47 protein-coding genes (2 of these 47 only partly in view) are annotated in these 57,671 nt (G+C 51.1%); 21 read left to right on the forward strand and 26 right to left on the reverse strand.

Going from position 1 to position 57,671, the window contains the following annotated elements; genetic code table 11:
* The 11 genes from nuoF to DFER_RS20370 form a co-directional block, all read right to left on the reverse strand.
* Positions 1-587: the 5' end (the start) of an NADH-quinone oxidoreductase subunit NuoF gene (nuoF, locus tag DFER_RS20320; protein ID WP_015813529.1), read on the reverse strand. It extends 754 nt beyond the left edge of the window; the window shows 587 of its 1,341 coding nt (coding positions 1-587); its start codon is at positions 585-587; its stop codon lies beyond the left edge, outside the window.
* 30 nt (positions 588-617) lie between these two features.
* Positions 618-1,115 carry an NADH-quinone oxidoreductase subunit NuoE gene (gene nuoE / locus DFER_RS20325; RefSeq protein WP_015813530.1) on the reverse strand — a complete coding sequence of 166 codons (498 nt, stop codon included), beginning with the start codon at positions 1,113-1,115 and terminating at the stop codon, positions 618-620.
* 24 nt (positions 1,116-1,139) lie between these two features.
* Complete coding sequence (nuoD, locus tag DFER_RS20330; protein WP_015813531.1) at positions 1,140-2,366, reverse strand: NADH dehydrogenase (quinone) subunit D; 1,227 nt, start codon at positions 2,364-2,366, stop codon at positions 1,140-1,142.
* Positions 2,367-2,384: 18 nt separating this feature from the next.
* Positions 2,385-2,885 carry an NADH-quinone oxidoreductase subunit C gene (locus DFER_RS20335; RefSeq protein WP_015813532.1) on the reverse strand — a complete coding sequence of 167 codons (501 nt, stop codon included), beginning with the start codon at positions 2,883-2,885 and terminating at the stop codon, positions 2,385-2,387.
* Between the two features lie 6 nt (positions 2,886-2,891).
* A complete protein-coding gene (locus DFER_RS20340) occupies positions 2,892-3,434 on the reverse strand; it encodes an NADH-quinone oxidoreductase subunit B (RefSeq protein ID WP_015813533.1) in 543 nt (180 codons plus the stop codon).
* 27 nt (positions 3,435-3,461) lie between these two features.
* Positions 3,462-3,836: an NADH-quinone oxidoreductase subunit A gene (locus DFER_RS20345; protein WP_015813534.1), complete on the reverse strand. Its 375-nt coding sequence runs from the start codon at positions 3,834-3,836 to the stop codon at positions 3,462-3,464.
* A gap of 186 nt (positions 3,837-4,022) precedes the next feature.
* Positions 4,023-6,185, reverse strand: coding sequence for a T9SS type A sorting domain-containing protein (locus DFER_RS20350; RefSeq protein ID WP_015813535.1), 2,163 nt, complete (start codon positions 6,183-6,185; stop codon positions 4,023-4,025).
* 209 nt (positions 6,186-6,394) lie between these two features.
* Entirely contained in the window at positions 6,395-9,601 is a 3,207-nt protein-coding gene (locus tag DFER_RS20355; RefSeq protein ID WP_015813536.1) for a T9SS type A sorting domain-containing protein, read from the reverse strand.
* A gap of 97 nt (positions 9,602-9,698) precedes the next feature.
* Entirely contained in the window at positions 9,699-10,706 is a 1,008-nt protein-coding gene (obgE, locus tag DFER_RS20360; protein ID WP_015813537.1) for a GTPase ObgE, read from the reverse strand.
* A gap of 25 nt (positions 10,707-10,731) precedes the next feature.
* The gene (locus tag DFER_RS20365; RefSeq protein ID WP_015813538.1) at positions 10,732-11,304 is read right to left on the reverse strand and encodes an adenylate kinase; all 573 of its coding nucleotides are present in this window, start codon (positions 11,302-11,304) and stop codon (positions 10,732-10,734) included.
* Between the two features lie 156 nt (positions 11,305-11,460).
* The gene (locus tag DFER_RS20370) at positions 11,461-12,294 is read right to left on the reverse strand and encodes a T9SS type A sorting domain-containing protein (RefSeq protein WP_229206066.1); all 834 of its coding nucleotides are present in this window, start codon (positions 12,292-12,294) and stop codon (positions 11,461-11,463) included.
* A 170-nt stretch (positions 12,295-12,464) separates the two neighbouring features.
* Here DFER_RS20370 and DFER_RS20375 point away from each other — a divergent pair, with 170 nt between their 5' ends.
* The 5 genes from DFER_RS20375 (at position 12,465) to DFER_RS20395 (ending at position 20,490) form a co-directional block, all read left to right on the forward strand.
* A complete protein-coding gene (locus tag DFER_RS20375) occupies positions 12,465-14,303 on the forward strand; it encodes a sensor histidine kinase (protein ID WP_015813540.1) in 1,839 nt (612 codons plus the stop codon).
* 77 nt (positions 14,304-14,380) lie between these two features.
* Positions 14,381-17,023 (forward strand): valine--tRNA ligase, encoded by a 2,643-nt coding sequence (locus DFER_RS20380; RefSeq protein ID WP_015813541.1) that lies wholly within the window; start codon positions 14,381-14,383, stop codon positions 17,021-17,023.
* A gap of 287 nt (positions 17,024-17,310) precedes the next feature.
* Positions 17,311-18,306 carry a class 1 fructose-bisphosphatase gene (gene fbp / locus DFER_RS20385; protein WP_015813542.1) on the forward strand — a complete coding sequence of 332 codons (996 nt, stop codon included), beginning with the start codon at positions 17,311-17,313 and terminating at the stop codon, positions 18,304-18,306.
* A gap of 37 nt (positions 18,307-18,343) precedes the next feature.
* Complete coding sequence (locus tag DFER_RS20390) at positions 18,344-19,681, forward strand: DEAD/DEAH box helicase (RefSeq protein WP_015813543.1); 1,338 nt, start codon at positions 18,344-18,346, stop codon at positions 19,679-19,681.
* A gap of 230 nt (positions 19,682-19,911) precedes the next feature.
* Positions 19,912-20,490, forward strand: coding sequence for a tetratricopeptide repeat protein (locus tag DFER_RS20395; protein ID WP_229206067.1), 579 nt, complete (start codon positions 19,912-19,914; stop codon positions 20,488-20,490).
* A gap of 54 nt (positions 20,491-20,544) precedes the next feature.
* On the opposite strand, the gene DFER_RS20400 is transcribed toward DFER_RS20395, so the two are convergent.
* Entirely contained in the window at positions 20,545-21,624 is a 1,080-nt protein-coding gene (locus tag DFER_RS20400; protein WP_041736552.1) for a YncE family protein, read from the reverse strand.
* Between the two features lie 10 nt (positions 21,625-21,634).
* Positions 21,635-23,527 (reverse strand): TonB-dependent receptor plug domain-containing protein, encoded by a 1,893-nt coding sequence (locus DFER_RS20405; protein WP_015813546.1) that lies wholly within the window; start codon positions 23,525-23,527, stop codon positions 21,635-21,637.
* 173 nt (positions 23,528-23,700) lie between these two features.
* Between DFER_RS20405 and DFER_RS20410 the strand changes: the two genes are divergently transcribed.
* Positions 23,701-24,621 carry a DMT family transporter gene (locus tag DFER_RS20410; protein ID WP_143828775.1) on the forward strand — a complete coding sequence of 307 codons (921 nt, stop codon included), beginning with the start codon at positions 23,701-23,703 and terminating at the stop codon, positions 24,619-24,621.
* A gap of 179 nt (positions 24,622-24,800) precedes the next feature.
* The gene (locus DFER_RS20415; protein WP_015813549.1) at positions 24,801-25,358 is read left to right on the forward strand and encodes a thioredoxin family protein; all 558 of its coding nucleotides are present in this window, start codon (positions 24,801-24,803) and stop codon (positions 25,356-25,358) included.
* 1 nt (position 25,359) lies between these two features.
* Here the strand turns inward: DFER_RS20415 and prfA are convergent, their stop codons facing one another.
* Positions 25,360-26,433, reverse strand: coding sequence for a peptide chain release factor 1 (gene prfA, locus DFER_RS20420; protein WP_015813550.1), 1,074 nt, complete (start codon positions 26,431-26,433; stop codon positions 25,360-25,362).
* Positions 26,434-26,563: 130 nt separating this feature from the next.
* Here prfA and DFER_RS20425 point away from each other — a divergent pair, with 130 nt between their 5' ends.
* A complete protein-coding gene (locus DFER_RS20425) occupies positions 26,564-27,148 on the forward strand; it encodes a hypothetical protein (protein ID WP_143828776.1) in 585 nt (194 codons plus the stop codon).
* Between the two features lie 42 nt (positions 27,149-27,190).
* Here DFER_RS20425 and DFER_RS20430 read toward each other — a convergent pair whose 3' ends face one another.
* The gene (locus DFER_RS20430) at positions 27,191-28,066 is read right to left on the reverse strand and encodes an aldo/keto reductase (protein ID WP_015813552.1); all 876 of its coding nucleotides are present in this window, start codon (positions 28,064-28,066) and stop codon (positions 27,191-27,193) included.
* Between the two features lie 30 nt (positions 28,067-28,096).
* The gene (locus tag DFER_RS20435; protein WP_015813553.1) at positions 28,097-28,453 is read right to left on the reverse strand and encodes a hypothetical protein; all 357 of its coding nucleotides are present in this window, start codon (positions 28,451-28,453) and stop codon (positions 28,097-28,099) included.
* 248 nt (positions 28,454-28,701) lie between these two features.
* On the opposite strand from DFER_RS20435, the gene DFER_RS20440 reads away from it, so the two are divergent.
* Positions 28,702-29,037 (forward strand): single-stranded DNA-binding protein, encoded by a 336-nt coding sequence (locus DFER_RS20440; RefSeq protein WP_015813554.1) that lies wholly within the window; start codon positions 28,702-28,704, stop codon positions 29,035-29,037.
* Positions 29,038-29,092: 55 nt separating this feature from the next.
* On the opposite strand, the gene DFER_RS20445 is transcribed toward DFER_RS20440, so the two are convergent.
* Positions 29,093-30,577, reverse strand: a complete 1,485-nt coding sequence (locus DFER_RS20445) for a xylulokinase (RefSeq protein ID WP_015813555.1) — start codon at positions 30,575-30,577, stop codon at positions 29,093-29,095.
* Between the two features lie 307 nt (positions 30,578-30,884).
* On the opposite strand from DFER_RS20445, the gene DFER_RS20450 reads away from it, so the two are divergent.
* The 5 genes from DFER_RS20450 (at position 30,885) to DFER_RS20470 (ending at position 36,420) form a co-directional block, all read left to right on the forward strand.
* On the forward strand, positions 30,885-32,348 hold the full coding sequence (locus tag DFER_RS20450) for a M28 family peptidase (protein WP_015813556.1): 1,464 nt from the start codon (positions 30,885-30,887) through the stop codon (positions 32,346-32,348).
* A 27-nt stretch (positions 32,349-32,375) separates the two neighbouring features.
* On the forward strand, positions 32,376-33,185 hold the full coding sequence (ispE, locus tag DFER_RS20455; RefSeq protein ID WP_015813557.1) for a 4-(cytidine 5'-diphospho)-2-C-methyl-D-erythritol kinase: 810 nt from the start codon (positions 32,376-32,378) through the stop codon (positions 33,183-33,185).
* An 88-nt stretch (positions 33,186-33,273) separates the two neighbouring features.
* Positions 33,274-33,885, forward strand: a complete 612-nt coding sequence (locus DFER_RS20460; protein ID WP_015813558.1) for a cytochrome c oxidase subunit 3 — start codon at positions 33,274-33,276, stop codon at positions 33,883-33,885.
* Between the two features lie 76 nt (positions 33,886-33,961).
* On the forward strand, positions 33,962-35,137 hold the full coding sequence (locus DFER_RS20465; protein WP_229206068.1) for a helix-turn-helix domain-containing protein: 1,176 nt from the start codon (positions 33,962-33,964) through the stop codon (positions 35,135-35,137).
* An 89-nt stretch (positions 35,138-35,226) separates the two neighbouring features.
* A complete protein-coding gene (locus DFER_RS20470; RefSeq protein ID WP_015813560.1) occupies positions 35,227-36,420 on the forward strand; it encodes an acyltransferase family protein in 1,194 nt (397 codons plus the stop codon).
* Here the strand turns inward: DFER_RS20470 and DFER_RS20475 are convergent.
* The 5 genes from DFER_RS20475 to ettA all read right to left on the reverse strand — a co-directional run bounded on the left by DFER_RS20475 (position 36,401) and on the right by ettA (position 44,377).
* Positions 36,401-37,978, reverse strand: coding sequence for an OmpA family protein (locus DFER_RS20475; RefSeq protein ID WP_015813561.1), 1,578 nt, complete (start codon positions 37,976-37,978; stop codon positions 36,401-36,403). The two genes, DFER_RS20470 and DFER_RS20475, sit on opposite strands and share 20 nt — an antisense overlap.
* A gap of 16 nt (positions 37,979-37,994) precedes the next feature.
* Positions 37,995-38,591, reverse strand: a complete 597-nt coding sequence (locus DFER_RS20480) for an LOG family protein (RefSeq protein ID WP_015813562.1) — start codon at positions 38,589-38,591, stop codon at positions 37,995-37,997.
* Positions 38,592-38,626: 35 nt separating this feature from the next.
* The gene (locus tag DFER_RS20485) at positions 38,627-39,952 is read right to left on the reverse strand and encodes a UDP-N-acetylmuramate--L-alanine ligase (RefSeq protein WP_050774768.1); all 1,326 of its coding nucleotides are present in this window, start codon (positions 39,950-39,952) and stop codon (positions 38,627-38,629) included.
* 128 nt (positions 39,953-40,080) lie between these two features.
* Positions 40,081-42,348 carry a T9SS type A sorting domain-containing protein gene (locus DFER_RS20490; protein WP_015813564.1) on the reverse strand — a complete coding sequence of 756 codons (2,268 nt, stop codon included), beginning with the start codon at positions 42,346-42,348 and terminating at the stop codon, positions 40,081-40,083.
* 361 nt (positions 42,349-42,709) lie between these two features.
* Positions 42,710-44,377, reverse strand: a complete 1,668-nt coding sequence (ettA, locus tag DFER_RS20495; RefSeq protein ID WP_015813565.1) for an energy-dependent translational throttle protein EttA — start codon at positions 44,375-44,377, stop codon at positions 42,710-42,712.
* A 72-nt stretch (positions 44,378-44,449) separates the two neighbouring features.
* Between ettA and DFER_RS20500 the strand changes: the two genes are divergently transcribed.
* Complete coding sequence (locus tag DFER_RS20500) at positions 44,450-45,730, forward strand: DUF349 domain-containing protein (RefSeq protein ID WP_015813566.1); 1,281 nt, start codon at positions 44,450-44,452, stop codon at positions 45,728-45,730.
* A 73-nt stretch (positions 45,731-45,803) separates the two neighbouring features.
* Here DFER_RS20500 and DFER_RS20505 read toward each other — a convergent pair whose 3' ends face one another.
* Positions 45,804-46,835 carry a LacI family DNA-binding transcriptional regulator gene (locus tag DFER_RS20505; RefSeq protein ID WP_015813567.1) on the reverse strand — a complete coding sequence of 344 codons (1,032 nt, stop codon included), beginning with the start codon at positions 46,833-46,835 and terminating at the stop codon, positions 45,804-45,806.
* A 282-nt stretch (positions 46,836-47,117) separates the two neighbouring features.
* On the opposite strand from DFER_RS20505, the gene DFER_RS20510 reads away from it, so the two are divergent.
* The 6 genes from DFER_RS20510 to DFER_RS20535 all read left to right on the forward strand — a co-directional run bounded on the left by DFER_RS20510 (position 47,118) and on the right by DFER_RS20535 (position 53,226).
* Complete coding sequence (locus DFER_RS20510; RefSeq protein ID WP_015813568.1) at positions 47,118-47,729, forward strand: RNA polymerase sigma-70 factor; 612 nt, start codon at positions 47,118-47,120, stop codon at positions 47,727-47,729.
* A gap of 138 nt (positions 47,730-47,867) precedes the next feature.
* Entirely contained in the window at positions 47,868-49,055 is a 1,188-nt protein-coding gene (gene uxuA, locus DFER_RS20515; RefSeq protein WP_015813569.1) for a mannonate dehydratase, read from the forward strand.
* Positions 49,056-49,072: 17 nt separating this feature from the next.
* Entirely contained in the window at positions 49,073-50,500 is a 1,428-nt protein-coding gene (gene uxaC / locus DFER_RS20520) for a glucuronate isomerase (RefSeq protein ID WP_015813570.1), read from the forward strand.
* A gap of 153 nt (positions 50,501-50,653) precedes the next feature.
* Positions 50,654-51,649 carry a sugar kinase gene (locus DFER_RS20525; RefSeq protein WP_015813571.1) on the forward strand — a complete coding sequence of 332 codons (996 nt, stop codon included), beginning with the start codon at positions 50,654-50,656 and terminating at the stop codon, positions 51,647-51,649.
* A 21-nt stretch (positions 51,650-51,670) separates the two neighbouring features.
* The gene (locus tag DFER_RS20530; RefSeq protein WP_015813572.1) at positions 51,671-52,336 is read left to right on the forward strand and encodes a bifunctional 4-hydroxy-2-oxoglutarate aldolase/2-dehydro-3-deoxy-phosphogluconate aldolase; all 666 of its coding nucleotides are present in this window, start codon (positions 51,671-51,673) and stop codon (positions 52,334-52,336) included.
* Positions 52,337-52,506: 170 nt separating this feature from the next.
* Complete coding sequence (locus DFER_RS20535; RefSeq protein WP_015813573.1) at positions 52,507-53,226, forward strand: DUF3784 domain-containing protein; 720 nt, start codon at positions 52,507-52,509, stop codon at positions 53,224-53,226.
* Here DFER_RS20535 and DFER_RS20540 read toward each other — a convergent pair.
* The 3 genes from DFER_RS20540 to DFER_RS20550 form a co-directional block, all read right to left on the reverse strand.
* Positions 53,204-54,694 carry a tagaturonate reductase gene (locus tag DFER_RS20540; RefSeq protein ID WP_015813574.1) on the reverse strand — a complete coding sequence of 497 codons (1,491 nt, stop codon included), beginning with the start codon at positions 54,692-54,694 and terminating at the stop codon, positions 53,204-53,206. The genes DFER_RS20535 and DFER_RS20540 overlap by 23 nt on opposite strands.
* Before the next feature lie 105 nt (positions 54,695-54,799).
* Complete coding sequence (lon, locus tag DFER_RS20545; protein ID WP_015813575.1) at positions 54,800-57,277, reverse strand: endopeptidase La; 2,478 nt, start codon at positions 57,275-57,277, stop codon at positions 54,800-54,802.
* A gap of 175 nt (positions 57,278-57,452) precedes the next feature.
* Positions 57,453-57,671 carry the 3' end of a DUF6702 family protein gene (locus DFER_RS20550; RefSeq protein ID WP_015813576.1) on the reverse strand. 396 nt of this gene lie beyond the right edge of the window, so only the last 219 of its 615 coding nucleotides appear in the window; the start codon falls outside the window, past its right edge; it ends in the stop codon at positions 57,453-57,455.

The raw sequence follows: 57,671 nt of genomic DNA on the forward strand, positions 1-57,671 counted from the left end.
GCAGGGAATGGCGGCTTGTTACGCGGGTTACCTCTTTTTCCTTCCAGCGATTCGAGCAATGCGGTTTCTTCGCCACAAATGTAAGCGCCGCCGCCCGGCTGCACGACCAGTTCAAGGTCGTAGCCCGAGCCGAGGATATTTTTGCCTAAAAAACCTTGCGCTTTTGCCTCTGCAATGGCTTTTTCCAGAATGCGGATCACGTACATGAGCTCGCCGCGCACGTAGATGAACGACTTGTTGGCACCTAATGCAAAGCTTGAAATGATCATACCCTCTATCAACAAGTGAGGAATGCATTTCATCAGATGGTGGTCCTTGAACGTACCCGGCTCCGATTCATCGGCATTACACACGAGGTAGCGGGGAACGCCCTCGGGCTTGGCCAGGAAGCCCCATTTCATTCCCATCGGGAAACCCGCTCCACCTCTGCCACGCACGCCGGATTTTTTCGCTTCTTCCACCACCTCTTCCGGGGTCATGGTTTTGATAGCCTTTTCAACGGCAGTATAGCCTCCCTGTTTGCGATAAACATCGAAGGTTTCGATACCGGGGACATTGATATGCTCCGTTAAAATTTTTCTAGCCATTTGAGGATAATATTTTCAGCTCCTAAGAGCTTATTTACTTAAATCTTCTATGATTTGGTCGACCTTCTCGTTGGTCAGGTTCATGTAGAACTGCTCGCGGATCTGGAAAACCGGCCCCCAGCCGCATGCGGCGAGGCATTCTACTTCTTTCAATGTAAACTTGCCGTCGGCGGTGGTTTCACCGGCTTCGATGCCCAGTTTTTTCTTCAAATGCCCGTAGACATCTTCACCGCCCATAAGGCAGCAAGGGCCTGTACGGCAATATTCGATCACGTGTTTGCCCACCGGGTCGAGGTGGTACATGGTGTAAAAGGTCGCTACCTCGTAAACCTCCACGGGTTCTATATTTAAAATTCCCGCTACATAATCCATCACTTCGCTGCTTAGCCAGCCCCATTGTTCCTGGGCCACGTGCAAAACAGGCAAAAGAGCCGATTTTTGGCGGCCCTCCGGATAACGTGCGATAATCTCTTTTACTGTTTCAAGTCGTTCGGGTGTGAACGCAACCAGATTAGGTGATTCGGTCATTTCTAAATAGGTCTTTAACAAACTTTAAGCGTCCAGTTCACCTGCAATTACGTTCAGGCTACTCATCGTCAGGATCGCATCCGACAGTGATGAGCCTTTGCACATTTCAGGATATGCCTGATAATAGATAAAGCTTGGCCTGCGGAAATGCAGACGGTACGGAGCCCTGCCGCCATCGCTGATCAGGTAAAAGCCCAGCTCGCCGTTTCCTCCTTCCACAGCATGGTATACTTCGCCAGCCGGTGCGTCGATCTCGCCCATTACGATTTTGAAATGGTAAATGAGCGCTTCCATGCTTTTATAAACCTCGTTTTTAGGAGGAAGGTAAAACTCGGGGGCATCGGCATAATAAGGGCCCTCGGGCAGGTTATTGATCGCCTGCTCCACAATTTTAAGGCTTTGCCACATTTCTTCATTACGGACCATATAGCGGTCGAACGTATCGCCCGACTGCCCGATAGGCACTTCGAAATCGAAATCCTCGTAAGAAGAATAGGGGTTCATCACACGTACGTCGTAGTCCACACCCGCAGCGCGCAGGTTAGGGCCGGTGAAGCCGTAGGATAATGCTCTTTCTGCTGAAATGGGACCCACATTAATGGTGCGGTCCATGAATATCCGGTTGCGGTTGAGGAGCTTTTCGAGCTCGCGCAGCACAGCCGGGAATGATTTGATAAAGTCGTTGATCTTGCGGATAGCCGCGCTTGACAGGTCGCGTTCCATTCCGCCTACGCGGCCCATGTTGGTGGTAAGGCGCGCTCCGCAAACTTCCTCGTAAATCTCGTAAACCTCCTCGCGCTTCTGCATTACATAGAGGAAGCCGGTAAATGCGCCGGTATCCACACCGAGGATACTGTTACAAATGATGTGATCGGTAATGCGGGCGAGCTCCATCATGATCACGCGGATGTACTGCGCTCTCTTTGGTACTTCGATGCCCAGCAGCTTCTCGACCGTCATATGCCATCCCATGTTGTTGATCGGGGACGAGCAATAATTCATGCGGTCGGTAAGCGTCGTGATCTGGTAAAATGGCCTTCTTTCGGCGATTTTCTCAAATGCACGGTGGATATAACCGATGGTCTGCTCACCCGAAACGATCTTTTCGCCGTCCATTTTGAGGACATTCTGGAAAATACCGTGGGTAGCAGGGTGTGTCGGGCCGAGGTTGAGGGTGGTCAGTTCTTCTACGAGTTCGGGTAACTCGCTGTTAGAAGGGACATTATGCGGTAATAATTCAATATCTGCCATATTCTTACTCAATATAGATCATCGGCCGAAAAGGGCGTCAATTTTATCTTCGCGGGTAGCGTCCTCCATCGGGTATTCTTTGCGCATCGGGAAATAATCCATTTCCTCGATGTTCAGAATGCGCCTCAGGTTGGGGTGCCCGTCAAACAAGATACCAAAAAAATCGTACGTTTCCCGCTCCATCCAGTTGGCGCTGGCAAACAGGCCTGTTGCCGTCGGAATGTGGATATCTGCGGCGGAAAGTGCCACTTTAATGCGGATGCGGAAGTTGTGCACAAAGCTGTGCATATGGTAGACCACCACGTATTCCTTGCCTGCATTGTCGGGATATTGAACGCCCGTAATGTCGGTCAGGAATATTACCTGGTAATGTTTGTGGTCTTTCAGGAACTCCATCAATGGAATAATCTCTTCGCGGGTTGTCGAGAGTGTCAACAAACCGTACGGCTCCTCGAAGTCGAAAACCTGATCGCCGAATTTTTCCAAAAGCCCTTCGGCTACCTCCTGGTTCGTAAGCATAGGGGGTTACTGAATATTATATGATGCCAATAGTTCCTGGTATTCGTCGGTATTACGGCGGCGAAGTTTCTCATTCTGAGCCAGATACTGGATCTGCATGAGGCCGTCGATGATCTGCTCCGGACGTGGCGGGCAGCCGGGTACGTATACATCCACAGGGATAATGCGGTCGATACCCTGCAAAACGCTGTAAGTGTCGAAAATACCACCGCTGGAAGCGCAGGCACCTACGGCCATTACCCAGCGAGGCTCAGCCATTTGGAGATAAACCTGCTTCACAACAGGCGCCATTTTCTTGGCGATCGTCCCCATCACCATCAGCAAATCTGCCTGACGCGGCGAAAAGCTCGGACGTTCGGAACCGAAACGCGAAATATCGTAATGCGCGCCCATGGTTGCCATGAACTCGATCCCGCAGCATGAAGTAGCAAATGGCAATGGCCAGAGTGAGTAACTACGTGCCAGACCGATCGCTTCGTCGAATGAAGTTGCAAAAAAACCAGATCCGCTATGTCCTTGCGGAGCCTCCACTATCTTTACTTCTTTCATAATTCTTTGTATTTCAATGTTCGAAGCCTATTCTTCCCAGTTCAGTACGCCCTTGCGAATCACGTAATAGAAACCAGACAAAAGAAGTGCCATGAACAACAACATTTCTATAAACCCGAACATTCCCAGGCCTTTGAAATTCACAGCCCAGGGATACATGAAGATCACTTCGACGTCGAACAATACGAACAGGATCGCTACCAGGAAGTACTTCACAGAAATGGGCGTCCGGGCATCACCAACCGATTCGATACCACATTCGAAGGGATCGTCTTTCTTTTTGCTTCTGCGGCTCGGGCCGATCAGGTGAGTGACGATCATCGTGCCGCCGATGAAGCCGGCAGCGAGCAGAAATTGCACAATAATGGGCAAATAATCCGAAGGGAGATATTCGTTTTTCATTATATATGATCCGGTTACAGAGGGTCAGGAAAGCGGAAAAACTGTTGCCAGTAGGTTACATTCCTCCCCGTCTCTCAAAATTAGGCTTTGCAAATTTATCAATCAAATTCTTTCGTCTAATTAGTATCATACTAAATAAGCCCCGTTGTAGCGGGGCTTATTTAGTACTAAAATCAGAAATAATGTTTACTTGATCACAATTTGCTTGGTAAGGCTCTGTCCCTGACCGGTTACGCGAAGAATGTACTTGCCAGTCGGCAAAAGGCCCACATCGATCTGCATCCGGCTGTTGAGCAGGGCAGGAGGTGTGGTTTTGATGAGGTTGCCGCGGATGTCGAAAAGCTCCACTGCCGCGTCCCTGATATTATCCCGCGATTCGATGTAAATGTAGGTGCCCTGGCTTGGGTTGGGGTAAATCACCACCTCATTTTGTTCGTTGGTTTTGAATTCGCGTGACGCGGTGTCGGAGTAGCAAACCAGGCTATTGTTGCCGATCGTGTAAGTGACTTTTGCCTTAACCGAATACTCTCCCGATTTCAGGATTTTGATGAGCGTTGCAGTGGTATCGCTTTCCGTGCCCGGCCGTCTCCACACAAAACTTTCATTCACCTGAGTGCCTTCGGGAATGCTGGCCGACACGCTGAAAGGTCCTGACGGCTCGATCGTCGGCTTGGTAATGGCTGCACGGACGGTGAGTGTGGACGCGGTAGAGTTTTCGGAAATACAACCGAAAATGTTCTGTGCTCTCACGTAATAGTTTCCGCTTTCAGCGATTTGAGCTGTTACGCCGCTAGCTATCGGTGTTGTGCTGCCTTGTTTGTACCAGTCATAAATGTTACCGCCATCGTTCACCGAGAATTGGAACGACGAATCGGCGCACGCCTGCTGCTCGCCTTGCTGGATAATGCTTGGTTGCGTCGGTTTCGCGTCGTGATCGAGGACTACCACCGAAGTAAGGATGGAGTTGCCAGCCGCATCACGCACGGTGGCGCGGTATGTATCGGCTTTGCTCACTGTAATGGTACTGCTTTTGGGCGTGCTGATCGGATTATCTTCTCTGGTGCTTTTCCACTCGTAGGAGGCATATCCGGCCGGCAACGAAAGTCGCACGGCATTGTTTTCAGTCACGCAGGAGGCAGTGATAGCCGGTACGGCAGCCGGAGCGACAGGCGTAACGCGCGAGAAGAAGTCGGCGTCGAGACTCTGGTTCCAGGCATTGGCGAGAATGCGCAGCTGGTCTTCGCCTTCGAAGTGCAGGCCGTCTTTGCGATCCGGCACGAGCGGATCGGTTTCCGGACCTGCGTATGTCGGGTTAAATGGCGTACTAAGGACCGCATTCTGCGCGGCGATAATTCCGGGATATGGCTTCGGATCAACCTTGTCGTCTCCAGAAGAAAGGCTGGTGCGGGCGATTACCCAATAGATCCTTTTTTGGGTATCGATGCTCAGCTGGTCGATGATTTTTTGCAAACTCGTGCGGTAAAGCGCGGAAGGAGTACCGAAGAAGCCGTCCGTTTCGCCCTGCATCCAAAGTACCGCACGTAAGCCATACTGGTTGCCATAGTTACGGGCCGAGATGCGAAGGTTGGCATACGGCATGCCGGTGTTGTATTTATATCCGTAATAGCTGACGGTCCTTTGTCCTGAAGCGCTCTCAGCCCAGTTGGTAACCGAAGTGCCTTCCCATGCAGCATTGATAAACAGCACGGGCACATTCAGTTTCGAAACCAGCAAGTCGCCCAACGCTCCCCAGCACCAGGCTGTCTGGCCGCGGGGGGACATGGTTTTAATATCACTAGTGATTTTGGAGAATGTCGGGGGAACGGGGTCTGTAAGCAAGTCATTGTAACGGCCGTCGGGGTCATTTTCGTAGTTGTCGATATACAGCACACGGTCGTCGTTGGCTCCCGGAGGGGTTGGCTTGCCTTTAAGGCCCTGCGCATTCGACTGACCTGCGATAAGGAAAACTTCACCGATACCCACGCGGGCCAGCACGTCGCGGCCGACCACCTTTCCGTCGGCAATGCCGCGTACTTCCAGCGTGTACCATCCACCGTATAATGTGATCGTTCCCATGAACACGCCACCTTTCGGCGCAACCTGCAAATCTTGCCACGGCGTTTCCACGCCCTGCCCCTGCACAACAGGAACCGCCCTGATCTCGATCTTATCCATCAGAGCCGTGAATGTACCGGAAACGGTAAGCTCTCGCTGTCCCGAAATATCACGCTGATATACGGCCTGGAAAGTTGGGGAGGTAATTTTAATCTGGGAAAATACTGTCGACGAAACGAGACATACCAACAGCAATGCCTTTGCCACTACCGGAAGAATAATTCTATAACGCATTGGAAACTCTGATACAGGTAAAGTTTTTTCGGCTAAAACGAAGTTTGATGTGGTAACGTGTTCACTTACAAAACGGTCACAAATGTAAGGGATTATTTTGGCTATAATATCACTATTCCGGGTTTTTTGCTTGAGCGCACGCTGGCGATAAACCAAAGGCATTTCTTTGGCCCCATATAATACCCGGAAAGGTTCTTTACGCCTGCTTTTTACCGTACGATCACCAGTTTCTGCGTCGCATTCAGCGTGGTTGAATTGATGCGGATGAAATAGATCCCGCTCGAAAGTCCCATGATGTTAAAGAAATGCTGACGGTCGAATTTCGCCACCCGATAGGTCCGGTGAATGATACCGCGACTATCGATGATCTGAACTTCCGCATTGAACACATCAGCCAGCGTTTCAACCGTTACCCTCTCGGCAGAGGCGGGATTGGGGTATGCTACAAAGCCCGGATTCTCAGTGTCGAGATAGAACTGGAACGGCTCGGAGAATTCGGACGCGCAAGTGAGCGTAGGACTATAAACGATGGTGTTGTTCACCACATATTTACCCGCACGGACGGCCTTCAACGTTGCACTGTTTTCAGTCAATTCCACATCATTATACTTCCACACATGGTCTCCTGTATTGAGGTTATTCTCTGCGAAAAGTGTGTAAACCCCGGTTTTCTTAATATTCGGAGCTGTCGGTGAAGGTTTTACCTCAATGGCGATCCGGGCCGAATATGGAGAATAGCAACCTTGGTCATCGACGATCCGCGCGGCATAGTCGCCGGTTTGGAATACTTCAATGCTATCGCCTTCGAGGCCGTTGCTCCAAAAGAATGAATTGCCATTGGACGCTTTCAGATAAATGGTGTCGCCATCGCAGAAAGTAGTTGCCTCACGCGCCGTTACGCTGGGCGACGGCGGCAATGCGAGGGTTTGGGTGGAAATCTCATTGCTGCGGTCGGAGTAGCATTGGAACTCGTTGATCGTCTGTACCGAGTAGTTACCGGCGGCAGTTACTTTCAATGTTTGGGTGGAAGCTCCGTTGCTCCACAGGAAGCCGGCGGCTGTGGTCGAAGTCAGGTTCACACTCAGGTCGGCGCAGAATGTCGTTGGCCCGTCGGCGGTAATTGCGGGTGTTGGCGGAAGCGGGTTTGCTACTACCTGCACCACGGGCGATACAGGCGAAACACAGCCATTGGCATCTTTGGCCGAAATAGTAAAATTGCCGGAAGTACGAATTTCGATTTCCCGCTCGGTTGAACCATTGCTCCATTGGTAGGAATAGGCCTCGCTGCTGCGGAGCGTCGTGTAATCGCGGTCGCAGAATGTCGTCGGGCGCAGCGATGTGACCGTAGGTGTTGCGGGCAACGGGTTTACTTTCACAGCCACTTCGTCGGATTTGGATTCACATCCGTTGGCATCGCGCTGCGTGAGCGAGAAGGTGCCTGTGGCGGTTACTGAAATCGTTTTGGTGGTGGCAGTCGTGCTCCAGATGTTGCCTGAGTCGTAGCTGGATGTCATCGTCACGTTGCCGCCGTCGCAGAATGTGGTTTCACCACCCAATGAAATCTGTGGTTTATCCGGTAGTGGATTCACTTTTACGCTTACCACATCCGATTCGGGAGAGTAGCAGCCTTCTTCATCGAGTGCACGTACGCGGAAATCGCCGGAGGAAACAGCGGTAATGCTTGCATTGGTCACACCGTTGGACCATACGCTTTTCTCTTTCGAATCCGAAGTGAGCGTCACTTCGCCGCCCTGGCAGAATATCAGGCCGCCAGAAGCTGTAATCTTTGGTTTGGCAGGCAATGGCGAGGTTACTACTCTCATCGCGATCTTCTCGGATTGCGCCTCGCAGCCGTAAATGTTGGTGATTTTGACGAAATATTCACCGCCCGCGGTTACAGGCAGCCGGTCGCCCGTGGCGCCGGTATTCCAGGTCGCATTTTCTCCCGAACTTGAAACGAGCGTGGCTGTATTGCCCAAACAAACCGGGTTGCTGCCGTCGATGGAAATGGTGGGCTGATTAGGCTGAATTTGTTCCGAAATGCGGATTTCGGGCGACCAGATCAGGTTGTTACGATCGTCCCTCGCTGTAACACGGTAAGTTCCGTTGCCGACTTGTACGCTGTTGGAATTTCCGCCGCTGCTCCAACTGATATCGCGCACGCCGCCATTTTCGACCGTCAAGTTCACATTGCCATTACCTGCACAGGAGGCAGAGATGCGCAGCGGCGACATGCCCGAATAGGGGTTGGACCGGGCGAAAAAATCATCGTTAAGGCGATCATACCATGCATCGGCGAGCTGAATGAGCCCATCTTTCATGAAATGGACATTGTCGCCGTCAATGCGGGGAGTTTGGATTAGGTCGGTAAGCGGTCCCTGGAAAACGTTTGGCACCTCACTGATAACTCTTCCCTGGCCGGCGATCACCTGGTTGCTGGTATTGCCCCGGATATAGGAAGTTTGAGAGACCATCCAGGAAATATCCTGGCCGGATTCATTGCGGGATGCTTCTATGACGGCTTTAAGGTCGTTGAAATACGAGTCGGTGCCCGTGCGGTTGTCGGTGTCGGCTTCGCCCTGGATCCAGAGCACGCCGCGCATGCCGGTAAGCGAAGTATAGCGGCGGATCACGTCACGCATATTACCGAATGGCATTCCTGCTGGATCGAAATAGGCGTCGGCATACACGGACTTCGGCCTGCCTCCGTTGATGCTTTCTCTCCATGCTCCTACGTGGCTTCCGTACCATGCTACATTGAAAAACAGTACCGGCACGCCGAGTTTGGAAACAAGTCTGTCTCCCAATCTTCCCCAGCACCAGGCCGTTTTGCCGCGCGGAGAGATGTTACTGTCTTTATCAAGGTGTCCGAAATTCGGATAAGGGAAATTGGAGTCGCCACTCGGAAGGTTAGCTTGATCGGGCACAGTAGAATGCGCTACAACACTTACCCGGTCGTCACCTGCGCCCTGAGCATCCCATATGTCCCCGGGATTGGGCTGGCCATCCCTGTAACCTTCGCCATTGGATTGGCCGGCGATCATAAACACCTCGCCCACACCCACGTGCTCGACGGAGTTCGTGGCAATCACCTGTCCGCCTTTGGAAGCCCGGATCTCCATTTTATACCAGCCACCCTGTACGTCGGAAATTGTGCCCGAGAAGAAACCACCCTGCGGTTTGTCTTTAACCGTTGTCCAATCCTTGTCGGAGCCACCATCGCGGGCGGAGAGTTTGACCTCAATCTTGTCGGCTATTCTGGTATAGCTTCCGGCAACGAAAATGTTCGCCTTATTGCCTTTATCACGCTGAAAAACGGCGCGATCCGATGGGAAATCGATGTTGATTTGACCGTGTGCGGAGAAGGAAAAAATACTTAATACTACCCAAAACAAAAATGGTAGATAGTGTCTCATGATGAACTGAAAATTCTTTGGAAATAATTTCTTGGACACAAAAATTGCACCGAAAGGTTGCCTCTTTCAAGAAAATATTATTGTACGTAACACAACATTACCGTACGGGAAACGGTGAATTGATAAGTTCCCATATTTTATCTTTTAATTGTTCAACTCCTTCTTGGGTTATTGCAGAAATTAAAAGCGCTGGGATGCCGTTGGGTAGATTGTCTTGCAGTGTAAGGCGCTCTTCGTCAGAAAGAACATCCATTTTGGAGATGGCGAGAATGCGGCTCTTGTCGAGTAGCTGAGGATTGTACAGGCGAAGCTCCTGTACGAGTGTCTGATATTCCGCTTCGATGTCCTCGCTCGTGGCCGGAACCAGGAACAGGAGGATCGAATTGCGTTCAATATGCCGCAGGAAACGCAAGCCAAGCCCTTTTCCCTGCGAGGCGCCTTCGATAATGCCCGGAATGTCGGCCATCACGAAAGATTTGTAGTCGCGGTAAGGGACTACACCCAGGTTGGGTACGAGGGTGGTGAAGGGATAATCGGCGATTTCCGGCTTGGCAGCTGAGACTACCGAGAGTAATGTCGATTTACCGGCATTAGGAAAGCCTACCAGCCCCACATCCGCCAGCACTTTCAGTTCGAGAATGAACCATTCTTCTTTTCCGGGCTCGCCCGGCTGTGCATATTGGGGTGTTTGGTTGGTGGCCGACTTGAAATGGTCGTTGCCCATTCCGCCCCGACCGCCGCGCAGCAGGATCATTTCCTGCCCGTCTTCGGTGATTTCGAACAGTTGTTCGCCGGTTTCGGCGTTTTTGGCGATTGTACCCAGCGGAACTTCCAGGATAATGTCCTTTCCGATCGCGCCCGTGCGGCGGCCGCCTTCGCCGCCTTTACCGTCGAATGCTTTGACGTGCTTGGTGTATTTCAAATGCAGCAGTGTCCAGAGCTGGGCATTGCCTTTCAGGATCACGTGGCCTCCGCGCCCGCCGTCGCCGCCGTCGGGACCGCCTTTCTCGACGTGTTTTTCACGTCTGAAGTGCATAGATCCCGCACCGCCGTTACCAGAGCGCGCATTAATTTTTACGTAGTCGATGAAGTTAGAGGAGGCCATGTGAGTATAGTGGGGAAAATGGAAATCAGGCTGCTTCGATCGCCCCGGAGATTTCTCCGAAGATCGAATCGATTTCACCTATTCCGTTGATAGCGACGAATTTACCTTGTTCCTGGTAGTAGTCGGCAACGGGTTTTGTTTTGCTGTTATATTCCTGAATGCGCTTCGCGATCAGTTCTTCGTTCTGGTCGTCGGGGCGGCCTGATGTCTTGCCGCGGTTCAGCAAGCGTGCGAGCAGTTCGTCGTCGTTTACCGACAATGCAACCATCACGGAAATGCTTTCATTATAGCTTGCCAACAGGTTGTCGAGTGCTTCGGCCTGTTTAACGGTTCTTGGAAAACCATCAAAAATGAAGCCTGCCGCGCTGCGGTGCTCTTTCAATTTGTTATCGATCATCCCGATTACCACTTCGTCCGGCACCAGAATGCCCTGGTCCATCAGCGTTTTGGCTTTCAGTCCCAGCTCCGTTCCGGCCTGAATTTCGGAGCGCAGCAGATCTCCTGTCGAAAGGTGGATCAAATTGTACTTTGCAATTATTTTTTCACTTTGGGTACCTTTCCCGGCTCCCGGAGGGCCAAACAGTATAAGATTCAGCATAGTCGCTTCAAAAATTGATGTCGGGTAGAATGGTGAATTAGCGGCAAATTTACAACTCTTACTATATGTCAGCGAAATTGTTGCATAATTTTTACAAGAAAAATCCCCTTGGTCGTGGCCGACCAAGGGGATTCGCTATCGTAAAAGTGGCTCCATTCAAGGGATAACCACCCTTTTTACCGCTCCGTCCTCATTCTGAACCACCGTTACGAACAGCGTTCCTTTTGTATTTTTCTTAAGTTCGATCTGGCCTACGTAGTCGCCTTCAAACTCGTGGATTTCCTTTTTGCCTACTTCCTTGCCTTTCGTGTCGGTAATGGTTACGGTCACATTGCCTTTTTGCGGCACACTGAAACGGAGGTTCAGCACATCGTCGGCCGGGTTGTTGGCGTAGGCTGTGAGCGACCGGATGCTGGCGGCTTTTACGTTACCATGGTTTTCCCAGGCATAGTCGAAACTCTTGCTGAAATTTCTGCCCATGTCTTCCATGTCGCGCATCATCATCTTCGCTTTGGGATGAAAGTTCCGCTCGAAGTTCTTTTCGATGGTTTTCATGTTTTCGCGGAATTTGTCCGAATCCCATTCATACTTGAAATCGCCGTCCCAATGGAACGCCATCGGCTCGCGTGGGTCACGGTGGTCGATGATCACTTTTTTGCGCTTTTTGGAGGCGATCACGCCATCAGCCCCGTCATCTACGGTGATTGAAATGGTTTGCTTTCCCTTTTTGTCGACATTCAGCGAGTCGAGCACTTTGTCGATGAACCGCTGCCTTTCGGAATCGGTCATTGCGCCCACTTCATAACTCTTTTCAATGTCGCGCACTTTGCCGTTGTCGTCCTCGCTTACCCGCACCCTGATGCTCGTTTTCTTGTCGTCGTCATCCTTTTTGGGCTTTTTGTCGGATTGCGCCTGCGCGACGGATAGGAATACCGGTGCCGCCACGAGCAGCAGCGACCATGTCAGTTTTTGAATTGAAACAGTTTTCATAAAGCAGTTTTTGTTTTGAGTCTGAATGAATTGCAAAACCATGGCTATGTTGCTTGGGGCGTTGTTAAATAATGTTAAAAACACCTTTGACCGGGGGCGAAACATTAAATTTGTTCTTGGCAAAATGTCGGGCGGAGCATCGCCTGCGTTGCATACGGGAAGCGGAAATTATGACCAAGCGGAAAATACAAATTATCGTAGGGCTGATGTGCCTCGCATTAATCGGGCTGATCGGCTTTCAATGGTACTGGATCAGGGAAGCGATCGCGATCCGGAACGACCAGTTCAATCAGAAAGTCTCGGAATCGGTACAACAGGTGGTGCACCGGTTGGAAAAGCAAGAAATGATGTACCTCCTGCAACGCCGCATCGAGGCAGAGCAGCAAAAAAGCAAGCTCGACCGCATTGCGCAGCTGCGTGAAATGCCTGTGAAACGGACCGCGCCGGTCAAGCAGAAAGCCCCCGTTCAGGAAATGGTCCCGCGCGTGCAGCCGAGGATGGAAATCGCCATTGGCCCGAACGGCGAGGAAATCCATTATCAGATCATCACCGAAGCCGTTCCAACGGACGTACTCAGCCCGAATTTCAGGGTGATGGTAGATCATCAGCAACGCATTATCGAAGAGTTTTTCCAGGCGCAGCAGTATGGAATGGCCGGGATAGACGAGTTTATGCGCCGCAGGCTGGACGATGAGCGCCGTTTGGGAAATGCAATGCGTGGTATGGCCGATACCGAAATCCGTCGGAAAGGCATCGACTCCGCGCCGAAAGATTCGGCTGCCCGGAATGCGGCGAACAGGAAAGTAGCATTACCTGACAATGCAAAAGGCAAGCAAAAGTCACGCGCAACGCTCACTTCCGCGGAACCCGACCGGGCCGAGCTGCTGAAAGAGGTAATGAAGGATTTTATTTATACCAAAAGGCCGATTGAGCAGCGTGTGAACCGCTTTTTGCTCGATACTTTGTTAAAAAAGCAGCTGATCCAGAATGGGGTGACGCTGCCGTACGAATTTGCCGTGCGCGGCGCAATACCCGGCCAGTCGCCGGATAGCCTCATCTTCTCGACCGTGAGCATGCGCCGGGGCGAATGGGAGGAAAGATCTTACAAAGCCTCGCTTTTCCCGAACGAGACATTAGGAGCTCAGAATGCATTATATGTGTTTTTCCCCGATCAGCAGCGGTACATTCTCAGCAACATGGGCGTGATGTTCGGCGGCTCCGGCGTCCTGATTATCGTAATCATGGCCTGCTTCTACATGGCCGTGACGACGATCCTGCGCCAGAAAAAGCTTTCCGACATTAAAAACGACTTTATCAATAACATGACCCACGAGTTCAAAACACCCATTTCGACCATTGCATTGGCGGCGGAAATGGCACAGGAGAATTCGGCCACACTCATGGATAATCCCAAGGGCGCGCGCCTCGACCGCTACCTGGGCATTATCCGGGAGGAAAACCGGCGCCTTGGCACGCACGTGGAGAAAGTTTTGCAAATGGCATTGCTCGACAAAGGTCATGTAAAACTCAAAATCGCTGAAACCAACATTCACGACCTGATAGGAGGGGCGCTGAACGGGCAGAGCGTGCAGATTGAGCAAAAAGAAGGGGAAGTAGAGCTCAATTTCGATGCGGAAGATGACGTGGTGGCGGCCGACGAAGTGCATATCTCCAACATTTTGAACAACCTCATCGACAATGCGATCAAATACTCGCCGGAAAAGCTGTACATCAATATCAGTACCGAAAACGAGCATGGCGGCATTTCCATCTCCATCACCGATCGGGGCATTGGCATGAGCCGCGAGCAGCAGCAGCGCGTTTTCGACACTTTCTACCGCGTGCCTACGGGTAATGTGCATGATGTGAAGGGCTTCGGGCTTGGTTTGAGTTATGTCAAAAAGATGGTGGAGGCGCACGAGGGCACCGTCCGCCTGCAAAGCAAACCGGGTGAGGGAAGCACATTTACGATCTGGCTGCCGGTCCGCAAAGAGGAGCAAATAGTTTAGAAATATCGCCCGTAACCGCTAACTTGCCGTCTTTTTAAGATGACTAACCGACAGTTACGGTAAATTTTTAGCACGCAATGATTTCCAAAACTTATGCCCCTCAGGAGATAGAGGATAAATGGTACTCCTACTGGATCGAGAACAAGTTCTTTCAGTCGAAACCCAATCCGGATAAAGAACCTTACACCATCGTGATCCCGCCGCCGAACGTCACCGGCGTGCTGCACATGGGGCATATGCTCAATAATACCATTCAGGACATCCTGATCCGTAAGGCTCGGATGGAAGGCAAAGAAGCCTGCTGGGTGCCCGGCACCGACCACGCTTCCATTGCCACCGAAGCCAAAGTGGTGGCGATGCTCAAAGAGCGCGGCATTAATAAGCGCGACCTCACGCGCGACGAATTCCTCGAATATTGCTGGGAATGGACGCACAAATACGGCGGCATTATCCTGAAACAACTTCGTAAGCTCGGCGCATCCTGCGACTGGGACCGCACGCGCTTCACAATGGAGCCGGATTTGTACGATTCGGTGATCGACGTTTTTATCGACCTCTATAATAAAGGAGAAATCTACCGCGGCCACCGCATGGTAAACTGGGACCCGCAGGCGCGCACGACGGTGTCGGACGAGGAGGTGATCATGAAGGAGGTGAACCAGAAGCTGGTGTATCTTCGGTATCCGCTTGTTGGAGAGGATGGAGAAGGGAGAATGGAGGAAGGGGTGACTATTGCAACTACCCGGCCGGAGACGATTATGGCCGACGTAGCGATTTGTGTAAACCCTGCAGACGAGCGTTACCAGCATTTGATTGGTAAAAAAGTGCTCATTCCATTGATCAATCGGGCGATTCCGATTATCGCGGATGATTATGTGGAAATGGAATTCGGAACGGGCTGTCTGAAAGTGACGCCGGCGCATGATACCAATGACTACGAGCTTGGCAAACGCCATAACCTGCCCATTATCGACCTGCTCAATGAGGATGGTACGTTAAACGACAAGGCGCAGATTCTCGTGGGCGAAGAACGTTTCGTGGCCCGGAAGAAGATCATCAAGCTCCTCGAAGAATCGGGTAACCTCGTGAAAGTGGAGGAATACCGGTCGAATGTAGGGCATTCGGAGCGGACGGACTCCGTGATCGAGCCGCGGCTTTCGGAGCAGTGGTTTTTGAGAATGGAAAAAATCAGCAAGCCGGCATTCGACAATGTGATGAACGATACCGTGCAACTGATCCCTGCGAAATTTAAAAATACCTACCGCCACTGGATGGAGAATGTGCGCGACTGGAATATCAGCCGCCAGCTGTGGTGGGGCCACCGCATTCCGGCTTACTATCTCAACGACGGCACGATGATCGTCGCGAAGTCCAAGCGCGAGGCGTTGCGGAAAGCGCAGCACGAATACCAGCTTTTTGCATTGACCGAAGAGGACATTACCCAGGACCCCGACGTGCTGGATACCTGGTTTTCATCCTGGCTCTGGCCGATTTCGGTTTTTAATGGCATTAAAGAGCCTGATAATGAGGAGGTTAACTATTATTACCCGACCAATGACCTCGTTACTGCTCCGGAAATTCTCTTCTTCTGGGTGGCGCGGATGATCATCGCGGGTTATGAATACCGCGGCCAGTACCCGTTTAAGAACGTGTACCTGACGGGTATTGTGCGCGATAAGCAAGGCCGCAAAATGTCGAAATCGCTGGGTAACTCGCCCGATCCGATCGACCTGATCGAAAAATATGGTGCGGATAGCATTCGTACCGGGATGCTTTTCAGCTCGCAGGCGGGTAACGACTTGCCTTACGACGAGAAGCTGATCGAGCAGGGACGGAATTTTGGTAATAAAATCTGGAATGCATTCCGTTTGGTAAAAGGCTGGACCGTAGACAGTGAGCTGCCGGTTCCGGAAGGTTCGAAACTGGCGGTCCAATGGTTTGAAAGTAAACTGAACCAGACATTAGCAGAAGTACAGGACCACTTCTCGAAATTCCGCATTTCGGATGCATTGAATTCGGTGTACAAGCTGATCTGGGACGATTTCTGCGCGCAGTATCTTGAAATGATCAAACCCGGCTTCGAACAACCGATCGATCTCTCGACTTACGACTCGACGCTCGATTTCTTCGATCGCCAGATGCGTTTGCTGCATCCATTCATGCCGTTTATTTCCGAGGAAATCTGGCAGAATATTATTGAAAGGGGCGAAAAGGAGTCCATTTGCATAGCGCATTTCCCGCAAGCCGCGGAATTTGATCAGTCGCTGCTGAATGATTTTGATATACTTTTTGAACTGGTTTCGTCTATCCGTAACCTGCGTAATTCGAAAGGCATCAGTCCGAAAACGGCATTGCCGCTCGCAATTCGTACCGATTCGAACGAGCGCTACAATGCATTGACGCCGCTGATCGAAAAGCTGGCGAATGTAGAAGGCATTAGTTATGTATCGGGTGAAGCGGAAGGAACCTCCTTCCGCGTGAAGTCGGACGAGTTTTTCGTGAACCTGGCCGATGAGCTGGATGTGGAAGCGGAACGCGAAAACCTCCTCCGCGAATTGGAATACACGAAAGGCTTCCTGGATTCGGTGATGAAAAAACTCTCGAATGAGCGTTTTGTAGCCAATGCAAAAGGCGATATCGTCGAAAAGGAAAGGGCCAAGCAGGCCGACGCCGAAGCGAAGATCGCGACGTTGACCGAGGCATTAGCAAGATTAAAATAAGCGTTACAACTACCGGTTTGTAAACAATATTAATACTGCATTACTCGAAGCACAGGGCTTAGCCGCCTTGTGCTTTTTTAGTATGCGTGACTACCATTTAATGTCGATCCGACATTTAAAAAGTGCAACGCGACGACCGGGTAAATAGTTCACCCTTAGGATTTATCAATGAATTAATGGAGCTAAAATCATATTCATTTTTAAAAAATATTATTAGCTCAAACTGTTTGGAAATAGGAAAAATCCGGGCGTAAATTTCCCGCCAATCTCATGACATCCAATTGAATATGGCGACGAAAACAGTTCAGGATCTGGTGGTGCCGGTAGGCGTCACACTCGACCGGTTTATCATGCACAGCCAAAGTGCATTCCCTTATGCGACCGGCGAATTGTCGCAGCTGCTTCGTGACATTGCGCTCGCGGGTAAGATTATCAACCGGGAGATCAACCGCGCCGGACTGATCGACGTTGCGGGCGGCAACGGCACGGAAAATGTGCAGGGGGAAGACCAGCAAAAACTCGACATCGTCGCTAATGTACGTTTCATCCGCGCCCTGAAAAACGGCGGGGAAGTGTGCGCCATTCTTTCGGAAGAGGAGGAAGACATTATACACACAGGCAACGACCACGGCAAATACGTAGTGGCCATGGACCCCCTCGACGGCTCCTCGAACATCGACGTGAATGTATCGATCGGCTCCATCTTCTCCATTTACCGGCGCGTGACGCCCATTAACGGCCCGGCGTCGATGGAAGATTTCCTGCAAGGCGGCCGGAAGCAGGTGGCTGCGGGGTACATATTATATGGCTCCTCCACGATGCTCGTGTATTCGACGGGCGATGGCGTGAACGGGTTTACGTTCGATCAGTCGCTGGGAGAATTCATTTTATCCCACAAAAACATTGGTACGCCAGCCGAGGGAAAGATTTACTCCGTGAACGAGGGGCATTACCACAGCTATCCGCCGTTTGTGCAGCAATATGTAGCACAATGCAAGTCGCGGAATTTCAGCGCGAGATACATTGGTTCGCTCGTCGGCGATTTTCACCGGAATATGCTCAAAGGCGGCATTTACCTTTATCCATCTACCAAAAAGGACCCGAAAGGCAAGCTCAGGCTGCTTTATGAGTGCTACCCGCTGGCATTTATTGCTGAAAAATCGGGCGGTAAGGCCAGCGATGGCTTTGGCAGCATTCTCGACATCGTTCCGCAGTCGTTTCACCAGCGTTCACCGCTTTACATCGGCTCGGCGGAGCTCGTCGACGACGTTGTGAAGGGCTGATAACCGGCTAGCGTTTTAGATTTCGTACCTTTGCGTCATGCAAGAGACGCAAAATACATTCGAGCAGTTTAAGCTCAACCGACAATTGCTCAATGCGATTGAAGAAGCAGGTTACACCGAACCAACCCCCATTCAGGAGCAGGCAATTCCCGTGGCGCTGGCCGGGCAGGACATTCTGGGCATCGCGCAAACCGGCACCGGGAAGACCGCGGCTTATACATTACCATTATTAATGCGCATCAAATACGCCCAGGGACAGCATCCCCGGGCGTTGATTCTGGCACCAACCCGCGAGCTCGCGATGCAAATTTCCGAGGCCATCGCACAACTCAGCAAATACACCGACATCCGCACCGTGGTGCTCTACGGCGGCGTTGGTCCCAAAACGCAGATCGAAGCGATCCGCAAGGGCGTAGACATTATCGTGGCTACGCCGGGACGGTTTATGGATCTGTATTTCCAGGAAGAAATCGTCGTGAAGCATTTAAATGTCATGGTGCTCGACGAGGCCGATAAAATGATGGATATGGGTTTTATGCCGCAGATCCGCAAGCTGCTCGAAGTAATTCCGCGTAAGCGGCAGAATATGCTTTTTTCGGCCACGTTCTCAGGCAAAGTGGAAAACCTTTCCTACGAGTTCCTTGAATTTCCGACACGCATCGAGGTCACTCCGCAGGCTACCGCTGCCGAAATGGTGACCCAAGTACTTTACGAGGTGCCCAATTTCCGCACGAAGATTAATTTGCTATCCTATTTATTGGAAGATAAAGAAGCCCTCACGCGTGTGCTTGTATTCACACGCAGCCGCGAGGTGGCGGGCCTGGTGCACCAGAACCTACTTAACCGCGTAGTCCCGGAAGCCGAATTGCGCGTAATCCATGCAAACAAAGGCCAGAATACCCGCATCAATGCCATGGAGGCGTTCCGTGAGGGGAATGTCCGGGTGATGGTGGCTACCGACGTGGTGGCGAGGGGCATCGACATTACAGAAGTGAGCCACGTCGTCAATTTCGATGTCCCGCTGATTTACGAAGATTATGTGCACCGCATCGGCCGGACCGGCCGGGCGAATAATGTGGGCAATGCGATTACCTTCATGACCATCGCCGACGAATACCATATCCGCAAGATCGAGGCAATGATCCGTATGGAAATCCCGAGGGCCGAGTTTCCGGATGACGTGTACATTGCCGAAACGCCATTCCAGGAGCGGCAGGATATGCTGCGCGAGATCGATAACCAGCGGCGCAAGGAAGATCCGACATTCAAAGGAGCATTTCACGAGAAAAAACACGGCTATCCGCCAGCCAGGAAGGGAACGGGAAATACCGGTAAGGGCCGCAAGGGCGGAGGCGGAAGAAGTAAACGCAGGTAATACAATACAATTTCAATAAAAGCGTTTAACTTGGACAATAGAAACCTGTTCTTCTATTAAAGTCAATTATGAAACAATCTGTTGTAATTTGGCTTGCCCTTTTGATACCTGTAATGAGCCTGGCTCAAAACACGCATCTGGCAAGCGCGGGGCCAAGCACAGATACAAACGTAGCGCACAAAAAGTCCCTTGATTTAAAGGAAAGGCGCGTTCTCCCGCTCTTCGGGGAAGTGAGTAAGACATCGGAGCAGATCGACGAAGAGATCAAATTCCTCAGTGAATGTGACAAATCGTTTTCCAGCCGCGCGGAAGCCAGCAGCTTTTTCGCAACCCGCGCATGGGAATATTTGCAGGAAGGATCGCTGGATACCGCCTGCTACCGCTTCAACCTTGCCCAACTCCTGAACGACAAGAACGTGGAAGCCTACTGGGGGCTGGGCGTCGTATCGTATCAGCGCGAAAACTGGGTGGACGCGAAAAGAATGCTGAGTAAAGGCGTAAGTTTACAAGGCGACAATGTGGCGCTGCTGGTGGATTTATCGACTGTAGAGTTGAAACTGTACGCGATCACCAGCCGGAAAGAGGAGTTGGACGAGGCGTCGGAGCTGCTAAAACATGCTGTTTCCATCGATTCTACTTATGCGCTCGGGCAATATAACCTGGCGCTGCTGCATTACAATCTCAATGAGCTCGATAAGTCGTGGGAGCATTTGCACAAAGGCCGCACGCTCGATTTCAATCAGCTGAACCTCGATTTTGTAGAGTTGCTGAAAGCTAAAATGCCCGATCCGCAAGGGTTCTTTAAATAAAGGGCAAGGATAAAAAAATGGAAAGTCTCCCGGATTCGGGAGACTTTTTTTGTGCTATTGGAAGAAGAAGCCGGTCGGTCCAACGCCCACTTTAATCGAATCGACCACATTGCCATCTCCGCGGTAGCGCACCGCATAACCCGATTGCGTCAGCGAAGGCGTTACGGCCGCGTAAAGCAATCCTTGCGACGGGTCGATCGTCAGGCCGGTGAAATAGCGGTTGATGAACGGCTTGCTCACATCTACCTGCGAATCGGCGATTCCGAACTTGTAGGTCTGACCAGAAGCATTGAAGTTGGCATCGAAAGTGGTCAGCACGAAGTAAATAGTCTTCAAGTCGGAGCTCATCGTAAATGATCCCGGAACCTTCGCGGCATCGCTGCCGATGGCCAGTGTGGCTTCCACAGCGAGTGATTCGGGGTTGAGGCGCTGCGCTTTAATGCCTGCACTGATCCACAATTTCCCGTTCGCGTCGATCCCGATCGGCGTCACTACACCTTCCATCGGAATGGATTGAGCCACCTGGTCGGTATTGGTGTTGATCACCGTCAGGATGTTTCCGTTGGTGAATGTAGTAGTGCCCACAAACAGCTTTCCGGCGTTGTATACGAGGTCTTCAGGCCCCTTTGCAATATCGATTTTTTTGGTCACTTTTTTGGTAGTCAGATCAATCACAGCGATGTAGCCGGTGGTGTACTGATAATCCGCATTGCTGCCCCAGCACGACACATAGGCTTTTCTGCCCACGATCACCACTTCACGCGGATTTTCGATGTCCGGTGCACCGATCGTGCCCTCATCTTTGAACGTGTAGCGCTGCACGAACTGTACTTTGTCCTGGCCGGCAGACATGTTATCGACGAGGATAATGCCTTGTTCTTCGGCTGCGGTATAATCCTGTACGCCGCCTTTCAGGGCTGTTCCGTTAGCCGCGGCGAAAATATCGGCGGTAGCCGTATTGCTTTCCCGTGCAAAATAGGAAATGGCACCATTATTCTGGGAGAAATTACCCTCGTTCACCACAAAAACACCACGCACATAATCGCCCTTCGGAGCCGGGTCGCTTTGGTTACAGGACCAAACCGCGAGGGTTGAAAAAGCTATTGCTAATGAACTGGCTAACTGTTTTTTCATTTTCATTGATTTATTGAGAATCGTAACTAAAAGTTAAACTTAATGCAAAACTTCTTCCCGGCATCGCATTATTTCTGACATTTAAATAAAACGTGTCGGTAACATTGCGGATTTGTCCCTGCACGAGGAACCTGCATTTCTGTACCGCAAAACTTGTCTCGGCCAGCAGGTTCACAAGCCCGTAACCATCCAGGAATTGCGAATTGTCGAATGTGGTATAACGCTTGCTCGCTGCCTGCAACTGCCCGGTGAGCTTCGTGGACTTGTATTGTACAAATGCATTTGCATTGGCCGTATGCTCTGGCACAAATACCAGTTGCTTACCCACAATGTCCTGCGAATAATTATCATAAGCCTTCTCCTGACTACTTCTGTTGAATGCATAACCCGCATCGATCCCGGTTTTCCAGAATCCGTTTTGCCGCTGATAGTTCATTTGCAGCTCAATCCCACGGGCGAGCACTTGTTGCAGGTTTTCGACCCGGTAGCCGCGCGACGGATTCCAATAAGTCCACTCTTTGATGCGGTTATGGTAAAAAGTGGCGGAGGTGCGCAGCGTGCCGCCCAAAGCAGCTTTAAATGTTTGTTCCAGGCCAGCTTCCTTATTCCATCCGGTTTCTGGCCTTACATCAGGATTGCCAAGATCTTTCCAGTAGCGTTCGTTCAGCGTCGGCACACGGTAGCTGCGGCCATAGGAGCCTTTCAATGCAAGATGGTAATGCGTTTTTTGAACCAGGCTGTATTCCATCCCAATGGACGGCGTGAATGGCGGATTGAAACCAGTAACAAGCCCCTGCCGGAGGTTTATCGAAGTCGTGAGCCGGGAGGTGGGTTGCCAGCGGGTGAGCAGGAAAAAATCCGTCCGGTTTTCGATTACGGGCATTCGAAAGTAGCCCGGCACGCGCGAGCGGTAGTGCGTCCATTCGCCACCTGTTTTAAGGTAAACAGGATTTGCATTTTCGCCTATATTTAGCGTAAAGTCTTTTTCAACTCTCGAAGCAAACTTGTCGGTTACCGAATGGTCGGGACGGGAAATGTCGCCTTTGGCATAATCGATAATATCGCGTACCCAGGCTGAACGTAAGGTGAGCGTCCGCATCCGGTAGCGGACTATGGTGCGATAAGCCGTGGTGCGGGTCATTTCACGACCTTGCAAGTCATCGGGCGTAAGGACTAATTTGTTGTCTGTAAGCCATATATGTGCCGAGATCTCCTGATCGCTTCGCGAGCGCAGGAACAAATCCTGCACAATGCCTTTCTGAAAAGTTTCGGTAGGCAGCAGCGCGTAGGTCCTTCGGGTCGGTTTCGGATAATTATTGTTCATCCTGCTGTTGTAAATCCCGGTTTTTCCGGAAAACGTCCACCGATTGCTCAACGACCATGCATACCGGGCATCGGCCTGGGTTTGGTGATTGTCAAAGCTTTCCCTCTGCCTGCCCGCCGAAATCTGAAAGGGGCTGACCGACGAATTACTTTCCAGCAAAATGCTTCCGCCTACGGCATCGGAGCCCACAATGCTCGCTGCCGAGCCATACTGGACCGAAAGCTGGTCGAAACCAGCCACTGGGATAGTCGAAAAGTCCGTTTGTCCAAGGGTAGGTGCATTGATGTTCAGCCCGTTCCAGAGAACTGCCGTGTGGTTGGCGGACGTGCCGCGGAACGACGCTGTGCTCAGCTGCCCCGGTCCGTAATTCCTGAAAGCAATGGGGGTGTACGCCGACAATATGTCGCCGATGTTCTGAAAACGCAATTGGGCAAGCGGAACGGAGTCGATGCGCTGGATTTTGAGACCGCTCATGAATTTCTCCGGCACAAAACCCTTGATTACAACCGGTTCCAGCGCCACGGAATCCGTCTGCGCGTAAACCGGCCAAGCTAATGCACGGCAAGCGAGCAGGATCAAACAAATTAAAAATCTCCGGTCGGTAAACACGCTCAGTCGTAATGATTGGCGGCGATCTGTTGTTTCTTGATTAGAAGCAGCTTATAGCGCCAAGCGGGTGCAAAGTTAGGCATTTCCGCCGACTTTCCGTTGTGTTCCATAACCGCTATCTTTGCCGCAAATTCCGATTGCTTTTGGCCACACCTGCTGAACATTTTCCGACCAGAACCTCCCTGAAAGGCGTCTACCTGATGCTGGGAGCTGCATTTTTCTTTTCGCTTACCTCTGCGATTTCCAAATGGCTTGGCAGGGAATTTCACATTGTGCAGCTGGTGTTTTTCCGGAATATCGTCGGCGTGGTTTTCATCCTCAGCAGCATCCGGCGCAGGCCGCTCCGGCAAGAAGGCGGGAAGCTCGGCTTGCTGATTTTCAGGGGCGTGGTAGGCACATTGTCGCTTTACATGCTTTTCTACGCGATCCAGACACTCGGCCTCGGACGCGCCTCCACGTACCAATACACTTACCCGATTTTTCTGGCGCTTTTGTCATGGCTACTCATTGGTGAAACCCTCAATTCAAAGGAATGGCTGGCGATTTTCGTGGGCTTCACGGGAATTTTGTTCGTGTTCCGGCCCGACCTTTCCTCGTCGCTGCGGGACAATGCACTTGGCCTGGGCAATGCATTGCTGACCGCCATTTCCTACCTCTCGATCCGCCAGCTCGGTGTGGTGTACGACACGCGGGCGATCATCCTTTCTTTCATGCTCAGCGGCATTGTAATGCCGATTTTGTCGATGCTGGTAGGCACTTACTATCCAATGGAACACCTGGATTTTCTGATCGGAACATTCAAATGGCCGGAAAATGCGATTCAGTGGCTGGGTTTTCTCGCATTGGGGCTTGCGGCGTTGCTGGGCCAGAGGATGCTAACCCAGTCATTCACCCACGACAAAGCGGGGCGCGTTGCCGCGGTGGGATATTCCAATATCCTTTTTTCCGTATTGATCGGCTTTTTCATGGGCGAAGCCATTCCTACCATCTCAATGCTCACGGGCATGATCCTCATCATCGCGGGCGGGGTACTGGTTTCATTTGCTAAAACCAAAAATGCTTAAAGCGGCTTGCTGAACTTCCACAACCCGAAAGCGGGTGGCTCACCTTTACGGGAAATGCCATTCCAAAGTGCTGGTTTGCGTGTTGGATGTTATATTTGGATTGTTTTTCGTTTTAAGGTTGCCTGGCCGGTAATAAATTGTGTTTCAGGTTTGTTAAAAAAAGAAATACAGAAAAAGCTATGAAAAGATTGCTGTCTTCGCTGATCCTATTTTCGGCAATGCTTGTTGCTCTCACCGGCTTCAAAGCGGACACGAATAAGCCCGCTGACGGAATCCAGTGGCTCACAATTGATGAAGCCTATGCAAAAATTCAGAAAGAACCCCGCAAAGTGCTGGTCGACGTTTACACGGACTGGTGCGGCTGGTGCAAGGTGATGGACCGCGAGACGTTCAAGGATAAGGCCGTTACCGACTATATCAATAAAAAATATTATGCTGTGAAGCTCGATGCAGAGCAAAAAGGGACGATCAAATTAGGCGACAAGGAGTTCAAATACCTCGCCCAGGGTGGCCGCGGCATCAACGAAATTGCGTTGGCATTAACCAACAACCAGCCCAGCTATCCTACCACCGTTTTCCTGGACGACCACTTCAACATGATCCAACCCCTAGCAGGATACCTGAAAGCAAAGGAATTTCACCAGATCATCACCTTTTTCGGCGAAGATTTCCACAAAAAGCAAGATTTCGAGACTTTTAAGGCAAAGACTTACAAGGAATTGTATCCGGCAAAGTGACCTACACCGCTTCGCCTTCCTGCATTCTTTCGGCGTTTTCTGCGATACGCAGTTTTTCAATAAGGTCGGCTATATCGCCTTCCATGACGGCCGGGAGGTTGTATACCGTGTAGCCGATGCGGTGGTCGGTAATGCGGCTTTGCGGGTAGTTGTATGTCCGGATTTTGTCGGAGCGGTCGCCGCTTCCTACCATCGATTTGCGTTGTGAAGAAATTGCGTCGTTGTGCTTTTTCAGCTCGATTTCGTACAGACGTGAACGTAGTACGCTCAATGCGCGGTCCTTGTTTTTGAGCTGCGAACGCTCATCCTGGCAGCTTACCACGAGTCCGGAAGGAATGTGGGTCAAACGTACCGCGGAATAAGTAGTGTTAACCGATTGTCCTCCCGCACCTGACGATTGGAAAGTATCAATCCGCACATCGTTCATATTGATCTGCACATCCACCTCCTCTGCCTCCGGCAACACGGCCACCGACGCAGCAGATGTGTGAATGCGGCCCTGAGATTCGGTGGCAGGTACGCGCTGCACACGGTGCACGCCCGATTCGAACTTCATTTTACCGTACACATCCTCGCCCTCTACCTTGCAGATAATCTCTTTATAGCCACCATTGGTGCCTTCGGTATAGTCCATGACGGATGACCGCCAGCCCATTTTTTCAATAAACCGCTGGTACATTCTGAACAGGTCGCCGGCGAATATGGCCGCTTCGTCGCCGCCGGTGCCGCCCCGGATTTCCAGGATAATGTTGCGGCTGTCGTTCGGGTCCTTCGGAATGAGCAGTTCTTTGATGTTCTGTTCAAGCTCTTCCAGCTTCGGAAGCAGGTCGTCGAGCTCTTCCTTAGCCATTTCGCGCAGATCTTCGTCTTTTTCAGTCGCTATAAGTTCTTTTGTACCGGCGATGTCCTTCTGCAACTTCTGGTAAAGCGCATATTGCTCCACAATCCTGCCAAGGTCTTTATACTCTTTACTGATCTTGGAATAACGCGTAGAATCGGATACAACTTCCGGTTGGATGATTTGTTGAGAAACCTCTTCAAACCGTTCTTTTATAGCTTCTAATTTATCGATCATCTTTATTGAATATCTTTGGCACGACGCATTCGGGGCACAAAGATACGCATTTTAGCTAAATGAATGGTTTCAAGAGGCTGGGGCACGCGTAGTTGAAACCGTTTGATGGATCATATTAACATTTGGGACAATGAAAAGAATCATATGTATGGCGGCGCTGGTGGGGATTTTGACCGGCTGTGACTTTAAAAGCGGCCGCATCGAAAACACCAAAGAGCTGAACAGGGAGATCAAGGCTTCACAAATCAAGCGGGTTACGAATGTGCAGCTTGTGTCGTCTGCCGATGAATGGGGTAAAAAAATAGCCCAAATTGCAGAAAAGGCTTTGAGAAGCGAACTGGAAAAGAATCCCGACGCCGGCCTGGCGCATTGTGCGGACCTGAGTGGTATTCCGGTCGTGGGCGCGTTAGAAAAAGAATATGGGGTTAAAGTGGAATTGCTCGGCACAAAGGACCTCAAACGTGCCGATTTGCATGCGAAGGAGCGTGAGATTTTGGACGCATACGTTTACAGTGCCAAAAGTAACGCGCAGGCCGGGGACAATTTGCAGCAACTGAACGACACATTGCTCGTTTACAATGCCCCGCTGTCATCGGAGAGTGTCATTTGCAGGAAATGCATGGCTTCGCAGGACACAACTTTCGCCGTATGGCGACTGCTTTTCAATAAAAAAGAAATTATCAGAAAGCTGGATGCCAAGCAGTTGAAGGAATAATGGCAATGGCGTATTGCCTCTCATGACAATACGCCATCGTTTTTATTTCCCGACAACCTGGTAGATTTCGTACCAGTCCTCTCGCGTCAGTTTGATGTCCGAGGCACTGGCGCCATTGCGGATACGAGCTTCCGAAAGTGATCCGATAATGGGCAAAGTGCCCAGTTTCATGAGCCATGCGACGGCCGTTTGCTCAATATTGGCGTCGTATTTTTTACCGATCTCGTCCAGCTTGGCTCTCAGCCGCACTGCTTTGTCGTCGGTTCCATTCAGGATTTTTCCTCCGGCAAGCGGAGCCCACGCGAGCGGTTTGCTGAAACTCTGTTTGATGAAATCAATGCGACCGTCCTCGATGGCCGTCGTGTTCATCAGATTGAGCTCGATATGGTTGGTGACGATCGGAATGCGGAGGTAGGAAGCAAGCAACTGGTGCTGGAAAACCGTAAAGTTCGCAACGCCGATGTGCTTGGCCTTACCGGAAGTTACAACTTCCGCTAATGCCATGGCCGTCTCTTCCGGGTCCGCTAGCAAGTCGCTCTGGTGCAGCAGGAAAATGTCCAGATAATCGGTTTTGAGCCTTTTGAGCGAACCGTTAATGCTGTTGATAATGTGCTCACGTGAGTTATCGTAGTAGGTCAGGTATTTATCCTGCGACATTCTGATCCCGCATTTGCTGAACAGTACGATGTCTTCGCGCTTAAAGGATTTGTTGGCGATGATCTTGCCGAAATGCTCTTCAATCGTATGGTCGCCGTAAACGTCAGCATGATCAAATGTATTGATGCCCAGGTCGAGGCAGAGATTGACCGTTTTCTCGATTTGTGTAGTGGTAACAGCGCCTTCGTCGGTCCATCTCCAGAAACCATAAATTGCTTCCGAAACCTTCGGGCCGGAATCGCTGAGGCTTACTTTTTTCATCGGTGGTAGTTTGAATTCCTGCAAAAATATCTATTTCTCCAATCGTTTATCCCTTACGATTAGATAAAAATCATTGTCCAGTTCCAGGTAGCCATAGTTGTACACGAAGTGGTAAATGCTTCCTTTGAGCGTCGGTCGGACATTGGTAATGAAGTTAAAGTCGAAACCTTTCGACAACAAGATCTGCTTCGTCGTCTTCGATTTATCATCCGGGCAAAGTTCTTCCAGAATCCGGCGATTTTTTCGGAGCTTGTTATTGATATTCCGCACAATGTTGTGGGCATCCGAATTCAGCCTGTTGTTGAAACTGTTCCGGCACATGTCGGAACAAAACTTCTTGTCCACCCTGCCTATCAGGGGTTTACCGCATTCCTCGCAATTTTTCATCTCTATTTCTTTAGGCCGGAATGGCTTGGTCCGGCCAGTGTGCATATAATTCATGAACTGCAATATAACAAAATTCGCCAGCTGAGCTAACAGGCCGGTATTTTCCGTTTGCAAACGGCTACAAATGCTTTCATCTGACTGTAAACAGTTAATAACCGACTCCTTTCCGGCGTCCGCTACATCTTTGCATTGTCGGGTCGCTAACAGCAATTCCGGCGAGCATTATTCATCATCTAAACAGGATTATTATGAATTCGGTAAAACTAATCGGAACTGTGGGGCGCGAGATCCACGTCAAAGAATTCGAGGGCGGCAAAATGCTTTCCTTTTCACTCGCGACGGACGAAGGTTATGTGAACAAGAATAATGAGGAGATCAAAAACACCGTATGGCACCATGTGGTGATATGGCGGGAGCTGGCGGAGCGTTGCGAGGCTTTTTTAACGACCGGGAAAATGATCTCAGTCGAAGGCCGGCTGACCTACCGGCAATATGTAGATAAGGATAACCGTACAGTCCGGCGTACAGAGGTAACCGCGTTTAAGGTGGAGGAAATCCTGAAAAAGCAGGAAGAGGCAGTATGACGGCGCAAATAGTATCGGGCCTCAAGCCTGAATTTGCATGAGGCCCGGCTTATTATTAGAGGTTCTTTTCGAGACTGGCTTTCCAGGCGCCATAGGCATCCCGTGTAGCCTGGGCCAGGTTTGCGTCCGGCTCGATGGTTCGGAGTGCGGTAAGTCCTGTAAAGGCCTCGCTGCGGTTTTTATAATAACCTAATCCGAACCCGGCTGCACGCGCAGCGCCCTGTGCCCCATCGGTATTGTAAAGTTCCACGGTGGCACCGGAAACATTGGCAAACGTTTCCCTGAAAACAGGGCTCAGGAACATGTTCGCTTCGCCGGCGCGGATGTTTTTAAGGGAAACTCCAACCGTTTCCATGATCTCCATGCCGTAGTACAATGCGAACACGATGCCCTCCTGTGACGCGCGCGTGAAATGGCTCAGGCCATGGCGGCTGAACTGAAGTCCTTTGAATGTGTTCCCTGGGTCCTGGTTTTCGAGCATCCGCTCGGCACCGTTGCCGAAAGGAAGGCAGAACAGCCCGTCCGACCCGACAGGTGCCTGGGCCGCAAGCGTATTCATTTCGGGATAGGATATGTTACCCTGGAACAATGCATTACGCAACCAGCCGTTCAAACTGCCCGTTCCGTTTACGCACAACAGTACGCCATACCGCGCCGAAGAAGCAATCGGGTTGACGTGCAGGAATGTATTTACCCGGGATTTTGGGTCAAATTTGATCTGGTCGCTAACACCGTACACAACACCTGACGTTCCTGCTGTGGCAGCAACCTCTCCTGGTTCGAGGACATTGAGAGAAAACGCATTATTAGGTTGATCACCGGCGCGGTAAGTGACAGGAATTCCCACGCGAAGCCCGAGTTCTGCAGCGGCGGCGGCGGTAACTTTTCCTTGCTCTGCGAAGGTCGGAAGAACATCAGGCAGGATGCTCTGGTCGAACCCGAAATGGTCGAAGAGGAAATCCGCGGGACGCTGGTTGACGAAGTCCCAAAAGATGCCTTCGGATAAACCGGATGGCGTGGTAACCACTTCGCTGGTCATGCGGGCAGCGAGGTAGTCGCCGGGAAGCATGAATTTGTGCACTTTGGCATACACTTCGGGCTCATTTTCCTTTACCCAGCCCAGTTTGGAAGCGGTGAAGTTGCCGGGTGAGTTGAGCAGGTGAGGCAGTACATATTCTTCGCCCAGCGCATCCATTGCCCGGTTACCCACTTCAACGGCGCGGCTGTCGCACCAGATGATGGATGGGCGGAGGACATTCAGGTTTTCGTCCACGACCACGAGCCCGTGCATTTGGTATGAGATCCCGATAGCACCGACTTCCTCGGGTGAGACGTTCGCTTTTTTAATGACTGCCTGAGAGGCGAGACATGCATTTTCCCACCACATCTGGGGCTGCTGCTCGGCAAACCCGGGCTTTGGTGCCGCAATGGTCATTTCCCTTTCAGGATAGAACGCGGAGGCGGCTACTGCCCCGGTGTCTGCGTGAATCAAACAAGCTTTAACAGACGAACTGCCTAAATCGAATCCAAGGAAATACATTGCTAAATATGATTATTTTGATTTAACGTGCTTCAATCTTTAAATATAAGTGCTAAAAAATACAAAAATGTTCAAATAAGTTTAAGAAAAGAAGCGCATTAAGTGTAATTTTTACACTTAACAAAAATTCGAGCGAACCGGTGCTGGGAAACGATATGATATCAGTCAGGAAATTGAGTATATTAATGACGCGATGAAACTAAAGGGCTGATTTTAGGGTCTCCTTTGTGTTTATCTTGCAAGAGGTCAAATATCTATGCGATATTTGAGTAAAATTTCAAGTTGCTGACATCCTTTATCGGGAATTATGAAGAAAGTTGTGCAAGTCGTTCTTATTGGTGGGCTGTTTTTGTTGTTTTCAGAGTTTCGCCCGGCCGATAAAAAGTGGGAGAAGCAGTTCTCTCGTCTGGATCGGGAAATCAGGCAAAACAGTAAGGCGTATGCAACACTGGGTGATGCGACCAAAACCATAGGACACCGGCTCACCGGAAGCGCAAACGGAGAAAAAGCGGAAGAATACGCTTTTAAGTTGCTGAAAAGCTACGGCTTCACCGATGTGGTATACCAGCCGTTCGAGGTGGAAGCGTGGATGCGCGACACCGTTACATTGTCGATTGCACCCGGGAGCAGCGATAATTTTCGCGATGTGCCTGTTGTATCGCTGGCGCATTCTCCCGTTGAATCAAACTTGCAGGGTGAGATCGTCGACGTTGGCAATGGATTGGAAGAGGATTTTCTGGCCCTGAAAGAGAAGGTGAAGGGAAAGATTGCGATGGCTAACATCAATCTGGTGGGAGCAGCAGGCAAAAAGAACCTGCACCGTTCGGAGAAAACGGCGCTGGCGATCAAGTATGGCGCAAAGGGGATGATCATGGTAAACGGGGCGCCGGGCAAGATTTTGCTTACAGGAACCGCCTCAGTCACTGGTGCTATCATATCTATTCCGGCGGTTTGCATTTCCAATGAGAGCGGCATCGAGATCCGTAAATGGATCACGGATGAAGGGCCGCTGGAAGCGCATATTGATATGCACAATAATTCCAAGCCGATCAGGGCACGCAATGTCATTGCTACTTTGAAAGGTAAAACCGACGAAAAAGTAATTATCGGGGGACACCTCGACTCGTGGGACCTTTCCACGGGAGCCATTGATAACGGAATCGGGTCGTTTGCGGTTATGGACATTGCCCGGGCATTCAGAGCATTGAAAGTTAAGCCGGAGCGCACCATCCAGTTTGTGTTGTTCATGGGCGAGGAGCAGGGATTGCTCGGTTCGAAGCATTTTGTGAACGAGCTGAAAAAGTCAGGCGGTATCGACAAGGTATCCTACATGATGAACCTCGACATGACGAACGATCCCAGAGGTGCCAACACCTTTGGACGGGATGAAATGATGGAGTTTTTTGCGTCGGTCGGGCAGGCGATTCAGTCCGTCGATAACGAATACAAGAATGAAACCAACAACCGGGCCGGGTTGCATAGCGATCATCAGCCATTCATGCTGGAAGGCGTTCCGATCGCCGGTCTGTCGGGCTACCTCGAGCCTACCGTTTTGCAATGTTACCACGCGGATTGTGATGATTTCAGTTTGGTAAATAAAGACCAACTTGAAAATACGGTGCGTATCGCATCCATGTACCTGTACGCGCTTTCGAACGCGGAAAACCTTGCGGTAAAAAAGTTGTCGGATCAGAAAACCCGCGAATACCTGATATCGCAGGGATTGAAAGAAGAATTGATTATCGGCCAGGAATGGCGCTGGGAACAGTGAGCCATCGGTGCCGCAATTGACGTAGCAATGTTAGTATTCCCTAATGCCAAGATCAATATCGGTTTAAATATTGTCGAAAAACGTCCGGACGGTTTCCATAATATCGAATCCTGTTTTTACCCGGTAGGCTGGTCGGATGCACTGGAAATCACCCAGGCGGAACAGTTTTCATTTCACGCGGATGGAATAGCGATCCCCGGTAATGCGAGCGACAACCTTTGCATCAAGGCATATGAAATGCTGAGGAGTGATTACCATCTGCCTCCCGTTAAAATACATTTGTTGAAAACAGTGCCCATCGGTGCCGGATTGGGCGGCGGGTCTGCCGATGCCGCATTTGCGATCAAGGCTTTGAACCAGTTGTTCAATCTGAACATTTCAGTCGGGGAGCAGGAGGAATATGCACGGCGCATCGGAAGCGATTGTGCTTTTTTTATCCGGAACAAACCCATGTATTGCTTCGGAAAAGGAGATGAGTTTGATGCAATCGACATTAATATCTCCGGGAAGTGGATTGCGCTGGTAAACCCGGGCATCCATATTTCTACCGTAGAAGCATATTCGGGCGTGGTCGCGAAACGAAGCACCGGCGATTTGCGTACTATATTGAGCGGGCCGATAACCGGATGGAAAGATCACGTGCGCAACGATTTCGAAGCAACGTTATTTCAAAAATATCCTCTTTTGGCTGACACAAAGGATAAATTATACGACCTCGGAGCGGAATATGCAGCAATGAGCGGTTCAGGTTCTACGTTGTTCGGGATTTTCAAGGAGGAACAGAATGTGAAACAGCATTTCCCTGATTTTCGCCTTTGGCAAGGGTTCCTTAGGTAAATTTAACATATCAGACATGCAGTAAGGAGTGAATTAGTCGTTATATTCACCTTGAATTGCGCTTTTTGAAGATATCAATGAACGGAAGATGAGTCCGAAGCATACAACCAGACAAACCGAAAACCCATTCACCAAACGCCGTGAGCCGCTTGGCTTTATGCTTTGGTTGGGCGTTGCCGGCAGTTCGCTGTTGTTTACTTCCATCTTCATCACTTTCCTGCTGCGTGCGCATCACGAAACCTCACATCTGGTGGCCTTGCCAGACATGTTCTGGCTGAGTACGCTGGTCATTCTGTTCAGCAGCATTACACTGCACGAAGCCAACCTCGCTTTTACTAACGAACGCTTCCTTCACTACCGGGTATTCCTCGGCGCTACCCTGCTGCTTGGCACCATATTCATGATGCTGCAAGCAGGCGGATGGATGGAAATGGTCAATTCGGGCGTTTTTAGCGGCATCAATACCTCCGAAGGCTTTATTTACCTGCTCACCGGCCTGCATTTGCTCCACATGATCGGCGGCGTGCTATATCTCGGTTTCCTTTTCCGGAAGGCGGTCAGGAACAGAAGTTATGTTGACTCTTTCGTTTACAGTGTTAACCCGCCAAATCGGCTCAGAATCAGACTTTTTACGCGATACTGGCACTTCACCGGCGCTCTTTGGCTGGTGGTATTTATCTTTTTGATCGTCTTGTATTAAGCGCCGGTTTCCAGAAACCTGTTAGCCTAAAATTGCATTCCCGATTTCGTATATTTGAAATCCGAGATGTAATCACATGATCCCAGCTTCACCGCCAATCCGTACCGACCTTTTTTCGCTGTTTATGCTGCTCGGATGTGTCCAGGGGTTGATATTGGCGTATGTCTTTCTTTCGCATACGAAGGGTAGTAACCGGTCGAACCTCTATCTGGGTATCCTGCTTCTGGGAATGTCACTGATTATCAGCGATGTGTGGCTCGGCTATACGAATTACATGTTTCAGGTTCTCTGGCTGGTGGATTTCAGCGAGCCGCTGAACCTGCTGATGGCACCGGCGGCGTTTCTATATGTCAAAGTGGGTGTTAGCCAGCGGGATGACAGGCGGGCCTGGCTGCATTTCCTTCCCACGCTGATCTACTTCGTGTACATGTGCGTGCTCGTGTATCCGCAAGGGCTTGCCTTTAAGTACAATGCCAATATCGGCTCTTTTCATCCGGAAATAGCGCGTCTGCCTGCTACACCCTACGGCAGCGAATGGATGTTTTACCCAAAATGGCACATCAACGACCTTACATTCGTGAGCATGCTCATTTACAATATAGCTGGTCTTGTGTTTCTGGTGAGAGCTTTCCGCGAACGGCGAGTGTCATTTTTCACCGGTGAAAAGAGCTCGCTTTCGTGGTTCAGGGATATGTTCCTGCAACTGGTGTTCCTGGTGATTGTATTTTTCGTCGTCCGCATTTCTTTTCGGCACGATTTGGGCGATCACATCATTGCTGCATTCATCTCGCTGATTATCTACATTACGAGCTTTACAGTGTTAAGAAAGTCGCTTTTCTTTCAACAACCGGCGGAACGGACGGCGAGGAAGTATGAAAAATCATCATTGACACCCGAGATTCAATCCACGACGCTGGGCAAGCTGGAAGCGATCATGCTCGCTGAAAGGCCATTTCTGGACCCCGGATTTTCACTACCGGCGCTGTCGAAACGGCTTGGCGTGTCTACGCACCATTTGTCGCAGATACTCAATGAAGAGTTGAAGCAGAGTTTTTTCGACCTGATCGCCACTTATCGCATTCAGGAAGCGCAACGGCTGCTGGGTGATGAGGCTCATGCATATCTCAAAATTGAAGAGATCGGGCAGATGGTCGGTTACAATTCCAAATCCGCTTTTAATACTGCCTTCCGCAAAATCTCGGGCCTGACGCCCTCCGAATACCGCAAAAAACAGGCGATTCAGAAGTTCTGACTTATAGGGAAGTACGTCGAACGGATCAGAACGGTCGTTTTGACCTTTTTCAGCACATTAGTTTTGGGCATCACTCAAATCTGTTTGCCATGGAAACAAAGTCCGACCAATTTCATCCAACCCACCTTCGCCGCTACGACCTCGACTGGCTGCGTGTAACCGCATTTGCTATCCTGATCTTCTACCACGTAGGAATGTTCTTCAATCACTGGGATTGGCATATCAAAAACGACGTGCTCACGCGCGCCGTTGAATGGCCCATGCGGTTCAGCAGCCAGTGGCGCATGGCGCTTTTGTTCATGATTTCGGGTGCCGGTGTATACTTCGCGCTGGGGAATCGCCGACCGGCTGCTTTTTTGAAGGAGCGGTTCGTCCGGATTTTCCTACCACTCGTTTTCGGGATGATCGTCATCGTGCCGCCGCAGATCTTTTTCGAACGACTTACCCAGGGAGAAACTTACGGCTATGGTGAGTTTTACAAAACTGTTTTTCAATTCGAGCCGTATCCGCAGGGCAGTTTCAGCTGGCACCATTTGTGGTACCTCGTTTATATTTTCTGCTACTCGCTGCTGGCATTGCCGTTGCTGGTGTGGCTGCGCCGAAGCACCGGCTTTATGCGCCGTGTAGCTGCATTTTTCTCAAATCCCTGGGCATTAATCGCCGTGCCTGTGCTCTGGCATGCCGGCGGGAGTATCTTGCTAAGTGAGAAATTTCCTACGACGCACAACCTGATCAGGGATTGGAATGAACATTTTCATGATTTCACGCTTTTTATCACCGGTTTTGTGCTTTGTACGCAAATGCGTTTCTGGGAAACATTGCAGAAATACCGACGCCTTGCACTCGGAATATGGCTCCCGCTCACGATCGTACTCTACGTGTTTTACTGGACTGCCGAGCGCGACATGAGCGCAATGGAATGGATAGTCTATGACCTGATCAAAACGACGAATGCGTGGTGTATCCTGCTATGCATTTTCGGGTATGGCTACACGTACCTGCAATTCACGAACCCGTTCCTGCGATATGCCAATGAGGCGGTGTACCCATTCTACATTCTGCATCAGACGGTCATTATTTGCCTGGCTTATCCGCTGATCACTGCTTCCGTGCATTGGTTTGTGAAGTTCGTGTACCTCAGCGTCGCCACATTTGCGATTTGCCTCGGGACCTATCACTTTCTGATCAGAAGGAGTAATGTTCTGCGGGTATTGTTTGGGATGAAAGCCGCGAAACGGCGAAACAGCGAAGAGCCGCTGGCGCCTATTTCTTCAATATCTTGAATTCCACGCGACGGTTTTGTTGCTGTCCTTCGGGCGTGTCGTTCGTGGCGACAGGCTTGGTTTCGCCATAACCCTTGCTGGCGATGCGATCCGGCTCAATGCCTTTCCCGATGAGGTACTCGCGAACGGTGTCTGCACGCTCCTGCGATAGGTTGACGTTAAACTCCGCGCTACCGGTGTTATCCGTGTGCCCGCCGAGCTCAATGGCCAATGTCTTGTTTTCGGTCATTGAAATGGCAATACGGTTCAGTTCGGGGAATGATTCTTCCCGAAGCGTGGCCTTCCCGGTGGCAAAGAAGATGTTGTTGAGCCGTACGATCTGGCCTTCTTCGATCGGGATCAGTTTGAGCGACTTATTGGCTATTTCCTTGAAGCTCTTCTCTTTCCCGGTCGAGTCGGTAAGGTCGATGTTCTCGCCCTCGGCTATGAAATTGGGCGCTACGGCGCGCATACTGTACTTCTGGCCATAAGGAAGCACGAGTTTGTACTCTCCGGTGGTTGGGTTGGTGGTCGCCGTTCCCACTTCTTCACCGGTTGTCAGGTCTTCGTAAATAATCGTCGCCTCTACCGGCTTATTGGTTTTGGAATCGATGACCTTGCCGCTGATCATCACGACGGGGTCGGATGGCGGAACAACGGCCACGGGCGCTTCAACCGCCGAATCGGCAGGCGCAGGTTTGGGTTGAAGATTGTACCGGACAATGTCGCCTTTGCCCTCGGTGTCTTTAAAAGAGACCATGTACGCGAAGTCGCCGAGGGCAGAAATCGTGTAATAGGCGTCATAACCATCGGTATTGATGGCCGGGCCGAGGTTTACGGGTCGGCTCCATCTTTTCCATGACTTGTCAATGCGCTTACTGTAATAAATGTCATTGCTTCCCTGGCCGCCTTTGCGGTCGCTGGAAAAGTACAGCGTTACGCCGTCCGGGGCAAGAAAAGGGGTCGTTTCGGTAAAATCTTCCGTATTGATCTCCGCGCCGAGATTCATCGGTTTGGACCAGGAACCGTCTTTTTGCTTGAAACTGACGTAGAGGTCATCCACTTTGCTGTTTTTCTTCTCGCTGAATGACATGACCAGCACTTTTCCGTCATTCGACAGATAGCCGCAGTCGAACTGGCCCTTGCTGAGTTTGGTATAACCTGGAATGTCCAGCTTATTCGGCGCCGACCAGCCCCTTGCCGTTTTTTTACTGGTGGAAAAGCCGCGTGTCTCGTAGGTGCCGTTTTTGTAGGAACCCTTGATCAGCAAGGTGTTGCCGTCGGGTGTGATGCTGTAAAGGCTATTGTAATCCTCCTTGTTAAGTGGTGCGGGCAGCCTGCGTGCGGGCGTCCATTTATCGCTTTTCAGCTCAGAAAACCAGATATCCTGGCTGCCTTTCGGGCCGTGCGTGTTCTGCGGATGGCTTACGCGCGAGAAGTAGATCGTTTTACCGTCGGGCGAAATGATCGGGCTGATCTCGTTGTATTCGGTATTGATCGATTTTCCGAGGTTTTCCAATTGTGCGTGGGCACAGTAGGAGGAAACGACAGTCAAGGCTAAAAGGCAGAAAGCACGCATTGTTCTGACAGGATGGCTAGTTTTTATCTACATACAACGACCCGTCCAGCGGCTTATTTTCCGCGTTTTGCAAACGGTAGGCCTCCATTTTTGCGAGGAGTGCGGCAGGTTCATCCGAAACGACCAGCAGCTGACGCGTATCGGGCCGCAGGAAGCCTTCTTCAACCATCTTATCGAGTTGCAAAAGCAAAAGATCGTAAAACCCGTTGACGTTCAAAAGTCCCACCGGGCCGTGGAAAATGCGGAGCTGTGCCCAGGTCAGGATCTCGAAAAGCTCGTCCAATGTGCCGTAGCCGCCGGGTAATGCGATCACGCCGTCGGACATCGACACCATTTTGGCCTTCCGCTCATGCATGGTTTCAACGAAATGTAGCTCGGACAGCGTCTTGTGCGCCACTTCCAGCTTGGCCAGAAAATTGGGGATAATGCCGGTGACAAACCCTCCCTGGTCCATGGCGCCGTCGGCCACGCGGCCCATCAGGCCCAGATTACCGCCGCCGTAGATCAGCTTGATGTTGCGCTCCGCCAGTGCCTTGCCTATTGCATAGGCAGCTTCGGCATACAGCGCTTTCTTACCCGGATTTGAACCGCAGTATACAACTATGGAATGCATTGGATCAGCAATATATGTTTTAAGGCAGCCGACCGTCAGGACAGTACTTCCGCCGCCAGATTTTTCAGGTCCAGATCGCCGAATGTACCCGAGCTCATCAGCAGCAGGTTGGCGTCTTTCCAGGTTAGTGATTTTAAAAATGCAGCGAGCTCGGCCGAATCCGTGAATACTTTCAGGTCGTCGCGTTTGAATGCCGTCCTGATGTCTTCTTCGGTCAGTCCTTCGAGCCGCTTGTGTTCGAGGGTCACGGGGTTGAAATAAACGACCGCGATGTCGGCGGATTTCAGTTTACGGCGGTATTGCGAAAGGAAGCCTTTGTTAAGGCTGCTGAACGTGTGCAGTTCGGCACAGGCTACGAGCGTTCTTTCCGGAAACTGCTCTTTCAATGCGCTGGTAGTCGCTTCCACTTTGGAAGGTGCATGGGCAAAATCGCGGTAAACGTTCACCGTCTCATTCGAACCGAGCAGTTCAAGCCGTTTGGACGCGCCTTTGAAAGTACGGATTGCCTGGTAAAACTCTTCGTCGGTCACGCCCAGCCGCTCGCACACTTCCCGCGCGCCGCTGATGTTTTTCATGTTGTGGCTGCCGAACACGAGTACCGGAACTTCGCCCTGCTCGGCGGTGATCAGTATCGTTTTATTGTCCTCAATGCGATGCGGATGCACATTGTAAGGCGTGCTGGCAACATCCGGACGGCCTTTTTGCCCGATCACATCCAGCATATCGTCCGTTTCGTCAAAAATGATCGCGCCGGCTTTCGGAAGCGAATCGGCCAGCAGTTCAAATTGCTTTACGTACGATTCCCAGGTTGGGAAGACATTGAAATGGTCCCATGCAATGCCGCTGATGAGGGCGATATGCGGTTGGTAATGGATGAATTTGGGTGTCGGGTCAATCGGTGATGTAAAATATTCGTCGCCTTCAATCACGATGAGCGGAGCATTCTCCGAGAGCTTCACCATGTTATCGAAGCCTTCGATCTGAGCACCTACCAGGTAGTTGAAGTTTCTTTTATTGTATTTCAAAACATGCAAAACCATGGAAGTAATGGTCGTTTTTCCATGGCTGCCAGCGATCACGACGCGTTGCTTGTTCTGGCTTTGTTCGAAAATATACTCGGGGTAGGAATACACCTTAATGCCGAGTTCTTTCGCCTTTGCAAGCTCGGGATTGTCCTGGCGGGCGTGCATGCCCAGGATCACCGCGTCGAGGTCGGTCGTTATTTTATCGGGAAACCAGCCGGTGACGGGCGGAAGCAGGTCGTATTGCGCCAGCCGGCTCGACGAAGGCTCGTAGATTTCGTCGTCCGATCCCGTCACAAGGAATCCTTTTAAATGTAATTCGATGGCCAGATTGTGCATCACGGCGCCACCAATCGAAATGAAATGTATTTTATGCAAAGATGAAGATTGACTCATTGACAATTCTAAAAACTGATTCCGTTCGAAAGTTAGTAAGAATTGATCTTTGGGCAAATCCCGCGGGTGCCCTATTTACCGGCACCCTTCACGAACTTCACATTTTCCTGCGCACCATCGCCCCGCAGCACACCGATCACATAAGCGCCGGAGGCCAGCGACTGAATGTTAATGTCCGGCTGCGGCTTATCCGAGCTGTATACCACGTTACCGGCCTGGTTGAATATCTTTACCGACTTCACATTTGCCCAATCCTTCGCCGAAATGGTCACTTTCTCACTTGCCGGATTAGGGTAAACGGTCACCGCCAGTGCTGATTCGAAGTGAAGGCTTGCCATGCGGCTGTATGCAAATGTCTGGTCGCGGTCGATCATTTTGAGGCGGTACAGATTTTCGCCGGGCATTGGGTTTTCGTCGTTGAAAGTGTATTTCGTGACGGTATTGAGCACATCTCCGGCGGCAGAAAGTGCTCCGATGGTCGTCCATTTTTTGCCGTCTGCACTCCGCTCGATCTCGAATTTTTCGCTATTGACCTCTTCCGACGTCGACCAGCCCAACAATGCGCGTTTTTCTACTTTGGTGGCAGTGAAGCTGATCAGTTTTACAGGCAATGAGCGCGTGACGGGCAATACGAGCGAGTTGGTTTTCGGCATACAACCGCTGCGCGTCGATTTGGCGGTATATGTGAAATCGCCAGGTGTGTCGGGCGCGGTGAATGTGATTGCATTGCCCGTCCTGTTGTACACACCTTCGCCGCTCCACACATAGCTCGCGGAGTTACATTCCGGGCCCGAGCAGTTGACGCTCAGCGTTACCGACGTGCCCACAACCGGCTTGCCATTCGATGTGTTCACGTTGATATCAAATGTGCAGGGTAAATAATTCTCTGTTTCCCACACATTTTCCCAGTAGCCGTCGTCGGTCATCCGGATCGATTTCGGGTGCAAGTCGGTTTGCCCGAAGTTCTCGCCGCCGATCTGGTGCCAGGTTGAAAACAGGAAGTTGCCTGTAAATACGTTGGGGAAAATGTTGACATTCACGGCCTCCGCACGTGCCGGCGGCTGGTATGAGGGCGTCACATATTGCTCGCGGCACAACGCCAGCGTGGGCGCGAGCTGGTGCATTTCGATATCGTTATAATGCATGGCAATGTGCACATATTCGGCGCCATGCTTGTAGGCCCTCGGGAACCACTCGTAGGGAATGCCGCCATTGATCCCTGAACCGCCGTCGGGCTGCGCAAGGTCGATCGGGTCGAATTCTACGCCGGCTATTTTGTTGGGATAAGTGCCTTTGAGCACGTCTATTCCCATGATTTTCTTCCAAAGGTCCCATTGGTTGGTACCGTCGGTGTGGTAAATGCCGTCCGACAATTCCAGGGCAAGCAGCAATGTACTGCTGTGCAAATGCCAGTTGTTCCCCTGCACGGAGCCGAAATCGGATATAAAATGGAGTACTTTAATGGACGAGCTTCGATTTTTGACGGTGCTGTAAAAGCCCTTAAATAGTTTCAGCAAGCCCCATCCGGCAAAGCGGTGCAGATCGCGGCCTATTTCCGAGTTATAGTTGCCATCGCTAGGCTGCGGTGCATTGGCGATGGGGTAGGAGTTACGGCCCCAGGTAGCGTGGCTTTGGCCGGGAAACCGTAATGGCAGGAATTTCGAGCGCCATGCCTGCAAGGCCTTAGCCTCATACATTCCGGCGTAATTCATCCAATTGATAGTCTTGTTAGGCATATAAAACTCTTCGGAACCGTTGTTGCCCATTGCCACATACAAAATCCGGGAAGAGTAATTCTGCACCTGTGCCAGGGCGTCGTCTACGAACGCCAGGAAACGCCCGGTGGCATATTCGGAGTAAACGGAAGGGTATGTATGCGCAATCGCATCCTGCATAAGTGAGCCGGTGGAAATCTGTGCAATGTCGGCCGTAGCCAGGAAGCTGTCGTTCCAGTAGCCGGGACGCAGGTACGAGAAATGCAGCGCCACTTTCATGTTCGGGTTCAGGTCCAGGATGGCTTTCACGGCCTGTGCCATCTTCGTCCGCTGGTAATTGCCGGGCGTGGGCTCATAATGCTCCCATTGCACGTGCAGCCGGATCGCCGTAGGGCTGGCATCTTTTCCGTTGTATTTCAGGTTTGCAAACCGGAGGATGTACTGCCATTGCTCCGGATTGATACCGTTCGGGGCCGTCCTGTCGAAGCCGTAGCCGGTGGTGTTCAGGATCAGTTCGCGCTGAGCCAGCAGTGAATCCGGCCTGCACAATAGCAGCGAAAGAAAGAGCAGAATGTTTAGTAGACGTGGTTGAATGGATGAAAGCAGCGGGCGTTCGAAGTACATAAATGTTTTTTGGTTCAGTAGGCGTTACAGGTTTATCGGTTTTATGGGGCTACTACAAACTTTTCTATAATGCATATAGAAGTTTATGGAGTATCCTGTGGCTGGTGAAAAACACAGTTGTCCCTAATTTCCCTGGGCGGATAAAGATGTAAGTAGAAGAGGAATTCTAGTCTTGACCCAGAAAGGCCATTTTATAAAAGTATTTTGTAATGTTAACTTGATAAAGGATGGTATGTAACTTCGAGGCAAGGTAAAATATTAAAACTACATTCCAAGAAAACTGTAAATAAATTCTACAACAAGTCACAAAAAAAGCGCTCATCCTTGTAGATGAGCGCTTAAAGCTAACCCTATTATGAGACTACGCGAGCTTTTTATATTTAATCCGCGTCGGAGTTGCGTCGGTGCCCAGGCGTTTGCGGCGGTTCTCTTCATATTCCGAGAAGTTACCTTCGAACCAGTAAACCTGTGAATCGCCTTCGAATGCGAGAATGTGCGTCGCGACGCGGTCGAGGAACCAGCGGTCGTGGGAGATGATCACCGCACAGCCTGCGAAGTTTTCAAGACCCTCTTCCAATGCACGGAGCGTGTTTACGTCCAAATCGTTGGTCGGCTCATCAAGCAGGAGCAGGTTGCCGCCTTCTTTCAACGTCATGGCCAGGTGCACGCGGTTGCGCTCCCCGCCCGACAGCGTGCCTACCTTCTTCTCCTGGTCGCCGCCGCCGAAGTTGAACCGGCTCACATATGCACGCGCGTTTGCCTGCTTGCCCCCGAGCATGATCCAGTCGTTGCCGTCGGATACGCTTTGGTACACGGTTTTGTTCGCGTCGAGGTTGTCATGCTCCTGGTCTACATAGGCGAGTTGCACGGTCTCACCTACTTCGAAATGGCCCGTCAGCGGTTTGAGCTGGCCAGTAATGAGTTTAAATAAGGTGGTTTTACCCGCACCGTTTGGCCCGATAATGCCTACAATGCCGTTCGGCGGCAATGCGAAGCTGAGGTTTTCGTAAAGCAGCCGGTCGCCGAAGCCCATCGACACATTGTGCGCTTCAATGACCTTGTTCCCGAGGCGTGGGCCTGAAGGAATGAAGATTTCCAGTTTTTCCTCCTTTTCGCGCGCTTCCTCGCTGAGCAATTTCTCGTAAGCACCCAACCTCGCCTTGGATTTCGCCTGACGTGCCTTTGGCGCTAAACGAACCCATTCAAGCTCGCGCTGCAACGTTTTCTGGCGTTTCGACTCGGTTTTTTCTTCTTTTTTCAAACGCTCCTGCTTCTGTTCGAGCCACGAAGTGTAGTTGCCTTTCCACGGAATGCCCTCGCCGCGGTCGAGTTCGAGAATCCAGCCGGCTACATTGTCGAGGAAATAGCGGTCGTGCGTTACGGCGATCACCGTTCCTTTATATTGTCTCAAATGCTCTTCGAGCCACAGTACCGACTCGGCGTCGAGGTGGTTGGTAGGCTCATCGAGCAAAAGTACGTCGGGCTGGCGCAGCAGGAGGCGGCACAACGCGACCCGGCGTTTCTCTCCACCGGAAAGTGTCGAGATCAATGTATCCGAAGGCGGGCAGCGCAGCGCGTCCATCGCGATTTCGAGCCGGTTGTCGAGATTCCAGGCGTCCGAAGCGTCGAGTTTTTCCTGCACTTCGCCTTGTCTTTCCAATAATTTATCGAAATCTGCATCCTCGGCGCCGAACGCTTCATTGATTTCGTCGAATTCTTTCAATAGGTTTACGATTTCTTGTACACCTTCTTCTACAACTTCGCGGACTGTCTTATTGGGATCGAGTTTAGGTTCCTGTTCGAGCATCCCGACCGAATAGCCGGGCGAGAAAACCACCTCACCCTGAATGTCTTTATCGATGCCGGCGATCACGCGCAGGAGTGTCGACTTACCTGATCCGTTCAGACCCAGTACGCCGATTTTGGCACCGTAGAAAAAGGATAAATAAATGTTTTTAATAATATGTCTGTTGGGGGGAATGATTTTGTTAACCCCCGACATTGAGAAAATAATGGTTTCGTTACTCATTTTTTGTTTAATTTGTGCGTAACAAATATCGTTATATATCCCTACACTTAGCAGATAAAAAAAATTGAAAGAATGGAAAATGCCACATTGAATGATGAATACGGCTACGTTAAGGACAGCAAAGTATTTTTAAAGGGGTATCTGGATTTCCCCGACCGGCAAATTGGAGAAGTAAAAAGGACTGAACAGGAAGCGATTGACTATTTCAAGAATCGTTTTAACATTGTCCTGAACAAAGTAGAACAGCTGGAACAAGAAATAGATGAAGCACTTAACAAAGGCTCTTATCTTACCAAGCTGATCCAGTTGCAACGCAAGCTGAAAGGTTTTGACGCTTTGGGTGATTTCGTCCCACTTTTGAAAAGGCTGGAAGAAAAAGAAGAGTATCTCAAAGGCCTTATCGAAGTTAACCAGCTCAAAAACCTGGAAATTAAACGTGCGTTGATCGAGGATGTGAAAGTTGCCGCGGCTGTTACGGATTATGCCACAGCAACGGACCAGATACAGGAGATCAAAGCGAAATGGATCCGCACCGGGCCGGTGGACAAAGAATATCAGGAAGAAATTGAAACGACATTTCAACAAATCCTGGACGATTTCTTCCAGCGCCGCCGCGACTATTTCGACGAGCAGAACAAACTCAACCAGAAACGTATCGAGGAATACGAACGCCTGATCAAGATCACGAAAACGCTGAGCTATGCGAAGGATCTTGACGAAGCTTATCAAAAAGCGAGGGACGTTCGCAATGCCTGGAACAACGTTGGAGAAGTTCCTCCTAAGCGCTTTTTCAAAGTCAATAAAGCGTATCGCCACTTCCTGAAATTATTCTATGACAAATACAATGCGGCCAAGGGCATCGAGCCGAAGGTGCGTGTAGACCCGCGTGTCCTCGAACAGCAGAAATTGCTGGCACAGGCTGAAACATTGCTGAAATCGCCGGATATTATCGAAGCGTCGCAGGAAGCAAAAGCATTGCTGAGCAAATGGAAGGAAATCAAAATACCTTTCAAACTGGCCGATAAGGAGCTCGCAGAGCGGTTCCGGATGGTGTGCGATAAGATTTTCGAACTCAGCTACCTGGCGCGCGTGATCAGCCGCAAGTACCCTGCATTCGACCTGAAAAGCCCGGAAGAGCAGCTTCGCACCAAATACCGCGAACTCGAATGGCTTACCAAGCGTGAAAAAAGCGACCTCGAATTCGCACAGCTGGAATTTGACCGCACCGCTACCGGCGATCCCGAACTGGACAAGCAAGCCGCAGGCCGCATCAACATCCAGAAGCGCAAGGTTCAGATGAAAGAACGCATTCTCATCGAATTCGAAAGAAAACTAAAAGCTATTACGGGCTGACCTTCAGCGGGTGACGCTCACGGGCTGACCTTCCGCGGGTGACGCTCACGGGCTGACCCTCAGCGGGTGACGCTTACCCGTTAGCCCCGCGCATCGACGATTTGTTGATTACCAAATTAGATTGCAATACCCTGGTCTCGAATTCGGCCGGGGTATTTTTGCTTTCTATCAGGTCCAGCAGCAATGAAGTAGCCTGCTGTCCCATTTCAAATGAAGGCTGCGTGACGGAGCTCACCGGCGGATCGAGAAGCGACGACATTGCCAGGTCGCAGAAGCCCACCACGGCCACGTCGTCGGGCATTTTGTAGCCCAGCTGGCGCAGGGCCCAGTGAATGCCCATGGTAATACGGTCGCTCGCGCCGAAAATAGCGTCGGGGCGCTCGCGGAGGGCCATTAGCTGGTAAGTCCGCTCGGTTCCGCCCGCTTGGGTAATCTCGCTGTGCAGTACCCATTCTTCCTGAAACTCGATGCCGTATTTTCTTAAAGCATCCTTGTAACCTTCTAAACGGAACCGGGTGATCGACACCGGCCGCGGCCCGGCAATGTGCGCAATGCGCCGGCAGCCCCGCTTGATCAAATGCTCGGTAGCATCGAAGGCGCCCTTATAATCGTCCACCCGCACCTTGTGCGTTTGCATGGCGTCGCTCACTCGATCGAAAAACACCACCGGAATGCCCTGTTCCTGCAAGGAGGCAAAGTGATCGATGTTCTCCGACTGGCTGGAAATCGCCACTACCAGGCCGTCCACCCGCCTGGATGCGATGTGGCGCGTCGCGGAACGCTCCCTTTCGAGCAGTTCGTGGCTTTGGTAAATCATCGTGTGATAGCCGCGGCTGTACGCAATATCCTCCACGCCGCCGATGGCCGATGAATAAAAACGATTGGCAATGTCCGGCACAATCACGCCGATCGTCTGCGTGCGGTTCTTCAAAAGGCTGATCGCGATCGGGTTGGGGTAATAATTGAGCTGCTCGGCCAGGTCTATCACCTTTTGCTTGGTTTCTTCACTTATTTCGCTGCTGTCGCGCAGGGCCCGCGAAACGGTGGATTTGGAAATACCGAGCTGCCTTGCAATCTCTTTGATCGTGATAGAGACCTTTTTCATAGGGTTATATAGAAATAGTACAATCTTGCTAAAATATCCCGGAAATACACCAGGCGCTCAATGTTGCATAAAGTAACCAATGTTCGCACAAAGTTCCGGGAAAAATTGCGGGAACGGGAACGGTTCCGGGAACGGTTGCGTAAATTTATTGCTTTTTTTCAAGATTTATTTTTGTGTATCAACGAGCGAGTGTTTAAACTAGGTAAATCATCGACGAAGACAGAGGGCTAAATACCACTACAATTCCAGGAAATTTTCTATAATTAACCTAGCTCAGTTTACATGGAGACAAACTCATTTACCAGTACATTACCATCGGCCTGTTCTCAGAAGGGCATTCTGGAAACCTTGTTTGGCAGAGTGGTGACTAACGGTGATTATAATGCCTTCCGCGAGTTGTTTACCCGGCATTACCGGTCGCTGTGCAACTATGCCATGCGTGTGGTCGTGACGCGCGAGATTGCGGAGGAAGTGGTATCCGATGTATTTGTAAAACTTTGGAAAAATCGGGAGCAGATCGAGGTGCATACTTCATTTCAGGCTTACATTTACAGAGCTGTGCGTAACCAGGCACTCGATTACCTGAAACTGCGTATCCATCGCCAGAATGAGCGGGATTCGCTGGATTCGGTACAGTGGAATATGAGCCACGCGGATCATTTTTCACCCGCCGAGGAGCTGTCGTACAACGAATTTTACTCGCATATAGAAGACTGTATCCAGGCATTGCCGCGCCAGTGCCAGCTCATTTTCCGCCTCAGCCGCGAAGAAGGCCTCCGCTACCGCGACATCGCAGAGCGTCTGGAAATCTCCGTCAAAACCGTGGAAACGCAAATGAGCCGCGCATTGAAAGTCCTCCGCGAGCGCGTGCCGGAGCATAGATTGGTAGCATAGGGACTTCGGCTGTCGGCTATCGGCGGTCGGCTGTTCTAGTATCTGATAAATAAAAGTATAAACAATAGGCCGACGGCCGAAAGCTGAAAGCCGAAGTAAAAAGGCCGACTGCCGACAGCCGAAAGCCGAAGTAAACAAATGGCATTAGAACAAACCTGGCGTTGGTTTGGCCCTAACGATCCTGTTTCGTTGCAGGATATCCGTCAGGCCGGGGCAACGGGAATCGTAACCGCATTGCATCATATTCCCAACGGCGAAGTTTGGGAAGTATCCGAAATTCAGGCGCGCAAGCAGCTGATCGAAGACGCCGGCCTTACCTGGTCGGTGGTGGAAAGCGTACCTGTGCACGAATCGATCAAAACGCGCTCCGGCGATTTTGAAAAACATATACTGAACTACCAGCAGTCGTTGCGTAACTTGGGGCAATGCGGTATCGACACCGTTTGCTACAATTTCATGCCCGTCCTGGACTGGACGCGCACGGATCTGGACGCGCCGATGCACGATGGTTCAACCGGCCTGCGTTTCGATGCAACGCAGTTCGCCGCATTTGATCTTTATCTGTTAGAAAGGCCGGAGGCGGCCGACCTGTACACCGACGAGCAGAAGCGGGCCGCGAAAATTTGGCTCGACACGGCGTCGGAGCAAGAGAAGGAAAAACTCGTCCGTAATATCATCGCGGGTTTGCCCGGTTCTGAGGAAAGCTTCACGGTGGAGCAATTCCGGCAGGTTTTGAAAGCCTACGAGCATATCGGCGATCTGGAACTGCGTACGCATTTGTACCAGTTTATCCAGGCTATCGGGCCGGTAGCCGAAGAGGCGGGCATCAGGCTGGCAATCCATCCGGACGATCCTCCTTACCCGATCCTGGGCCTGCCGCGCGTGGTAAGTACCGAAAATGACGCGGAAATGCTGCTGAAAGCCTACGACAAGCAGGCTAACGGCATTTGTTTCTGCACGGGTTCTTATGGCGTAAGGCCGGATAACGACCTCGCCGGAATGGTAGACAGGCTGGGTAGCCGCATTCATTTCATCCACCTGCGCGCCACCAAGCGCGAGCACGACGGCAGCTTTTACGAAGCCGATCACCTCGATGGTGACGTGGATATGTACGGTGTGATGCGTGCTTTGGTGTTGGAGCAGAAAAGGCGGGAAAATGAAGGTAGAACCGATTTGAGAATGCCTTTCCGTCCTGATCATGGCCACCGTATGCTCGACGATTTGTCGGCTACGAAGCGGACCAACCCGGGTTATACGGCCATTGGGCGCCTGCGCGGGCTTGCGGAGCTGCGCGGCCTCGAATACGGGATTGAAAGAAGTTTGTGATTGTAACAAGAAAGAGAATGGAAACGATTAGCCCCGCTGTACAAAAAACCTTCATTTCCGAAGATTTCCTCCTCCGTTCGGAAACTGCGCGTATCCTTTACCATGATTATGCAAAGGAAATGCCGATCATCGATTACCACTGCCACCTGCCGCCCGATCAGATCGCGGAAGACAAGCAGTTTGAAAACCTGACGCAAATATGGCTGTACGGCGACCATTACAAGTGGCGGGCCATGCGTGCGAACGGGATCAACGAGCGGTATTGCACCGGCGACGCGAGCGACTGGGAGAAGTTCGAACAATGGGCGGCTACCGTGCCGTACACGATGCGAAATCCGCTCTATCACTGGACGCACCTCGAATTGCTCCGCTATTTCGACATTGACATTCTTTTAAATAAACATACGGCCCGCGAGATCTACGAAGAATGCTCGGCCAAGCTGCGCCAGCCCGATTATTCGGTAAAAAGCCTGCTGACCCGCATGAACGTGAAGGTAATCTGCACCACGGATGATCCAACGGACGCTTTGAATTACCACAGCGCGATCAGCGAAAGCGGTTTCGACATCCGCGTGCTGCCGACATTCCGCCCGGATAAGGCCATGCTGCTCATCGATTCACCGGATGATTTCAAGCAATATTTGTCCAAACTGGCGCAGGCAGCCGGCACGGGCGAGATTACCAGCTATGAGGCATTGCTCGCAGCGATTCAGAACCGTCATGATTTCTTTGCTTCTATGGGCGGCCGCTTGTCGGATCACGGTTTGGAGCATATTTATGCGGAATTCGATGAAGCTGCGGCGCGTGAGGCATTTGCAGCGGCATTAAGAGGTGAAAAGCCTTCGGCTGCTCAGGCATTGGCATTCAAATCGGTGCTGTTGTATGAAATGGCTAAAATGGACCACGCCAAAGGCTGGACGCAGCAGTTTCACCTGGGTGCATTGCGCAACAACAATGAGCGCATGCTCCGCGAACTCGGTCCGGATACCGGCTGGGATTCCATCGGCGATTACAGCCAGGCGCAGGCGCTTTCAAAGTTTTTGAATAAACTCGATTCGACCGACCAGCTCGCAAAAACGATTTTGTATAACCTCAACCCGGCCGATAATGAAGTGCTGGCGACGATGACGGGCAACTATAACGACGGCACCGTGGCAGGCAAAATGCAGTTCGGTTCCGGCTGGTGGTTCCTCGATCAGAAGGATGGCATGGAGCGGCAGATGAATGCATTGTCGAATATGGGCTTGCTGAGCCGTTTCGTGGGCATGCTTACCGATTCGCGCAGCTTCCTGTCGTATCCGCGCCACGAATATTTCCGCCGCATTTTGTGCAACCTCATCGGTCAGGACGTCGAAAACGGCGAGTTGCCGAACGATATCCAGTGGCTGGGCAAGATGGTGGAAGGTATTTGTTACAACAATGCCAACAAATATTTTGGCTTTTGATTAAAATCCGAATTTAAATACGCTAATAAATGGATAGCCCAGACAGTTTTGTTGTGGGCTATTTTAATGTTAATACTTAATTTTGGCTCGTAATCATCTTTCAATGGCCCGTCAGAGAGTTCATTCTTTGGCAAACGGGCATTAGTTTAAAATATGGCTCAGATAGTATCCTTCGGGGAAGTCCTCATGCGGCTTTCCACTCCTGGTTTTTCCCGTTTTGAACAAGCCCGTCAATTGAATGTAACGTATGCCGGCGGCGAAGCGAACGTTTCGACTGCACTGGCGTATTGGGGACACAGCACGGCGCACGTTACCCGTTTCCCCGACTCGCCCATCGGACGTGCGGCGGCCCAGTACCTGCATTTCCATGGCGTCGATACCTCGCATATCCTTTTCGGAGGCCCGAGAATGGCCGTTTACTTCCTGGAAACCGGCGCTGCCATGCGCGGCAGCCAGATCGTGTACGACCGCGCCAATTCATCCCTGGCGACCATTGATCCGAAAGAGCTCGATTGGGATAACATCCTGAAAGACGCGAAATGGTTTCACTGGGCAGGCATTACGCCGGCATTGTCGCAGGAAGCTGCGGATGCATTGCTCGACGGCATTAAGGCAGCCCGCAGACTCGGCATTACGGTGTCAGGCGATATATTCTACCGCGCCAATTTGTGGAAATACGGCAAAAAGCCATCCGATATTCTTCCCGAGCTGACAGCCGGAACTGACGTCGTGATTGCCAACAGTATCAATATCAAGGAGATTTTTGACATCGATGGAAACGATTTTGTCGAATCGTGCGTCAATTTACAGAAGGCTTTCCCGCAGGTAAAAATGGTGGTGGACACGAAAAGAACGTCGATCAGCGCGTCACATAACCTGCTGAGGGCATTTTTGTGGAATGGCAAGGAGCTGCTCGAAACGGATGACATCGAGATCAACCCGATCATCGACCGCGTAGGTGGCGGCGACGCATTCATCGCTGGCCTCATCCACGGCCTCATTACCTTCGACGACCAGCAAAAAGCGCTCGAATTCGGGGTAGCTGCTTCTGCATTGAAGCACACCATCGAAGGCGACGCATTGATCTCGACGATCGATGAAGTAGAAGCCATCCGCCAGGGAGAAACATCGGGTAGAATCAAACGCTAAGCAGCCATCGGGCATTTTATTATGGATAAGGAAACAACATTGATATTACTGAACGAAGTCGGCGTGCTGCCGCTGTTCTATCATGCCGACATTGAAATCGCGAAAGAGGTGATCAATGCGGCGTACCGCGGGGGTGCACGCGCATTCGAATTCACCAACCGCGGCGACAATGCTTATAATGTATTTACGGAGCTTCTGGCTTATGTAAAGGAAAGCCTGCCGGGTCTTTCGATGGGTATCGGCACCATTTATGATGCGGAAACCGCACAAAAATTCATCGATGCCGGCACGGATTTCATCGTAACGCCCTGCCTCAACCCGGCCGTAGGCGCAGCTTGTTTGAAAGCCGGTATCCCCTGGATTCCTGGCGTTTCGACCTTAACTGAGATTTACAATGCGCAGCAAGCCGGTGCGGAAGTGGTAAAGCTTTTCCCGGGCGAAGTGGTGGGCTCCAAGTTTGTAAGGGCCATTCGCGGGCCAATGCCGAACGTTAAAATTATGGTAACCGGCGGCGTGCAGCCCACGCGGGAGAGCATTAACGAATGGTTTGACGCAGGCGCTTATGCCGTGGGGCTAGGCTCGAACCTGTTCCCGAAAGAAGCGATCTCGGAAGGCAATTATGCCTGGATCGAACAGAAAGTAGCAGAAAGTATCGCGCTCGTGAAGGAGTTCCGCGCGAACGGCTGATTAATATTCCAAAATATCGCTCAGGCGCGTGGAGAAGCCGACCAGCACTTCACCGCCTGAAAGCGTTTCTTCAAAATGCATTGCAAGCGGAGGCTTTACCAAAATGAATGCCAATTGACTTTCTCCTGCATAATTTTGTAACTTAAAAGGCAATTAGCCGTGACAAGATTATGCTGATAGCTACCCTGATTTTCTCGACGATATCATTTTTACTGGCATTTGTTGTGACGCCCGGCAATGCGCGTTACCTGCTTTCGGGATACAACATGATGTCCGAGGCCGACCGTGCCAAGTTCGACATTGAGGCTTACCTCAAATTTTTCAGCCGTTTTCACATATTTCTCGCCATCAGCCTGATCACCGGCGTGCTGGTGCTGAATGTTTTCAGCCCCAATTGGGCCACCGTTTTCCTGATCATGTACCCGCTGCTCAGCTATGGCTATATGATGGCCATGGGCAACCGGTTTTATACCGGCACCAGCGGGCAACGGGCAGGGACTTACGTGGGCATGGCGATTTTGTTGGTGGTGAGCGTGGGCGTAGGCTTCATGCTCTTTTCTGAAATGCGCGACAGTCAGATATTCCTGACCGATAATGCGCTGGAAATCAGAGGCGCGTCGGGCATGAAGATCCCCCGCAAGGAGGTAACATTCTTCACCATTACCGACAGCCTCCCAAGCATTTCAAGCAGGGCCAATGGATTTTCGGGGGGTAATTTTTCGAAAGGTTCCTTCAAAACCGACGACGGCCGTGTGGTGAAGTTGTATATCAATAAAAAATCCCACCCTTACTTGCTGATCAAGACAAACGAGGATGAGATTTATTTCAGTTCCGATGAGATTTCGGCGCTGGCGCTGCTGAATCAGCTTAAATCGTGGAAGTCCCTGTAACGACGGGCTCCGTCATGTGGCCTTTTACAGCTTCGGCAAAACCCGGCAGAAGGGTTAGGTCGGTATCCCAAAGCGATACGTCGCTCAGCACCTGTTGCGCCAGGTCGACCGGAGAGGCTGCATTTTTCCACTTCTCATCAAAATAGGCCGCGGAATCGCACCGGATTGAATACGGCTGGCCGTCGCGCTCGCCGTAATATCCGCCGTCTTTATGCACAACAGGCTTCATAAACCGCAGGAATGCAGCAAAGCCTTTGGCGAATAAAGCCGGCACTTCTTCCGATTGCTGATAATGGTTCAAAAGCGTCGGAATGTTGCGCATTTTCATTTTGGCCGTGTATTGCACCGTAATGTCAATCAGCTGATGGCGGATGAACGGGTTGCGGAAGCGGTCGAGCACCTGGCGACCAAATTCCTGTGCTTGTGCCGGATCGACTTTATAAGGAATGGCTGGCGCCAGCTCATTCAGCATTACCCGTTCGATAAATTGTGCAGTTTCTGCATTTTCCATCGCTTCACGCACCGTGTCCAGTCCGTGCAGGTAGGCAAGGCCGGAAGCCAATGTGTGCGTTCCATTCAGGAGCCTTAGTTTCAATTCCCGGAAAAGATCAATGTTAGGTTCGATCACCACACCCTTGTCGGCCTGTGCGAAGCTGAGGACGTCGCGCACGTGCTGGCCGCCTTCGATGGCCCAAAGGCGGTACACTTCGGAAACGATCAGCAAATCGTCGCGGAAACCTTGTTTTTGAGAAAGTGCTTCAATGGTTTCGGCATCCGGTTTGCCGGGCACAATGCGGTCCACAAGCGAGCTGCAAAAATGGTTGTCGTTTTCCAGCCAACTGATAAAACCTTCGTCCGGATTGTGGCGGCGGGCCTGTTCGAGTACGATCGCTTTCAGCTTCGGGCCGTTGCCCACGATCAGCTCGGTAGGCACAATCACCATCCCCGATTCGGCTGAGCCATTGAATGCCCGATAACGTTCGAGCAAGTAGGCCGTCAGTTTACCGGGAAACGACACCGGCGGATTGGCGGAAATATCGTCGTCGGTAAGTTGTATTCCAACTTCCGTCGTATTTGAAATCACAATGTTAATCTCCTGATTGCGTGCGCATTCCAGAATAGCGGTCCAATCGCTGGCTGCTGCCAATGTGCGGCTGATGCTGGTGTTGATCACCGCGTCGTCGACCTGATTTCCGTCTTCGATGCCGCGGATGCTGTGCGAAAAAATGTTGCTCTGCTCGGAAAACGCATCCGTTCCCCCCGTACTGGTGGATTTGACGACCACGATCCGCCCGTTGAAAATGCCCTGTGCGTTGGCTTTGTTCACAAAGTAGTCGGGCAAGCCGCGCAAAAGTACGCCTGTGCCGAACTGGATGATTTTTTCGGGCAATGCAAGAAGTCTCCGGTGATCGGGTAGGAGCTCGGGCTGCTGGTCGAGCAATTGGGGGGAAAGCTGCGGTAACGACATTTTCAGGTAGATAAAAGGTTTGACAGTATGACGGCATTTGGAAAGTATAACCCCTAAACAAAAAGAGGCGCCTTTCGGGCACCTCTTCGCTGTATTTCAATGAATCTATGCGGTCATTGTGACAAACCCGCTTTCCTCTTTTTCCTTCTTCTCATCGGGGAAAACGAAGTTCATCGGGTTGTTCACTTTCTCGGGAAGCAATGCGATACCCAGCACCTCGTCGATCTGATCCACGTAATGGAAGCTCAGGTCTTTGACGTAGTTGGCCGGTACTTCTTCCACGTCCTTGCGGTTTTTAACACAAAGAATGATCTCCTTCACACCCGCGCGCCGCGCTGCGAGAATTTTTTCCTTCACGCCGCCTACCGGAAGCACTTTTCCGCGCAGGGTAATCTCACCCGTCATGGCAATGAAAGGTTTCACCCGGCGCTGTGTAAATATCGAGGCCATGGAAGTGACCATCGTTACGCCCGCGCTCGGGCCATCTTTGGGCACCGCGCCCGCAGGCACGTGCACGTGCAGGTCGTAATGGTTGAAAATCCGGTAGTCGATGCCGAGCCGTTCCGCGTTGGCTTTGAGGTACGACAATGCAGCCACGGCCGATTCTTTCATCACGTCGCCTAGCTGGCCGGATAACGTCAGTCCACCTTTGCCGCGGCTCAGGCTGGTTTCGATGAACAATATTTCACCGCCTACCGAGGTCCATGCGAGGCCGGTAACAACGCCTGCGAAGTCGTTGTCCTGGTACAAATCCTTATCAAAAATCTCTGCGCCAAGGTATTTTTCGACTTGTTCGGCTTTGATGGTTTTGGGATAATCCTGCTCCATTGCTACCGATTTCGCGATCTTGCGCACCACCGTCCCCACTTTCTGTTCAAGGTTGCGCACGCCCGATTCGCGGGTGTAGCCTTCGATCACTTTCAGCAATGCGGCGTCGTCTACCTTCACGTCGGTTGCTTTCAGGCCATGGTCTTTGCGTTGCTTCGGAACGAGGTAACGTTTCGCGATCTGCAATTTTTCTTCGATCGTGTAGCCGGTCATCTCGATGATCTCCATCCGGTCGCGCAATGCGGGGTGGATGGTGTCGAGCGAGTTGGCGGTAGCTACGAAAAGTACTTTCGAAAGGTCGTATTCTACTTCGAGGTAATTATCTGTAAACGAAGAGTTTTGCTCGGGGTCGAGTACTTCCAGCAAAGCTGACGAAGGATCGCCGCGGTAGTCGGAGCTTACCTTATCAATTTCATCCAGGATGAACACCGGGTTGGCAGAACCTGCTTTTTTGATGTTCTGAATGATTTTTCCGGGCATCGCGCCAATATAAGTCTTGCGGTGGCCGCGGATTTCGGCTTCGTCGTGCACGCCGCCCAGCGCCATGCGAATGTATTCGCGGTTAAGCGCCTTTGCAATGGACTTCCCGAGCGAAGTTTTACCCACCCCCGGAGGGCCGTAGAGGCAGAGGATCGGCGCTTTGAGGTTACCTTTCAGTTTGAGCACCGCGAGGTATTCGATAATGCGCTCCTTCACCTTTTCGAGGCCGAAATGGTCGGTGTCGAGTATTTTCTGCGCTCTTACGAGGTCGAAATTGTCTTTGGTATATTGTCCCCACGGCAGGTCCACGAGCGTTTCCAGGTAATTCATCGTTACCGGGTATTCAGGCGCCATCGGGTTAATGCGTTGCAGTTTGCTAAGTTCTTTGTCGAAATGCGCCTTCACCGCGTCCGTCCATTTTTTCTGGCTGGCTTTGAGGCGTATTTCGTCCAGGTCGCGCTCGGGGCTGTCCATGCCCAGCTCATCGTGCAGCACCTTGATCTGCTGGCGCAGGAAATAGTCGCGCTGTTGCTGGTCGATGTCCGAGCTGGCTTTGGTCTGGATTTCCCGTTTTAGTTCGAGCATTTCGATTTCCCGCATCATGTATTGCAGCAAAAGCGTGGCTTGCTTATGGCCATTGCGCTCTTCAAGCAGCTTTTGCTTGTCGGCTACTTCTACATTGATGTTCGACGACAGGAAATGGATCAGGAATATCGGACTTTCAATGTTATCGAGGGCAATGCGCGCTTCCTGCGGGATCTCCGGGTTCAGGCGCATGATCTTGTGCGCGCCGTCACGAAGCGATTGCAGCAGTGCTTTCGCTTCTTTTTTGGTAGGCCCCACAAATGAATCCTCGATCGCCCGCACCTCGGCAGTAAGGTAAGGCTCTTCGTTCACAATCGACTTGATCTCGAAGCGCTGCCGGCCTTGAACGATGATGGTTACATTGCCATCCGGCAGGGTAATCATTTTCAGGATCTGGGCAACGGTACCGATGTTGTAAAGGTCCTCGGCCGTAGGGTCTTCCTTGTTGGGGATCGCCTGGGTGACGGCACCGAGAATACGCTGATTGATGTCGGAATTACGGTATATCTTTTTAACAAGCCGGATGGCTTTCTGGCGCACTACGGTTACCGGAATAACCATTCCGGGAAAAAGTACTGTTTGCCTGATAGGAAGTATCGCTAATTCATTGGGAAGTTCAAAAGGCTCGTCGGAGCCATCGGGGCCGCCAAGTGGAACGATTTCGAGGCTATCCATGTCCGAGTCGGACATTAGCAGCCGGCTATATAGATCAGAAGGTTCAAATTTCATAGGCATTCTGTCAAATTGACAGATAATCATTTCCCAATATATAAATAATGACTTTCAAAAGAAAGGCATTATAAAAACAAAATAGCCGTGCCACTACACATTATGTCATGCATTTTTATGAGCGGTCACAAACTAGTTATAGCAGGTGAGAGGTCTGTCCTTTTTTAAATAAAAACGTCTTTTTTTCGGACTGGAATCTGACATTCGTCATATTGACTTGATCGTCAAAAACTTCCATGAGCGTAACATTCGAAAGCCTGCAACCGTTCAAAGGGCCCTGGAAAGGGATTTCAAGGTACACCCATGTTGCATCCGCTTCCTGTTCTTTGCCGATGTATTTGATAGTCATATTTTT

It is taken from the genome of Dyadobacter fermentans DSM 18053 (assembly GCF_000023125.1).
GTDB lineage: Bacteria > Bacteroidota > Bacteroidia > Cytophagales > Spirosomataceae > Dyadobacter > Dyadobacter fermentans.

Bases quoted from the DNA above. Each gene is read 5' to 3' on its own strand.
- DFER_RS20480 (WP_015813562.1), bottom strand. From the start codon at position 38,591: ATGCATTCCATAGTTGTATACTGCGGTTCAAATCCGGGTAAGAAAGCG.
- DFER_RS20500 (WP_015813566.1), top strand. From the start codon at position 44,450: ATGGAAAATGCCACATTGAATGATGAATACGGCTACGTTAAGGACAGC.
- DFER_RS20400 (WP_041736552.1), bottom strand. From the start codon at position 21,624: ATGAAAAAACAGTTAGCCAGTTCATTAGCAATAGCTTTTTCAACCCTC.
- DFER_RS20340 (WP_015813533.1), bottom strand. From the start codon at position 3,434: ATGAAAGAAGTAAAGATAGTGGAGGCTCCGCAAGGACATAGCGGATCT.
- ettA (WP_015813565.1), bottom strand. From the start codon at position 44,377: ATGAGTAACGAAACCATTATTTTCTCAATGTCGGGGGTTAACAAAATC.
- DFER_RS20530 (WP_015813572.1), top strand. From the start codon at position 51,671: ATGGATAAGGAAACAACATTGATATTACTGAACGAAGTCGGCGTGCTG.
- DFER_RS20485 (WP_050774768.1), bottom strand. From the start codon at position 39,952: ATGCACAATCTGGCCATCGAATTACATTTAAAAGGATTCCTTGTGACG.
- DFER_RS20355 (WP_015813536.1), bottom strand. From the start codon at position 9,601: ATGAGACACTATCTACCATTTTTGTTTTGGGTAGTATTAAGTATTTTT.
- ispE (WP_015813557.1), top strand. From the start codon at position 32,376: ATGTTAGTATTCCCTAATGCCAAGATCAATATCGGTTTAAATATTGTC.
- DFER_RS20430 (WP_015813552.1), bottom strand. From the start codon at position 28,066: ATGAAAAAAGTAAGCCTCAGCGATTCCGGCCCGAAGGTTTCGGAAGCA.
- DFER_RS20380 (WP_015813541.1), top strand. From the start codon at position 14,381: ATGATTTCCAAAACTTATGCCCCTCAGGAGATAGAGGATAAATGGTAC.
- DFER_RS20505 (WP_015813567.1), bottom strand. From the start codon at position 46,835: ATGAAAAAGGTCTCTATCACGATCAAAGAGATTGCAAGGCAGCTCGGT.
- DFER_RS20375 (WP_015813540.1), top strand. From the start codon at position 12,465: ATGACCAAGCGGAAAATACAAATTATCGTAGGGCTGATGTGCCTCGCA.
- DFER_RS20370 (WP_229206066.1), bottom strand. From the start codon at position 12,294: ATGAAAACTGTTTCAATTCAAAAACTGACATGGTCGCTGCTGCTCGTG.
- DFER_RS20390 (WP_015813543.1), top strand. From the start codon at position 18,344: ATGCAAGAGACGCAAAATACATTCGAGCAGTTTAAGCTCAACCGACAA.
- DFER_RS20435 (WP_015813553.1), bottom strand. From the start codon at position 28,453: ATGAAAAATTGCGAGGAATGCGGTAAACCCCTGATAGGCAGGGTGGAC.
- DFER_RS20415 (WP_015813549.1), top strand. From the start codon at position 24,801: ATGAAAAGATTGCTGTCTTCGCTGATCCTATTTTCGGCAATGCTTGTT.
- DFER_RS20450 (WP_015813556.1), top strand. From the start codon at position 30,885: ATGAAGAAAGTTGTGCAAGTCGTTCTTATTGGTGGGCTGTTTTTGTTG.
- DFER_RS20465 (WP_229206068.1), top strand. From the start codon at position 33,962: ATGATCCCAGCTTCACCGCCAATCCGTACCGACCTTTTTTCGCTGTTT.
- prfA (WP_015813550.1), bottom strand. From the start codon at position 26,433: ATGATCGATAAATTAGAAGCTATAAAAGAACGGTTTGAAGAGGTTTCT.
- uxaC (WP_015813570.1), top strand. From the start codon at position 49,073: ATGGAAACGATTAGCCCCGCTGTACAAAAAACCTTCATTTCCGAAGAT.
- DFER_RS20350 (WP_015813535.1), bottom strand. From the start codon at position 6,185: ATGCGTTATAGAATTATTCTTCCGGTAGTGGCAAAGGCATTGCTGTTG.
- DFER_RS20345 (WP_015813534.1), bottom strand. From the start codon at position 3,836: ATGAAAAACGAATATCTCCCTTCGGATTATTTGCCCATTATTGTGCAA.
- fbp (WP_015813542.1), top strand. From the start codon at position 17,311: ATGGCGACGAAAACAGTTCAGGATCTGGTGGTGCCGGTAGGCGTCACA.
- uxuA (WP_015813569.1), top strand. From the start codon at position 47,868: ATGGCATTAGAACAAACCTGGCGTTGGTTTGGCCCTAACGATCCTGTT.
- DFER_RS20460 (WP_015813558.1), top strand. From the start codon at position 33,274: ATGAGTCCGAAGCATACAACCAGACAAACCGAAAACCCATTCACCAAA.
- DFER_RS20525 (WP_015813571.1), top strand. From the start codon at position 50,654: ATGGCTCAGATAGTATCCTTCGGGGAAGTCCTCATGCGGCTTTCCACT.
- DFER_RS20425 (WP_143828776.1), top strand. From the start codon at position 26,564: ATGAAAAGAATCATATGTATGGCGGCGCTGGTGGGGATTTTGACCGGC.
- DFER_RS20440 (WP_015813554.1), top strand. From the start codon at position 28,702: ATGAATTCGGTAAAACTAATCGGAACTGTGGGGCGCGAGATCCACGTC.
- DFER_RS20535 (WP_015813573.1), top strand. From the start codon at position 52,507: ATGCTGATAGCTACCCTGATTTTCTCGACGATATCATTTTTACTGGCA.
- nuoE (WP_015813530.1), bottom strand. From the start codon at position 1,115: ATGACCGAATCACCTAATCTGGTTGCGTTCACACCCGAACGACTTGAA.
- DFER_RS20540 (WP_015813574.1), bottom strand. From the start codon at position 54,694: ATGTCGTTACCGCAGCTTTCCCCCCAATTGCTCGACCAGCAGCCCGAG.
- DFER_RS20365 (WP_015813538.1), bottom strand. From the start codon at position 11,304: ATGCTGAATCTTATACTGTTTGGCCCTCCGGGAGCCGGGAAAGGTACC.
- DFER_RS20470 (WP_015813560.1), top strand. From the start codon at position 35,227: ATGGAAACAAAGTCCGACCAATTTCATCCAACCCACCTTCGCCGCTAC.
- nuoD (WP_015813531.1), bottom strand. From the start codon at position 2,366: ATGGCAGATATTGAATTATTACCGCATAATGTCCCTTCTAACAGCGAG.
- DFER_RS20445 (WP_015813555.1), bottom strand. From the start codon at position 30,577: ATGTATTTCCTTGGATTCGATTTAGGCAGTTCGTCTGTTAAAGCTTGT.
- obgE (WP_015813537.1), bottom strand. From the start codon at position 10,706: ATGGCCTCCTCTAACTTCATCGACTACGTAAAAATTAATGCGCGCTCT.
- lon (WP_015813575.1), bottom strand. From the start codon at position 57,277: ATGTCCGACTCGGACATGGATAGCCTCGAAATCGTTCCACTTGGCGGC.
- DFER_RS20490 (WP_015813564.1), bottom strand. From the start codon at position 42,348: ATGTACTTCGAACGCCCGCTGCTTTCATCCATTCAACCACGTCTACTA.
- DFER_RS20510 (WP_015813568.1), top strand. From the start codon at position 47,118: ATGGAGACAAACTCATTTACCAGTACATTACCATCGGCCTGTTCTCAG.
- DFER_RS20335 (WP_015813532.1), bottom strand. From the start codon at position 2,885: ATGCTTACGAACCAGGAGGTAGCCGAAGGGCTTTTGGAAAAATTCGGC.
- DFER_RS20475 (WP_015813561.1), bottom strand. From the start codon at position 37,978: ATGCGTGCTTTCTGCCTTTTAGCCTTGACTGTCGTTTCCTCCTACTGT.